Raw genomic sequence first — 56432 nt, forward strand, 5'->3', positions numbered from 1 at the left:
AACCAGTGGTACTACCGCGCCGGCCATCCCGTCGTTACCATTGATTACCAGTGGGATGCCGCCCGCCACCGCCAGGCCGTGGTGGTGCGCCAAACCCAGGGCGGCGCGCCGTTTGTGCTGCCGCTGCAGGTGGACGTGTACGCCAACGGCCGCGCCCAGCGCTACCCTGCCACCCTGCGCCACGCCGTGGACACGCTCTACTTCCCGGCTGCCACCCAGCCGGATTTGGTGAACGTGGACGCCAACAAGGTGCTGGTGTGGCAGAAACAGGACCATAAGACGCTGGCGGAGTTTGCCTACCAGTACCGCCACGCCCCGCGCTTCCTCGACCGCCGCGAGGCCCTAATCGCCGCCGAAGCCCAGTCGGCCGACCCCGCGGCGCAAAAAATCCTAGCCGCAGGCTTAGCTGACAAGTCGCCGGCGCTGCGCCAAATGGCCATCGAGATGCTCGACCTCAAAAACAAGGCGGTGCGCAAAGCCGCCGCGCCCACCCTGGCGCAACTGGCCACGCGCGATTCGTCGTTGCTGGTGCAGGCGGCGGCACTGCAAGCGCTGGGCAAGCTCCAGGAGAAACGCTATGCGCCGCTGATCGCCGGGGCCCTAAATAGCCCGTCGTACCGGGTGCAGGGCGCGGCGCTGCAAGGCCTGTTGCCGCTCGACCCCGCCCAGGCGCTGGCCCGCGCCACGGCCTTCGAGGCCGACAACCAGGGGGCCCTAACCATCGCCCAAGTGGTGGTGTACGGGAGGGCCGGCGGCTTGGCGCAGTGGCCCTCGATGCTGGCCAAGTACGACGCCGCCGACCCCAATGGCCGCTTCGGCATGCTGGATGCTTTCATCGAAATCCTCGGCCGCCTCGACGACGCCACGGCGCTGGAGCAAGGCCTCACCCGCCTCCGCGACCTGACCGTGAAGTACAAGCCCTATGTCGATTCGGGGCGGATAATCGGGCTACTCCAGCAGGTGCAGCAGCGGCAGGCCACCCGCCCGCAGGCAGCGCAGGCCACGGCGCTGGTGACGCAGGCGGTGGCGGCCATCCAGGCGGCGAAATAGGGGCCCCAGCGGCGCGGCGCCCCGGCCGCTTATTGGTTCAGAGCACGCCCTCATCGGCGAAGCTATAGTAGCCGCGGTCGGTGTAGATGAGGTGGTCGAGGACGGGCAAGTCGAGGAAGTCGCCAGCTTGGCGCAGCTTTTTGGTGAGGGCCAGGTCGGCGGCGCTGGGCTGGCGGTTGCCGCTGGGGTGGTTATGCACCAGGATGATGCTGCTGGCCAACTGCTCCAGGGCTTCCTTGAAAATCATTTTCGGGTCGGCCACGGTGCCGGCCACGCCGCCCTGGCTCACGGCCACCTTGCGCATCACCACGTTGGCGCGGTTCAGCAAAATCACCCAAAACTCCTCGTGCGGCAGGTCCATCAGGTTGGGGCGCACGAGGTTATAAATGTCGCGCGAGCAAGTGATGGTGGTGCGGGCGGGCGCGTCGGCCTCTTTGCGGCGGCGGCCCAGCTCCAGGGCCGCCACCACCGCAATGGCCTTGGCCTCACCGATGCCGGGGTGACGGCAGAGCTGCTTCACGCTCTGGCGGGCCAGCTCGTTGAGGTCGTAGCCCACGCCTTGCAGCATGAGCTTGGCCACGTCCACGGCCGAGAGCTTGACGGTGCCCGAGCCCAGCAGGATGGCAATCAGCTCGGCGTCGGACAGCGCGGCGCGGCCCTTGGCCAGCAGCTTCTCGCGGGGCCGGTCTTCCTCGGCCCAGCTTTTGATGCCCAGGGGCCCCGGCGCGGCGTAGGTGGGGGCCAGGGTTTCGGTCAGGTTATCAAGCACTTTCATAAATAAAATAGCGGAATAAAAACGAAATTTAGCCCGCCGCCAAGCAAAAGGGGCGGCTTTACGTTTACCGAGCAAATCTTCTTGCTGCGCTGCTTTTTCTTCTATGCGAAATCCAATCGTTTTGCTGCTGCTACTGGCGGCCGTGCTCTCGGCCGAGTGGTACGCCTACCAAGCCACCCGCACCCTCACCCAACACCTCGGCGAGGGGCCCCGGCGCGCCTGGGCCTGGGGCTATTGGCTGATCACGGCGGCCGTGTGGGGCTTGGCCCTGTGGTCGGGCCCCACCCGCCAATCGGGCAACACGCTGCTCAAAAGCCGCCTGATCAGCCTGTTGCTGCTGGTGCTCGTCACCAAACTGGTGATGCTGCTGCCGCTGCTGCTCGAAGACCTGACGCGGCTCGGGCGCTGGGCCCTGGGCACCGCCGCACGGCCCGCCGGGGCCCCCGGCGTGGCGGTGCCGCGCAGCGAATTCCTGGCCAAGGTGGCGCTGGGGCTGGGCGCCATCCCGTTTGTGGCGCTGCTGTGGGGCGTGGTGCGCGGGGCCACCGACTACCAGGTGCGCCGCGTGGTGCTGAAATACCCCAACCTGCCGCCGGCGTTCGACGGCTTCAAGGTGCTGCAAATCTCGGACTTGCACACGGGCAGCTTCACTTCCACCGAGCCGCTGCAACGGGCCGTGCGCTTCATCAATGCCCAGAAAGCCGACCTGATTTTGATGACCGGCGACCTGGTGAACAACCTGGCCACGGAGGTCGAGCCCCACATTCCGGCGCTGGCGGGCATCAAGTCGGAGTTGCCCATCTTCTCCAGCCTCGGCAACCACGACTATGGCGATTATGTGCAAGAATTTCGTGACAACCGCGCGTTGTGGCAGGCCAACCTGGAGCGCCTGATGCAGAACCACGCCAAAATCGGTTGGACGCTGCTCAACGACACGAGCCATACCATTGAGCGCGGCGGCGACAAAATTGCCGTGCTGGGCATCCAGAACAGCAGCTCCCACCTCAACTTTCACACTTACGGCAACCTGCCCAAGGCGCACGCGGCCAGCGGCGACGCGCCGTTCAAAATCCTGCTCTCGCACGACCCTTCTTACTGGGAAAGCCATATTCTGAAGTACCCCGACATCGACCTCACGCTCAGCGGCCACACCCACGGCATGCAATTCGGCGTGAACCTGCCGTTTTTCAAGTGGAGCCCCGTGCAATACGCCTACAAGCAGTGGGCCGGCCTCTACACCCAGGGGACCCAAAAACTGTACGTGAACGTGGGCTTGGGCTTCCTGGGCTACCCTGGGCGGGTGGGCTTTTTGCCCGAGATTACGGTATTTGAACTGCGACGCGCGTAGGGCCCCGCCCGGCGCTAACCTTGGTGAAAGCCGGGCCGTATAGCAAGCAGTACGCCTTCCTAACGTTCTTTCCCTCACCCAATCATCATGAAAAACTACCTGTTTTTAGTGGCCGGCGCGGCCCTTTCGCTGGCTTCGTGCTCAGAGTCGAAAACGACCGAAACTACCACCACCGCGGGCGCCGCTGGCGACTCGACGGCGATGAAAGCCTCGATGGCCTCGAACACGATGTACACCGACGAGGCGTACAAGTCGCGCTCGAAGCGCATCGCCGATAAGTACGCCGCCGACATGAAGATTACGGACCCGGCGATGCGGGAGAAAATCAGCACCGCCTACTACAACCGCTCGAAGCGCTACGGCGAGATGAAAACCAAGTACGCCTCGGACACGACCGGCATGGGCGCCGCCATGCGCGACTACAACACGGCCACCGACACCGAGTTTAAGGGCATTTACACCGACCCGGCCCAGTACAAATCGTACGAAACGAGCCGCACCAACTACAACGAGGATACCTACCTGAACGACGCCAGCAGTGCCTCGTCATCGTCGATGAGCCCCGATTCGAGCTCGACTATGAGCAGCGGCGGCAGCGCCATGAGCGGCACCACCGACGACAACGCCATGGGCTCGACGGACGGCGCCACGGCGGGCGGTACGGTGAGCAAGTCGAAAACCAAGCTCACCGACGGCACAAAAATCAAAGTAAAGAGCGACGGCCAAGTGAAAGTAAAGGACGCTGACGGCTCCAAAATGAAGCAATAACTGGTGCCTTCGGCCGGAGATTCCGCGCCGTTTGTCTACTGAAGCCCGCGCCTGCAACGGCGCGGGCTTTTCTTTGCTCTTTAGGTGGGCCCCTTGGGCCAGTTTTTGCGTTTATAGCCCCGAATGACGTTGCGATTTTCCGACTTGATGCGCCGCGGCTGGCCCTGGGTGCTGGCGCTGCTGGCCGGGCTGGCCCTGCCAGCCCGGGCCCAGCAAACGGTGCGCGTGAGCGGCACCATCTCGGCCTTCGACTCGCGGGAAGCCATCCCCGGGGCCTCGGTGCGGGTGATGCGCACCCGCGTGGGGCAGGCCGCGGGCCTCAAGGGTGAGTTTGAAATTGATGCCCGCCCCACCGATACGCTGCTGTTCCGAGCCGTGGGCTTCCGGTCGCGGCTGCTGCCGCTGGGCGGCACCGGCATTTCACAGCTCATCATCCAAGTGCAGCTCCAGCGCGACAGCGTGCGCCTGAGCGAAGTGCGCGTCATCAGCGACCGCCCCGACCGGGCGATGATCAACCGGGCCCTGCGCAACATGAAGCGCCCCGTGCCGCCGGTAGTGAGCGGGGCCAAGCGCCCGCCGCGCCCCAAGCCCATGTTCCCCGTCGATTCGAGCGCCCCCAAGGCCCCCACGCCTACCCTCGAAAGCCCCCTGAGCCTGATCTACGAACAGCTCTCGCGCGAGGGCAAGCAGCGCAAAAAGGTGCGCGCCCTCGAAGCCGTCGACCAGGCCGAAAAGGCGCGCCAGGCCCGCGCCAAGTACAACAAAGCCTTCAAGGACAACCGCGGCTACGAGCCGTAGGGCCCCGGGGCCCCAACCCCGGCCGGGCCTGCGCGTAAGCACAGGGTATGAAAATTGGGTATCCCTGCGTGAACGAGGCGATGGATTGCAGCGCCGCCAACACCTTCCGGTTGGCCTCCTATTCGGAAGAGCGCCTCATAACGGCCGTGACGGCCAACCTGGCTTGCCTACGCCGCCTGCTGGAATGGAACGTGGCCCAAGGGCTGCTGTTTTTCCGCATGGGTTCGGGAATTGTGCCCTTTGGCTCGCACGAAATCAACACCTTCCCGTGGCAGCAGCACTTCGGCGAAGAATTTAGGGCCCTGGGCGACTACATCAAAGCTAACGGCCTGCGCGTCAGCTTCCATCCCGACCAGTTCGTGGTGCTGAACTCGCCTAGCCCGGCCATTGTGCAGCGCAGCATCGAAGAGCTGATTTACCAGGGCTCGATGCTGGACTTAATGGGCCTGGACGGCACAGCCAAGCTGCAAATCCACGTGGGGGGCCTGTACGGCGAACGGGAGTTGGCCATCAGCCGGTTTGCGGCCGTGTACGCCACACTGCCGGCCGCCGTGCGGGCCCGCGTGGTGGTAGAAAACGACGACCGCCTGTTTCCGCTGCGCGACTGCCTCGACCTACACGCCCGCACCGGCGTACCCATCCTGTTCGACAATTTCCACCACGAATGCCTCAACCAAGGCGAGCCCATGCACGAGGCGCTACGCCTGGCCGCTGCCACCTGGCATCCCACCGCCGACGGCGTGCCGATGATGGATTATAGCTCGCAGGCCCCCGCCGAGCGCAAGGGCAAGCACACCACGTCGATGGTCGAGGAGCTGTTCCGCGGCTTCGTATCCGAGCTGCAGGGGCTCGACTTCGACATGATGCTGGAAATTAAAGATAAAGAGGCCAGCGCATTGCGGGCCGTGGCCATCTTGCGTGAGTTGGGCCTGGCCGCCCCCGCGCCCGAGGGCCCCGTGCCGCCCCTAGCCTTGCCCCCGGATCCCAACGCGGCCCCTAAGGCCCGCGCCAAGAAGGCCGCTAAGAGCTAGCCGCAGCACCCGCCCGACCGGGGCCCCTATTCTTTCCCAGTTGTTTTTCCCACCGAATTTTTCTCCTCACTTTCAATCAACCCCATGCCTTTCGACCACCTGCACGCCACCGTTAGCGCCCTCAAAAACGGCCTCACCAGCCTTCCCCTCGGCTCGGCCATGGACAATACCGAAACCTGGCAGCAACAGTTTCTGCAAAGCGGCCAGCCTGGCCTGCAAGACATTGCCCGCGAAATCGGTAACCTCCAGTCGCTGCTCACCAGCGGGGCCCTCGACAGCGCCGCCATCGCCGCCTCGCTAAGCATGCTCGGCGACCAGACCGGCGAGGCCGCCGCTGGGGCCCCCGATGAGCTTAAGAAACCCCTCACCGAGCTGGCCGACCTGCTGCGCCGCCACGGCGGCGACTTGGCCGCCCACAACGAGCGCGCTGGCCAGTAGTTTAGTTTGCCCCCACCCCACAAAAAAGCCCCACTGAGTGCATCAGTGGGGCTTTTTTGTGGGGTGGGGGCTGGGGCCCCTAATTACTTGCGGCTAGCTAAACAACTCGTGATTTTATCGCAACTACTTGCTGCTAAGAATAAAACCTAACAGCCATCAGTTGATGGCTCAGTATTCAATAAGGTGCCGTGCTGCTGCGGCTGCGGTTGTCGCGGCTCGGCACGATGTCCGTCGATTCGCGCCGCGGGCGCTGCCGCAACAGGGGCCGCTCGCGCACATCGGGCACTGCCGCGGGCGAGCCCTCGGGCGTCGCCGCCGGCGCAAAGCCCGATTCCGGGTCGAGGCGTGAGGGTTGGGCATCACGGCTTGTGGCGGTGCGCTGCACCTCGGCAGGGCCCTGGATGGTGCTTTGGTTGAGGCCTGGGTTGAGGGGCGGCACCACGGTTTGGCCCTGAGCCCCGCCCCGCACCGGGGCTGTGGGGTCGAAGGGCACCGTTTGGGCCCGGGCGGCCGTGGCCAGCAGCAATAGCCCCATCAAAGCGAAGAAGTTTTTCATAATCAAGGATTTGTTAAGTATGCGCTCGTGAGCAAACGGCCAATCATTCTGGTCTTTCTGCTTACTGATAACAACAAAAGCCATCGGCTAATGGCTATCTGCTCAAAGCTAAAATGGGGCGAAAGCAAAACGACGGCTGTTTCTGAGCGAAACAGCCGTCGTGGAAATACATCGTGCGGCCCTAGGGCCCCAGCGGTGCTTAGTTCATCGGCTTGGTCTTCATTTTGCTTTTGCCTTCGCGCATCGAGCGCTTGGTCTTTTTGTCCGACATCTTGTCGTTGTTCATCGTACCATCGCTCATGGTGCCGGTGCCCGTTGTGGTGCCCGTACCCATCGTGGTGCCCATGGTGGTACCGTTCATGGTGCCGGTGTTCATCGTACCCGGAGCCATGGTGCCCGTAGCGGGCGTTTGCATGGGGGTGGTCGTCGTCGTCGTCGTGCCCGGCGTGGTGCTCATCGTGCCCGGCATGGTGGTGGTAGGCGTCGTCTGGGCCATCGATACGCTCGATACACCAATGGTCAACAAAGCGGCGAAGAAAATTTTGGAAGCTTTCATGGTAGATTGATTTAAAAGTGGGAAACCTGTATTTCGCAACCTAAGCTTGGTTGCTAAGGTGGACTCTATACGGGAAGAGTTTTCAATAGTTATAATTTTTCTAATTATAATATTATGGCATTGGGATTTGCAACAAGTAGGTCGGGGTATAAATAGCTATTACTTGATTATCAGTAAGCTCAACTATAAGGAGGACGCAAACACAATCTATTCTTACCGATAGCCTATAATTAATAAGTCCCCCTGCTTAACCAATAATTACGGGTGAAGCATCGATCAAAATTTATTTGCATTAAACAAATTAGTGCCCTGTTTTAAACCAATTATGCAGTATTTATTTTTAACTATTCCGGCTCATTAGAGCCGTTGTACATGTCACAAACCACTCCTTTTCTGCAGTGCGGCCTGTTGCAATACCATTTGTGCGCCACGCACCAGCGGCCTTAATTAATTAAACGCAATAAAAACCGGTATTTATCGCAGTCACATCCCAGCAAAAACCGTCTTTTTGCTAATTAGATAAAAGGAATATTTTTGATTTTCCATTCGCTTCCCGTCACTCCAAAAGCCCGCCTTATGAAAGCAGCCCTACGCCCGCAAATTGCCGTGTTCCTGTTGGTGCTCGGGGCCCTGGTTGGCGGCAAAGCACCGGCTACGGCGGCCCCCGTGGTGGCACAGGTAGCGGGCACGCTCACGGCGTACGACGAAGGCAAGGCCGACGGCAACGCGTTCCGGGTTTCGGTGCGCCGCGCCCCCAATGGCCTCCAGCTGATTGCCCAGCAAGTAGAAGCCGCCCAGAGCGCGGCCACCGCCAACCCCGCGGCGGCCCGCTACTTCGAGGGCTACATGGCCGGCCTAGAGCCCAGCCGCGAGCTGACTTCCCTTACCCCAGCCCGCGCGCAGTAGGGCCCCCGCCGACAAGCGCGCCGGCCCGGAGCCCTGTTGCGCGGCTTTGGACTACTGGCCCGGGGCCGGGCGGTTGCCCAGGGCCCGCTTCACGCCCTGGGGCCCCACAAACGGTACGTTTTTCACGGCGGGCTTGGCAGCAGAATCGGTCGCGGCAGCGGCGGCCTCGGCGGTGGGGTTGAGTGGCACTGGTTCGGTTTGGCTGGGGGCGTTCAGCGCTTCGTCGCTGGGCCGGGGCCCCGACGGCGTGCCGGGCAAGCCGCTGGGCTCCGCAGCGGGCACCTCGGCAGTGGGTTGGCGTGCGGGCTCATTGCACGCGGCCAGCAGCACGCCGGCACCGGCCAAGAGGCCAACCGTTGTTACGCGTATTCTTTTCATGGCGAACGGCGGGGTTGGTAATTTCTCCTGAAACGCACTCATTAGCCGCGGGTTGGCTTTTGCCCTAAAAACAAAAACCTCACCCCCAGGCGGGGGTGAGGTTTTTTTGTGGAGCTGCAGGGATTCGAACCCTGGTCCAGACAAGGAGACCAACGTGCTTTCTACGTGCGTATCTATGCTTGGATTTTCGAGGCATTCCAGGCGCACATCAGGCCCTTGAAATTCCCTTAGCTGCAGTTGGGTTTCGCCCCCGAATCACAGCTCTTCGGAGGCTAGTTTCTACTTACGACGCGCCGAACTCCCAGGTGTAAAAACTTACCCGGGCGGCACGATGGCATTACCTAATTCTGAACTAGGCAGCCATGGCGTACGAATAGTCGCCAGTTGTTGTTTGAGCGATTTTTTTTACGGGAGAGCTTCGTTCAACTCCCGGCACGCTTACCCGCGATATGCGCAAGCTGTCAATTCCGGTCAGCCCCAAATGATAGAAGAACGAGTTTCCGTTGCGCATCCCTTGCGAGCTGCCTGGCGGGCCGCGAAGGTACGCGGGAATGGGTAAACGCGGGCCGCCACCGAAAGGTTTCGTGGGGCCCCGGGCCGGCTGGGGGCCCCGCCGCGGGCTTTCAAACGCCCTGTTTTCGGGGTAACTTTGTAGGAAGTCTTATGGAGAATTTTGTCGTTTCGGCCCGGAAGTATCGTCCCGCCACCTTCCGCAGCGTGGTGGGGCAGCAGCACGTCACCACCACGCTGCAAAACGCCATTCAGAGCCAGCACCTAGCCCAGGCGTTCCTGTTTTGTGGGCCCCGTGGCGTGGGCAAAACCACCTGCGCCCGCATCCTGGCCAAAACCATCAATTGCACCAACCTCACGCCCGAAATTGAGGCGTGCGGGGTGTGCGCCTCGTGCGTAGCGTTTCAAGAAAACGCCTCGTTCAACGTGCATGAGCTGGACGCCGCGTCCAACAACTCGGTCGAGGACATTCGCTCGCTCGTAGAGCAGGTGCGCTACCCCCCGCAGGCCGGCAGCAAGTACAAGGTCTACATCATCGACGAAGTGCACATGCTGTCCAATCAGGCGTTTAACGCTTTTTTGAAGACACTGGAGGAGCCGCCGCCCTACGCCATTTTCATCCTGGCCACCACCGAGCGCCACAAAATCATCCCCACGATTTTGTCGCGCTGCCAGATCTTCGACTTCAGCCGAATCCGCGTCGACGACATGCGCCAGCACCTGCGCTACGTGGCCACCCAGGAAGGCGTGGCGGCCGAAGACGACGCCCTGCACCTGCTGGCCCAGAAGGCCGACGGCGGCTTGCGCGACGCGCTGTCGATGTTCGACCAGATGGTAACATTTGCCGGCAACAACTTGACGTACAAGGACGTGGTGCAAAACCTCCACGTGCTGGACTACGGCTACTACTTCCGGCTGGTAGATGCGCTGCTGCAAGAGAACCTATCAGCCGCGCTGCTGCTGCTGGATGAAGTGATGCAGCAAGGCTTTGATCTGCACAACTTTGTGGTGGGTACGGCCGAGCACCTACGCGGCCTGCTTGTCTGCAAAGACGCCGTGACGGTGCAGCTGCTGGAAGTATCGGACGGCATCAAGAAGCAGTACGTGGCGCAGGCGCAGGCCGCGCCCCTGGCCTTTGTGCTCTCAGCCCTGAATCTGGTCAGCCAGTGCGACCGTGAGTTCAAGCAAGCCAAGAACCAGCGCCTGCACGTCGAGCTTACGCTCATGAAGCTGGCCTACCTCAACGGGGCCGTGCAGTTTGTGCGGGACGTGAGCGGCCCCGAGGCGGCTAAAAAAAAAACTAGTAGCCTAGCCGAGGGCCCCGCGCCGGCCATTGCCGGGGCCCCAGTGCCCGTGCCGGCTGCCCCCGCTATGCCGCGGCCAGGGCCCCCACCGGCCGCCGCGCCGGCTCCCACCCCTGTAGCATCGGCCCCCGTGGTATCGGCCCCCGCGCCGGCCGATGGGCCCGAGCCACTGCCCGTGGAAAACGGCGTGGACGAGCTGCACGACACGCCCAGCATCGAGGCTGAACCCGAAGTGGCCGTAGCCGAGCGCCACCAGGTGCGCGACACGTTTCCTCACGTGGAGGTGGGCGTGCCGAGCATGGAAGGGCTGGAGCCCGAGCCCCGCCCGGCCCCGCCCTCACTCCTCAACCTGGGGCCCAGCGTGGGCGGTAAGCTACCCAGCCTCAAGGACTTCAGCACCCGGCCTGTGGCCGCCAAAGCGGGCCCCGCGCTGGCCGACCCGCTCCCCAGCTCGGGACCCGTGGCCCCTGTAGAGGACGCGCTGCTACAGCGCGTGTGGCGCGAAATGGCCGACGAGCGCAAGGCCCAAGAGCGCATGAGCGAATTCACGCTGCTCAACCGCGCCGTAGCCGCCGGGCCCGACCACCGCATCGAGCTGACGGTAGACAACCCGGTGCAGGAAGACCAGTTCAACGAGATGCGCACCGAGTTTTTGGTGGAGCTGCGCCGGCGCACCGGCCACCCCCGTCTCAACGTGGTGCCGGTGGTGGCGCAGGCAGCTCCCACCGCCCGGAAATTGTACACGGCCACCGACAAATTTGAATACTTGGCCGAGCGTTTTCCGGCCTTGCGCGAGGCCAAGCAGCGCCTGGGGTTGGAAGCTGATTTTTAGCGGGTTGGGCTGGTGAAAACGTTGGGTTTAGGGAACGGTGCAGGTAGCGGGTAGCGCGCAGCTTGGGGGCCCCCAGCGGGCGCAATGTCCCCGGTTTCTCCTATAAAAACCGTTTTTTATTCCCCTATCAGCCAACTACCTTTGTTTTTTCGTCCAGCTATTAGCTTCCCGCACGCCCGATTTCGTGAAAAAATCTTCTTTGCTGTTACTTCCGGCCTTGGCAGCCCTGGGTTTTGCGACCGAATGCCAGACCAGTAAGCCGGCGGCCACCACTACGGCACCGGCCGCCCCGGCCCCGCCGGCCGCCGCAAAGGAGAAGACCTATTCCTACGAAACTACCCCCAACGACCCGCTCAACGCCCGCATCTACCACCTGGATAACGGCCTGACGGTGTACCTGTCGGACTATAAAAACGCGCCCCGCATCCAAACTTACGTGGCCGTGCGGGCGGGCTCGAAAAACGACCCGGCGGCCGCCACCGGCTTGGCCCACTACCTTGAGCACATGGTGTTCAAGGGCACTTCGAAGCTGGGCACCAAGGATTGGAGCAAGGAAAAGCCTGAGCTAGACAAGATTGAGGCCCTGTACGAAACGTACCGCGGCCAGCGCAACGACCCCGCGGCCCGCAAGCGCACCTACCACCAGATTGACTCGATTTCGGGCGTGGCGGCCCGCTACGCCGTGCCCAACGAGTACGACAAGCTGATGGGCAGCCTCGGCTCGAAGGGCTCGAATGCGCACACCTCGAACGAGGAAACGGTGTACCAGGAGGACATTCCGAGCAACCAACTCGAAAAGTGGGCCGCTGTGCAGAGCGAGCGGTTCACCGAAATGGTGCCGCGTCTGTTCCACACCGAGCTGGAGGCAGTGTACGAGGAGAAAAACCGGGGGCTCGACAGCGACTTCAACAAGGAATTCGAGACGCTGAACGCGGCGCTGTACCCCACGCACCCCTACGGCACGCAGACGACCATCGGCACGATTGAGCACCTGCAAAACCCGTCGATTACTGAAATCAAGAAGTACTTCGGCGAGTATTACGTGCCCAACAATGTGGCGCTGTGCCTGAGCGGCGACTTGGATTACGACCAGACCATCCGGCTGATTGACAAGTATTTTGGGGCCTGGCAAAAGAAGCCGGTGCCAGTGTTTAATGCACCTGTCGAGCAACCGATTGCGGCTCCTATTACGAAGGAAGTGGTGGGGCCCCAGGCCGAGAACGTGATGGTGGGCTACCGCTTTGCGGGCAAGGCCACCCGCGACGGCCTGCGGCTGCGGATGCTGGACAAAATCCTGACCAACGGCCAGGCCGGCCTGTTCGACCTCGACCTAAACCAGCAGCAGAAGGTACTACAGGCCAGCACCTTCACCGACCTGAACGACGATTACTCCACGCATATCCTCTTCGGCACGCCCCGCCAGGGGCAGTCGCTGGAAGCGGTGCAGGCCCTGATGCTGGCCGAAGTGGAGAAAGTGAAGCAGGGCCAGTTTCCGGACTGGCTGATTCCGGCCGTTATCAACAACGAAAAGCTGCAGCGCACCAAGGATTACGAGAGTAACCTGGCCCGGGCCAGTGCCTTCTACGAGTCGTTCATCGAGCGCATCAGCTGGGCCGATTACGTGAAGCAGCTGGAGGATTTCGGCACCATCACGAAGGCCGAAATCGTGCAGTTTGCCAACGACCACTACGGCGCCAACTACGTCACCATTTTCAAGCGCACCGGCAAAGACCCGAACACGGTGAAGGTGGTGAAGCCCGCCATCACGCCAGTGCCGGCCAACCGCGACGCGGCCTCGGCCTACTACACGGAGGTGAGCAAGCTGCCCAGTACGGAACTGCAGCCGGTTTTCGTCGATTACAAGAAGGACATTCAAACGGCGGAAGTGAAGCCCGGCTTGCCGCTGTATTACACCAAAAACACCGAGAACGGGCTGTTTAGTCTGTTCTACGCCATCGACCTGGGCACCAACAACGACCCGCGCCTCGACGTGGCCACCGACTACTTGCAGTACCTGGGCACCGGCCAGTACTCGGCGGCGCAGCTGCAGCAGGAGTTTTACAAGCTGGGCTGTTCGTTCGCCGTCAGCAGCGGTCAGGACCGGGTGCTCATCAGCCTGAGCGGGCTGGACAGCAACCTGGAACCGGCGTTGCGCTTGTTCGAGCAACTGCTCAACAACCCGCGGCCCGACGCGGGGGCCCTAAAAAACCAGGTGGCCGGCATCCTCAAGCAGCGCCAGGACGCCAAGCTCAACAAGGGCGTGATCCTAAACGCGGCCATGCTGAACTACGTGAAGTACGGCCCCCGGAACCCGTTTACGGACATTGTATCCGAGGCTGCGCTAAAGGCTCTGAAGCCGGAGCAGCTCACGGCCATCCTGAAGAAGCTGCCCACCTACCAGCACCGCGTGCTCTACTATGGGCCCCGGCCGATAGATGGTACCGTGGCCGTGCTCAAAGCTGAGCACCGCACCCCCGCCAAGCTCACGCCCGACCCGGCCACCAAAGACTTTGTGGAGCAGCCGCTGAAAGACCGCAAGGTGTACTGGGCCGACTACAACATGGTGCAGGCCGAAATCCTGTTCCTGACCAAGGGCGACCTCTACGACAAGGGCCTAGTACCCACGGTGAGCCTCTACAACGAATACTTCGGCGGCGGAATGGGCAGCATCGTGTTCCAGGACCTGCGCGAGAGCAAGGCCCTGGCCTATTCGGCCAGCTCGCGCTACAGCAGCGCCGACAAGCTGGGCCGCTCCAACTACATCGTGAGTTACATCGGCACCCAGAGCGATAAGCTGCCCGAGGCCATGACCGGCATGGAAAGCTTGCTCACCGACATGCCCATGGCCGAAGCCAACCTCCAGATTGCCAAGCAGTCCATTCGCAACAGCATCGCCACCGACCGCATCACCCACGAAGGCATTTTGCTGAGCTATGAGCGGGCCCGCCGCCTGGGCCTCGACTACGACGTGCGCCGCGACGTGTACGAGCAAACGGCCAAGATGAGCTTCGACGATTTGCGCAAGTTCCAGGCCGCCAAGGTGAAGGGCCAGAACCAAGTGGTGCTGGTCATCGGCTCGAAAGACCGGCTCAACTTCAAGGAGCTGGCCAAGTACGGCACCGTGCAGCAGCTCACGCTCAAGGAACTGTTCGGCTATTGATGTTTCCTGGTCCGTAGGGCCCCGGCAGGTGTCAGGCTGCGGGGCCCGGCTGGCGCTTGGCCCGAGGCCGCGCCGCCCCGGGCCACTACCAATTCCCACCCTGACAACGATTACTACTAACTGACAACCGCACAACTCTTTTCCACATGGCAGAACAGAAAATCACCATCAAAAATGGCAAGCTGAACGTACCCGACAAGCCCACGATTCCTTACATTGAGGGCGATGGCACGGGTCCGGACATCTGGCGCGCCTCGCAACTCGTATTCGACGCGGCCGTGGAAAAAGCCTACGGTGGCAAAAAGCAGCTGGTGTGGAAGGAAGTGCTGGCCGGCGAAAAGTCCTTTAAGCAAACCGGCAACTGGCTCCCCGCCGAAACCCTCGACGCGTTCCGCGACTACCTCGTGGGCATCAAGGGGCCCCTGACCACGCCCGTGGGTGGTGGCATCCGCTCGCTGAACGTGGCCCTGCGCCAGGAGCTGGACCTGTACGCCTGCGTGCGCCCCGTGCGCTACTACGACGGCGTGCCCTCGCCGGTGAAGCACCCGGAGCTGACCAACATGGTCATCTTCCGCGAGAACACCGAGGACATCTACGCCGGCATCGAGTACATGAACGGCACGCCCCAGGCCCAGAAAATGCTGGAATTCCTGGTGGACGAGATGGGTGTGAAGAAGATTCGCTTCCCCGAGTCGTCGTCGTTCGGCATCAAGCCCGTATCGAAGGAAGGCACTGAGCGCCTCGTGCGCGCCGCCATTAAGTATGCCTTGGAGCACAAGCTGCCATCGGTGACGCTCGTGCACAAGGGCAACATCATGAAGTTCACCGAGGGCGCGTTCAAAACCTGGGGCTACGAGCTGGCCGAGAAGGAGTTTGGCGCTAAGGTGTTCACCTGGGCCCAGTACGACAAGATTGTGGCCAAGCAAGGCGTGGCCGTGGCCGATGCCCTGCAAAAGCAGGCCCAGGACCAGGGCAAGCTCATCATCAAGGACAGCATTGCCGATGCGTTCCTCCAGCAGATTTTGCTGCGCCCCGCCGAGTACTCGGTGGTGGCCACGCTGAACCTGAACGGCGACTACATCTCCGACGCCCTGGCGGCCATCGTGGGCGGCATCGGCATCGCGCCGGGCGCCAACATCAACTACGTGACCGGCCACGCCATCTTCGAGGCCACCCACGGCACGGCCCCAAAATACGCCAACCAGGACAAGGTGAACCCCGGCTCGGTTATCCTCTCGGGGGTGATGATGCTGGAGCACATGGGCTGGAAAGAAGCCGCCGAGCTCATCAACAAGGGCCTGGAGGCCGCCATCGAAAGCAAGCGCGTCACCTACGACTTCGAGCGCCAGATGGAAGGCGCTACCCTGCTCAAGTGCAGCGAGTTCGGCGCTGAAATTGTGAAGAATATGTAGTAGCCTGGCACTGGCCAGTTAACTAAAAACCCCCGCGTTGGCTTTGGCCGGCGCGGGGGTTTTTGCTTGCTCAGGGGCCCTAAACTGGCTACTTGGCGGCGGCTGGCCAAAATAAATCCAGCGTCAGGAGGGCGTAAACGTGGTTGGACCAGGTTTTTAGGCCCATGCCGCCGGCCCAGCCGGTATCGGTTTCGTAGCGCACCAGCAGGGCGGCTTGGCGGCCGTTGGCGTAGCCAAATTGGCCCCCCAGGCTACCGGCCAGCCCCTCCTGCAACGAGCGGAAGTTGTTTTGATAGAAGCCGGTGGGCGCGCTGGCGTTGCCTTGGTTATCGGTCTTTACCAGGGAGTTGTCTAGCTGCATGGCGTAGGCCAGCACCGGGCCCGCCTCCACAAAGGGCCGCACGCGCCCCGTGGGGTAGGTGTAGCGCACCAGCAGCGGCAGGCGCAGGTACGCCAGGTCGAAGGTGTAGCGGTCGGAGGCGCTGGAGTAGGCGTTGCCGAATGCTTGGTCGTAGCGGAGGCTTTCGTAGAGCAATTCGACTTCGAGCGACAGCTTGCGGCTGAGCGCCCCCAGCGGCACGGCGAGGAACAGCCCGCCAATCGGGGCAATTTTGGGCGAGAAGCGCACGGTGTGCGCCCCGTTGTACATGTCGGTAAAATCGACGTTCATGGCCGTCCGCTCGGCTCCAAGCACGATGCCCAGTCGGGGCCGGGGCCCGCGCGGCGTGCCACCGGCGGCGGCAATGGCCGCCACGTCGGCGGGCGGTGCCTGGCAGTTGTTGTAAGCGGCAACGGCACGGGCCAGCTCCGCCGCGGTGTAGCGCAGGGCGGGCAGCTGGGTTTGGGCAACGGGGCAGCCCGCCAGCGCCTGGGCCAGCGTGGTGCGGTAGATGTTCTGCTCGTGCATGACGCTGGCCTGCTCCTGCATCACCTTGCGGTGCACCAGCTCGGTAAGCGGAAACGTTTCGGTGGCCACGTAGTAGTGGTCGGCCCGGTCGGCGTCGCGCAGGGCATACAGGTTGGCCACCCCACTGACCAGCACTTCCAAGAAAGCTGGCTGTGGGGCCCCAGCGGGCGTGAGGGCGCGGTAGTGCTTGCGCTCGGCAGGTAGGCCGTAGGCCCGCAGCTCGGTGGGGGAAAACACCGTAGCCGGGGCCCCCGGGCTGGGCCGGAAGCGGCACTGGGTGGCGCTGGTGCGGGCGTCGCGGTAGTCGATTTCGCCGCGCAGGGTGTCGCCGGCCGGCCGCACCAGGTAGCCGGGGCGGAAATCGGCCTGGGCCTGGGCGGCTCGGGGGCCCGCCCCAATTGCTGCCAGTAAGAGTAACCCAAAGTAATTTTTCCGCATATATATAATTAGGTGGATAAATAGCCACCAAAGATAGGGCCCCGGGCTCCCGCCCCGCAACCACAGGGCCCGGGTTGGCGGCGGTTTCGGGGGCGGGCGCTGGGGGCCCCAGCGGGCGAAATTGCCCAGCGGCGGCCCTCACAAAAGGCAGGCAGGCATTTCCTTACCAAAAGCCAAGCCGTACCTTTGCCCGGTATGCCACCAATCTCCCACCGCGGCCAGGCCATGCCGGTGTCGCCGTTTCGCAAGTTGTTGCCCTTTGCCGAAGCTGCCAAGCAGGCCGGCAAGGTCGTATATCCGCTCAATATTGGCCAGCCCGACGTGCTGACGCCCCCCGCCATGCTCGCGGCCGTGCGCAACGCCGACATCGAAGTGCTGGGCTACGGCCCCGGCGCGGGCAGCGAGAGCTACCGCCGCAAGCTGGAAGCCTATTACCAGCGGGCGGGCATTCCGGCGCGCTTCGAGGACATTATGGTGACGACGGCGGGCAGCGAGGCCATCCTGTTTGCCATGCTCACCTGCCTCAACCCCGGCGACGAGGTGATTGTGGCCGAGCCGTTTTACGGCACCTACACCGCCTTCGCCATTGCGGCTGGGGTGCACATTGTGGCCGTCACGGCCCACATCGAAGACGGGTTTGCCCTGCCGCCGCTGGCTGATTTTGAGGCCGTTATTACCGAACGTACCCGCGCTATCCTCATCTGCAACCCCAGCAACCCCACCGGCTACGTGTACCGGCGCGACGAGCTGGAGGAGCTGCTGGGCCTGTGCGTGCGGCACGATCTGTACCTGCTGTCCGACGAGGCGTACCGCGAGTATTGCTACGACGGGGCCGTGTCGACCAGCGTACTGAGCCTCGCCGGCGGCGAACAGCACACCGTGGTACTCGACACGATTTCCAAGCGCTACAGCGCGTGCGGGGCCCGCATTGGGGCCCTGGTCACGCGCAACCCCAGCGTGTGGCAGGCCGCGTTTCACTTCGGGCAGATGCGCATTTGCCCGCCGGCCCTCGAAATGCTGGCCGCCGAAGCCGCCGCCGATTTGCCCCCCTCCTACTTCGACGGCACCCGCGCCGAGTACCAGGCCCGGCGCGACCTTACCGTGGCGCGGCTGCGGGCCATGCCGGGCGTGGTGTGCCCGGTGCCGGGGGGGGCCTTCTACGTGGTGGCCCGCCTGCCCGTCGACGATGCCGAGAAGTTTGGGCAGTGGCTGCTGGAAGAGTTCACCCTGAACAACCAGACGCTGATGCTCTCGCCCGCCAACGGTTTCTACCACACGCCGGGCCTGGGCATTCAGGAAGTGCGCCTTGCCTACGTCATCAACCGCACCGACCTAGGCGCGGCGTTTGACTGCCTGGCGCAGGCGCTGCTGGAATATCCGGGGCGCACGGTGCACCTTGCGAGCGCGGCGGCCGTAGAAGCGGCGTAACCGCCCGCTTCCCACCCCCGTCGTCCATGCCCCCCGTGCCCAGCCCCGTTGCGGCCCCCGCCGCCCCCACCCACGATTATTCGGCGCCGCTGCGCGTCTGGCACTGGGGCAACGCGCTGCTGGTGAGCGGGCAGCTGCTCACCATCCTGTTCCTGAAGGTTATCGTCGATGCCCGCTCGGCGATACCTGAGTTTATCAAAGCAGCCAGCAAAGACGGTGGGGCCCCCACGGAGCAGCAAGGCCGGGCATTTGCTCACATCATCAGCGACCGGATTTGGGACTGGCACATTGCCATCGGCCTGGGGCTGGCCGCGTTCTGGCTGCTGCGCGTGCTGCTGGAACTGCGGGGCCCCGCGGAGGTGCGCTTCTCCACGCGCCTGCTGCTGGTGGCGCGCAAGTACCGCCTGGCCCCCGCGGCCACCAAGGGCGATGCGCGCCACGAGCTGCTAGCCAAGGCTAGCTACGCGCTGTTTTATGTCTTCCTGACCGTCATGGTCATTACCGGCCTTATCCTGACCTGGGCCGACGATGTGGCGTTTCTGCACAGCATCGAACATACAGCCAAGGAAGTGCACAACGTGACCATGTACTTGATTATCGGCTTCTTCGTGGTGCACGTGGTCGGCGTGGTGTGGTCGGAAATTACCAGCGACCACGGCCTTATTTCGCGCATGGTTGGCGGCAAGGCCGGCAACGAGCACGCCTAGCCGCGGCCGCCTGGGTCCCTAATTACTCCGAACCGGCTGCCTTGGGGCCCCGCACCACCGACCGGCGGGGCCCCTGCCGAAACCTTAACAAACGCAAAAAGAGCGGCTCTTTGGAGCCGCTCTTTTTGCGTTTGGCCGGTAGTGCTCCGGCTTATTTATTCAGCGGCTTGTCCTCGGCTTTTTGGGTGGAGCTTTGGATGGATTGCAGCTGCATGGGGTTGGGCTGGGCCGGGAACGACTGCTGGAACAGCTCGAAGCGTGAGGCCACAGGCTGGCGCGGGTAGGCGTTGTTGCTCAGGTCGGTGTCGGCGGTTTGCAGGTAGGGGTCGAGCACGAAGCTCACCACCGGCTTGCTCGTGGTGACGACTTTGGTGACCTGCTCGTTGTTTTTGCGCCACAGCTCGGCCGGGATGTTCTGGATTTCCTGGCTGCCGTCGGCGTAGGTCAGCTGCAAAATCACCGGCATCACGAGGCCGCCCACGTTGTGCAGGCTCAGCTCGTAGAAGTTGGTGTTGTCCTGCAGGCGCTGCTGCTGGGCGGGGGTCAGGTTTTTGGTGTAGGCGGTGTAGCGGGTGCGGTCGGCGTCGGTCACGGCCAGCGGGTCGTAGCTGTTGTAGAAGTCTTTGAGGTCAGGCTTCTCGTCCACCACCGTCTGCTTGATGTCCTGGGCGTTGCGCTGCTGCGAGAGGGTTCGCGGCTGGGCGGCTTGCAGCTTCTGCAGGCGCGCGTTTTCCACGCTGGGGTCCTTGGTGTTCACGTTGTAGTACTTCACCGCGTCGATGCTCAGGTCGCAGCGGTCGGTGGTGTAGAACCAGCCGCGCCAGAACCAGTCGAGGTCCACGGCCGAGGCATCTTCCATCGTGCGGAAGAAATCGGCGGGCGTGGGGTGCTTGTAGGCCCAGCGCTGGGCGTAGGTTTTGAAGGCGTAGTCGAACAGCTCGCGGCCCATCACCGTTTCACGCAGCACGTTCAGGGCCGTGGCGGGCTTGCCGTAGGCGTTGTTGCCGAACTGCAGCACTGATTCCGAGTTGGTCATGATCGGGGTTTGCAGGCTCTTGTCGGTGCGCATGTAGGCCACGATGTCCTTCGGCTCGCCGCGGCGGCTGGGGTAGTTGCGCTCCCACTCCTGCTCCGTCAGGTATTGCACGAAGGTGTTCAGGCCCTCGTCCATCCACGTCCACTGGCGCTCGTCGGAGTTCACAATCATCGGGAAGAAGTTGTGGCCCACTTCGTGGATGATCACCGAAATCATGCCGTATTTCCGGTCGGCCGAGTAGGTGCCATCGGCCTCGGGCCGGCCCCCGTTGAAGCACAGCATCGGGTACTCCATGCCGCCCACCGGGCCGTGCACCGAAATGGCCACCGGGTACTGGTACGGGATGGTGAACTTCGAGTACGTCTTGATGGTGTGGGCCACCACTTCCGTGGAGTACTTGCCCCACAGCGGGTTACCCTCCTTGGGGTAGTAGCTCATGCACATCACCGACTTGCCGTCCTGTTTGATGCCCATGGCGTCCCAGATGAACTTGCGCGAGCTGCACCAGGCAAAGTCGCGCACGTTTTTGGCGGCAAACGTCCAGGTTTTGGTGCGGGTGGTTTGGCTGCTTTCGTTTTTCGTGGCTTCGTCCTGGCTCACGACGAGCACCGGCTTTTTGGCCCCCACGGCCTGGCGCAGGCGGGCCTGCTGGGCGCTGGTGAGCACCTGGGCGGCGTTTTGCAGCGTGCCGGTGGCACCCACCACGTGGTCGGCCGGGGCCGTAATGCTCACGCGGTAGTCGCCGAAGGGCAGGGCAAACTCGCCGTTACCCAGAAACTGCATGTTCTGCCAGCCCTGGAAGTCCGAGTACACAGCCATGCGAGGGTAGAACTGCGCAATTTCGTAGAGGTAATTCTTGTCTTTCGGGAAGAATTCGTAGCCGCTGCGGCCGTTCACCTTCAACTGGTCGTTGATGTTGTAGTGCCAGTTGATTTTGAACGACACCGACTGCTTGGGCCCCAGGGCCCGGGGCAAATCCACGCGCATCATGGTATGGTTGATGACGTGGGCCAGCGCCTTGCCGTCGGCCGAGGTCACGGCCTCAATCTTGAAGCCACCGTCGAAGTCGCGCTGCAGCATGTTGTCCACGGCCTGAAACGGCACCCGCGCATCGAGCGCCGCTACTTGCGTGGCGGTGGTGATGGAGTTTTTGTCGAACAGGTTTTGGTCGAGCTGCACCCACAGGTAGGGCAGCGTGTCGGGCGACAGGTTGGTGTAGGTAATGGTTTCGCGGCCCGTGATGGCCTGCTTGGCGTCGTCAAGCGTCACGGCGATGCTGTAGTCGGCGCGCTGCTGCCAGTATTGGGGCCCCGGTGCCCCGCTGGCGGTGCGGTAGCTGTTGGCCGTGGGCAGCATGGTTTCAAGCTGCGCAAACTTGTCGGTGCCGGAATTGGTGTTCTGCGCATAAGCTGCCGGAGCGGCTAGTAGCAGCACCAGGGCGGCTTTCTGGGAGGAAAAACGGGGCATGAACCGGGGAATGGGTTTCAGTAAATGGGGCAAAGCATTCAAGACCAATAAAGGCAGCAAATTACGCCGCTAAGTTGCAGGGACCCCGGCGGCGGAAAATTATTTCTTGCCTCAAGCATATTGCTGCTGGAGCAGCAGCAACGCGGCCACACCCAGCGCCGCGCCGCTCACGGCCAGCACCCAGTCGCGCCGGGCCACGCCAAAGCCGCGCAGCAACAGGGCCCCCAGCAGCAGGATAACGCTCACAATCAGCACCTGCCCCAGCTCCACGCCTACGTTGAAGGCCAGCAGCTCCAGCACCGGCCGGGCCTGCTGGCCCAGCAGCTCGCGTAGGTAGTTGGAAAACCCCAGCCCGTGAATGAGGCCAAACACGGCCGCCAGCGCGTTGGGGGCCGTGAGCAGCAGCGGCGCGGGGCCCCGGCGCGGCGGCGCAGTGGGCAGGCCCGGCCGCCCGGCCCGCGCCAGGTTGAACACAGCCGTGGCCATGATGGTGACCGGAATCAGGGCCTCAATGGTGGCCGGCGGAAACGTGACGAGCCGCAGCGTGGCCAGCGCCAGCGTGAGCGAGTGCCCCACGGTGAAACTCGTGACCAGCGCCAGCACCCGCCGCCAATCGGCCAGCACGTAGGGCGCACACAGGGCCAGCAGAAACGTGAGGTGGTCGGTGGCGCGCGGGTTGCAGATGTGCAGAAACCCTAGGTGCAGGTAGGTTTGGAAGGTACTCATGCAGGAAGGAGGCGGCGTAACTGCAAAAGTCTGGTAACTTGCCGGAAATATTGCGCTATCCACATTTTTAGCATAATTCCCAGATTTCAAAGCTATAAATGCAAGCCGTACCGGCCTGCACGGTAGCGCTAAACTGTATGTTCAGAACGGCCGGCAAGCCTTATCCCACCGCTGCTACACCAACATATGCCCATTCAAAAATCAATTCATCTTTATAACCATTCTATGCTGCACCGTTACGCTCTATCATTTTCCCTGTTTTTAACAATTACCTCGGCGCATAGCCAAGGTTTCAGCGCTGGAGCGAGTGCAGCGCCCGTGCCCCTCAGCCGCCAAGACACAGCGCGCGCCGTGCACGAGTTGTTCAAGAGCCGGCGCGGCGGCGGGTTCAGCTGGTTGGCGTTTGGGGGAGCGGGCGTGGCGGCTTCCATCCTGCCCGCTCAGCAAACCACCAGCGCGGGCGTGTGGACGCCCGGGGTGGTCGTTGGCTCGGTACTGGCGGCGCTGGGCACCAAGAAAATCGTTCAGTTTGGGTGGGGGCGCGAGCACCGCGTGCTCAGCGACTTGGCGGCCAAGGGCTACCTACCAGCCGACGTGAAGCGCCGCCTGCGTGGCAATTTTGCCCCTTTGCACGGCACCACTTCCGCGCCCGATCCATTTTTGGCAGCTGGCATTGCCTACCGCGCGCCAGCTCCCGCCCTAGCACTGCCCGATACGGTTGCGGCTTCGCCAGTTTCCAGTGTTCCTGCGCCCGCCCAATTGCTGGCCGATGCCCGGCAGGATACCCTCGACGCGGTGCAAGGGTATTTCAACGCAAAACGACTTGGTGGGCAACTGCCGCTGCTGCTGGCCCTGCCGGGCCTGCGGCTGATGACGGGCGCCAGCAACACCAACTACTCGCCCTCGCCCTATGTGCAATCCCAACGCAGCGAGCCCGGTACCGGACAGGTAGCAGTTGGCTTGGCACTCATGGCGGGCGGCGCCGCGTACATGTTCATTCACAACGCGCCTTACACGGCCACCAAATTCGCCGCTTTGCGCAACGAATACTTAGCGGGCAAGCCTTTACCCGCTGATATTCGCGATGAGCTCAAGCCCAAGCACCTCACGCAAGGCCGCGCCTACCGGGAGCGCCTGGATCGCAGAGCCGCACGCCGGGCCAAGAGAAACAGCTAATACCACCGGGCTACTTCACCGCAAATAGGGCCCCGGGGTGGTGGAGCCAGTAAGCTCTTACTACTAGGGCCCTACCAACCGTGGAAATCAAGTCGCTGAGTTGGGTGTAACCGCCGGCACTGGCAGGGCCAGCAGCGCGCGGGCAGCATCCTGGCCACTGACGAGCGCCGCCTCCACCGTGCCGGCAAAAGGACCACTGTAGGCGCCTTCGCCGGCAAAAAACAGCGTGCCGGCCACGGGCGCAGCCAAGGCCGCCTGCGCTGCCCCCGCGCCCACTGTGGCGTACGAATACGCCCCGTAGGCGTACGGCTCGCGGCCCCAGTTCCGCACGTAGCTGGCGCAGAGCTGCGCTTGCAAGGCCTCGGGTGACACGGCCAGCAACGGCGCCAGCGACGCCAGGGCAAGTTGCAGCACAGTTTCGTCGGAAGCCTCCGCTAACTGCTGCGCGGCGGGGCCCGCCAGCCAGCCGGTGAGCTGGGGCGTGGCGGCGGGCAGCTGGCTCCACCAGGTGGGCACCGGCGCGTCGGACAGCAGAAACTCTAGTTCCGGCAGCCGGTCCTCCCAAAAAGCTGTGCGGAACTCCAGCACAATTTTGATGACCGAGCCGAAACCTAACTGCGCCGCGGCGGCTCGGTGCGCGGCCACTTCCGGCACAAAGCTGAGGTAACCGGCCTGCTGGGGGCCCTGCTGCCACACCCCCAGCGGCACCGTGCACAGCACTTGCTGGGCGCGGTAGGTGGCGCCGACCGCCGTCACGACCTCGGCCTGCCCGGGCTGCCACCGAATTTCCCGCACCGGCGCCCCCAGGTGCAGCAGGGCCCCCGCGGCTTGCGCCTGCGCCGCCAGCCAGTGCAGCAGCGGCCCGTAGCCGCCCACCGGGCGCGGCGAATCTTGGGCGCCGCCCGCCGACCACTCGTCGCGCATGGCCCAGGCGCTCACGCGGTGCGGATCGGCCGCGTCGTAGCCCTCGGCAAACTGCGTGGCGAAGGTGCGCAGCGCGGCGTGCGCGGGGCCCTGAAACTCGCGGGCCAAAAAGTCGGCCAGCGGCATGTCCTCGGCCAGGGCCCCCAGCTTTTCCAGCAGCGGGGGCAGCAGGTCGAAATAGTTGGCCTTGGCCTGCAGTTCACCGCCCTGCACTAGGTACGATTCGCCATCGGCTTCCTCCCACGTGATGCCCGCCTCCGCCAGCAGGGCCCGGGTGAGGGGCACCTCGCCGTGCATAAACTCCGCCCCGGCCTCAATTGCGCGGGTGAAGCCCGGGGGCCCTAGCGTGTGCACGCGCCCACCAATTCGGTCCTGGGCCTCCACGAGGCACACGCGGCGGCCGGCCCGGGCCAGCTCCCAGGCCGCGAGCAGCCCCGCGGCCCCGGCCCCAATTATTAGCACTTCGGTCGAATAATTATTGCGGTTCGCAGCCATACATTTTGCACAAAAAAAGCCCCGCTAGCAAGCGCCAGCGGGGCTTTTTGTTTAGAAACGACTTGCTTAAACGGTCGGGATTTCGACGTTCTCGAACTTCACCGCGCCGTCTTCCAGCACGGCTTCCTTTGAGACGGCAACCTGATACGTCGCGACTTTGTGCAAGTATTTGTGAACCCAACGGGCATTGCTACGCCGCGTCGCGCAGGGCCAGCACCACATCGGCGGCAATGCCTAAGCGCTGGTGCAGGCGGCGGGCAAAATCGAGGTTCATGCTCCGCTTGCCGCGCATGATTTCGCTCAGGCGCGTCTCGGGCACTTGCAGCAGCTCGGCCATGGCGCGCTGGCGCAGGCGGCGCTTAAACATTTCTACCTCGAGCAGGCCGGCCACGGTGGTGGGTGGATTCGGCTCGTGGCCCGCCGCCACCTCGTATTGGTCAATGGCGTCGCGTAACGCTAGCACGTAGGCATCCGGTTCGGCATCGGTTCGCTCCACGGCCGAGGCTAGCACGTAGAATTCTTCAATGGCTTGGTTCAATTCCTCGTCATTGGTGATGGGACGAACTACTCGTTCGGGTTGATTGGGGTGTGGCATAGACGAGAGGCTTGCGCTAACGAGTGAGCAATTGGGTTCGGCTAAGTTTGCTGTAGTCGGCATGGGTGAAAATGCCACGAATCAAGACGGTGCGGGTTTTGAAAACGATAGCAGCCAGTAAGCGGTAGTGATTGCCCTTGATGTTGAACACAAAACGGTCGCCTCCGATTAGGTCCGTGGTCGGCAAATCGTTGCGCAGGTCCGCAAACCCGGACCAGTCGGCCGCTTTAACGATTTGATACCACTCCTCCAATCCGCCCGCAGCCTGGGCATTGCCGGCGGCGTACTCCCGGATGGTTTTTCTGTGCATCACCACCATAATTCAAAGATAGGTAATTATTACACAAAACAATAGTTATTATCATTTCGTGTAATTCACAAAAAAGCCCCGCCAGCAAGCGCCAGCGGGGCTTTTTGTTTAGAAACGACTCACTTAAACCGTTGGGATTTCGACGTTCTCGAATTTTACCGCGCCGTCTTCCAGCACGGCTTCTACCACGGCGTCCTTGCTCACTTTGCCGGAGAGAATCTCCTTGCTCAGCTCGTTGAGGATTACGCGTTGCAGCACGCGCTTGAGCGGCCGGGCCCCAAACTGCGGGTCGAAGCCTTGCTCGCCGAGGTAGTCGAGCACCTCGTCGGTGGCTTCGAGCTGGATGCCGGCCTCGTGCAGGCGCTGCTGGATCTGCTTGAACTGGATGTCGACAATCTTGCGGATTTCCTTGCGTTTGAGCGGCTGGAACATCACGATTTCGTCGATGCGGTTCAGGAACTCGGGGCGCATGTGCTGGCGCAGGCGCTCCACCACTTCGTCGCGGGTGCGGTCCACCACTTCCTCGTGGTTGTACTCATTCAGCTCCTTGAAGTTTTTCTGAATGATGTCGGCCCCCGTGTTCGAGGTCATGATGATGATGGTGTTCTTGAAGTTCGCCACCCGGCCTTTGTTGTCGGTGAGGCGGCCGTCGTCGAGCACTTGCAGCAGGATGTTGAACACGTCGGGGTGCGCCTTCTCAATCTCGTCGAGCAGCACCACCGAGTAGGGCTTGCGGCGCACGGCCTCCGTGAGCTGGCCGCCTTCGTCGTAGCCCACGTAGCCGGGAGGGGCCCCGATGAGGCGCGAGGTGGCGTGGCGCTCCTGGTACTCGCTCATGTCGATGCGCACCATGGCGTTTTCGTCGTTGAACAGGTACTCGGCCAAGGCCTTGGCCAGCTCGGTTTTGCCCACGCCGGTGGTGCCCAGGAAGATGAACGAGCCAATCGGCCGCTTGGGGTCTTGCAGGCCGGCGCGCGAGCGGCGCACGGCGTCCGAGATGGCGGCGATGGCTTCGCTCTGGCCGGCCACGCGGCGGCCCAGCTCAGCTTCGAGGTTGAGCAGCTTGTCGCGGTCCGATTGCAGCATTTTGCTCACCGGGATGCCGGTCCACTTGGCCACTACTTCGGCAATGTCCTCGCTGGTCACCACTTCCTGCAGCATCGCGCCGCTGTCTTTGGTGGCGTTGGCTTCGTCTTGCAGGGTTTTGAGCTTCTGCTCGGCCTCCTGGATTTTGCCGTAGCGCAGCTCGGCCACGCGGCCGTAGTCGCCCTGGCGCTCGGCTTGCTCGGCTTCGTTCTTGAAGCGCTCGATGTTTTCCTTTTCGGTCTGGATGCCGGTGAGGACGGATTTCTCGCCTTCCCACTTGGCCTTCAGCGAGTCGCGCTGCTCGTTCAGCTCCGACAAGTCTTTGCTGAGCACGGCCTCGCGGTCGTGGTTGTCTTCGCGGCGCATGGCTTCTCGCTCAATTTCGAGCTGCATGATGCGGCGCTGCACTTCGTCGAGCTCCTCGGGCATGGAGTTCATCTCGATGCGCAGCTTGGCGGCGGCCTCGTCCATCAGGTCGATGGCCTTGTCGGGCAGGAAGCGGTCGGTGATGTAGCGGCTGCTCAGCTCCACGGCCGCAATCACGGCGTCGTCGGTGATGCGCACGCCGTGGTGCAGCTCGTACTTCTCCTTGATGCCGCGCAGGATGCTGATGGCGTCGGGCTGGCTCGGCTCGTCCACCAGCACGGCCTGGAAGCGGCGCTCCAGGGCCTTGTCCTTCTCGATGTACTTCTGGTATTCCTTGAGCGTGGTGGCGCCGATGGCGTGCAGCTCACCGCGGGCCAGGGCGGGCTTCAATAGGTTGGCCGCGTCCATGGCGCCCTCGCCGCCGCCACCGGCCCCGATCAGGGTGTGGATCTCGTCGATGAAGAGCACAATTTGCCCTTCTGAGTCGGTCACTTCCTTGATGACGGCCTTGAGGCGCTCCTCGAATTCGCCCTTGTACTTGGCCCCGGCCACGAGCAGGCCCAGGTCGAGGCTCATCAGGGTTTTGTCTTTCAGATTCTCGGGCACGTCGCCAGCCACGATGCGCTGGGCCAGGCCCTCGGCAATGGCGGTTTTGCCCACGCCGGGCTCGCCGAGCAGCACAGGGTTATTCTTGGTGCGGCGCGACAGGATTTGGAGCACGCGGCGGATTTCCTCGTCGCGCCCAATCACGGGGTCCATCTTGCCCTGGCGCACCCGCTCGTTCAGGTTGACGGCGTAGCGGTTCAGGCTCTGGTATTGCTCCTCGGCGGTTTGGCTCGTGACTTTGCGGCCCCCGCGCAGCTCCTGGATGGCGGCTTTCAGGTCTTTCTCGCTGAAGCCGTTGTCTTTAAGCAAAGTCGCGGCGGCGTCTTTGCCGCCGAGGATGCCCAGCAGCAGGTGCTCGACGGAGACGAACTCGTCGCCCATCTCCTTCATCTGGGTGTTGGCGCGCTGCACGGCGTTGGCCGCATCGTTGGCGAGGTAGGGCGAGCCGCCGCTCACCTTGGGGTAAGCGGTTACGATGGCGTCGAGGCGCTGGCCGAGGTTGGCCATGTTGGCGCCCAGTTTCTTACCCAGAAACGCCAGGGTGTTCTCGTCGTTCTGGAGCAAGGCCTTCAGCAAATGGCCCGTTTCGATGGCCTGCTGCTGGTTGGCCCCGGCAATTTCGGTGGCCTTCTGCACGGCCTCCTGTGCCTTGATGGTGAAGTTTTTAAAGTCCATTGTTTGCTAAGTTCTAGTAGGTGCTTCGGGTTAGGAAGTTTGTACGAGGGTATTAGCAAACGAGGTGCAGAAGTGTGAAATCTGACTTTTTGGCGGAAAACAATCTACCTTAGAGGCGCACTTCAGGAATTTTTGTCATTAAATATCTGCCTGCAGAATATGATTCAAAGCTTTATCAATTCGTTCTATACATTGGGGAGGGCTAGCTATCTATTCTGGGCATGCACTGTAGTTTTTATATACTCCATTTTCTTCTTTACTCTATTTTATAAATTCCCATTATCTCAAGATAAACTAAATATTATTTTGGAAAAGTCGTTTGATTTTTCAAGTATTCTATCAGCAATTCTGCTTACTTATTCAATATCAAAGATAATGCAGATACGCACCGAGCGATTATCCAGAATACCTGATGCGGTGTCAATAGCAAATAAGATTTCCAATTTTAGAAGAATCATGAAAATTCTGAAATATGCTTGGGAAGTATGGCCCGAGAAAGATGCGCCTGCGAGCAATAAGAAGTACGATAAATTAAATTTGAGCGTGGTTGTCAGTCAAAGTCACCCTCTTTCTAAAGAAGAGAAAACCCAGTACGAACAACTTATGGAAGACGAACACGCAAATTTTTACACATACCTACTGCATTGGACTACAGAAGAGGTAATACCGCAGAACTGCTTACAGGATATAATATTGACAGACTACGACCATAACGAGGTTTACTATTCTGTAGATAAGATAAGAAGATGGTTAAACCTCAATGTAGGAAACCAACTTTGGGTGGCTTTTGAGTATAAATACAATAAATCATACCCGCCTATTAAAATTGACAGACTCCCGTTAGGCGCTCAAAAGCAAATACTAAACTTAGCAAGGCGCATTGACGAAAAAAAATACAAAAAGAGTAGCTTTGACAGGCATCTATTGGCAGATTTAGGAACTGACATTGATAGCCATTATCTGCCCAATCTGTATACCATACTTGCAGATGTAACGAGCCCACTTCCAAAGTCACTCATGCTAACTCTACACTTGCTAATTGTAGTAATTGGCATTGGAGTTCTTGCACCAATGATTCTTATCTCGATAGATACATCTCTTTCCCCTACACTTTTTAGAACTTGCGTCTTTACAGTTGCTTTGGTTCTAACAGGTAGCTTAATGCTGTTCTCTCTTATATTAAAACGGGTTCTTGTAATGGAAGCAAGGGTGATTGAATAATAAAGTATACATCACAAGCCGCATACACAGAAGCTTAAGTTTCCTCAGCGGTGAGGGCAGCGGGCGGGGGTAGTGCGTAGAATATTAGCTACACAGAAGCGTCTGTTTCTTTGAGTAGCTTTTGCGCGGACCGTGAGTCCCCCACTCGCCCCCGTGCTTCTCCACAACTGCCCATATGAAACCGAATTCCCTTGCTGCCTTTTACGACGCGCTTGCCCCGGGCCCTGAGTCCGCCGTGGGCGTGTTGCCGCCGCCGGACATGGGGCAAGGCGTGGGGCATTTCAACGTGTTCTCGTTGGCGGAACTGCGCGGGGCGGCCCCGATGACGTTTAGCCGGCGGGAGTACTACAAAATCACGCTCTGCCGCGGGCGCAGCCAGGTGGAGTGCGCCGATAGGGCCCCGCACGTCGGCGCCAACACCTTGTTTCTGGTGACGCCGCGCGTGCCCTACCGGTGGCTGCCGCTCACCGACGATTTTACCGGCTACAGTTGCCTCTTCGACGATGCGTTTCTGCTGCCCGCCCGCCCCGGGGTGGTGCTGGCGGAACTGCCGATTTTCCAGTCCGGGGCCTACCCGGTGTGGGAAGTGGCCGAGGCCGACTGCCCGGCAATCGAAGCTATTTTCGAGAAGATGGCGCACGAGCTTGGGTCGGGCTACGCCTACAAGCACGACCTGCTGCGCACCTACCTCTGGGAGCTGATCCATCTGGTGCAGAAGCTGCAGCCGGCCCCCGCCCCGCTGGCCACGCACAGCGCCGCCGAACGGGTGGCCGCCCAGTTCACGGCGCTGCTGGAGCGGCAGTTTCCGCGCCCCAGCCCGCAGCCGCCGCTGCGCCTGCGCACCGCCACCGACTACGCCGACCAGCTGGCCGTGCACGTCAACCACCTCAACCGCGTGCTGAAGGAAACGACGGGCCGCACCACCACCGCCCTCATCAGTAGCCGCCTGGCGCAGGAAGCCAAGCTCTTGCTGAAGCAAACCACCTGGAGCGTTTCAGAAATTGCCGACAGCCTGGGCTTTGCCGACGTGGCCCACTTCTGCACTTTTTTCAAGCGCCACGCCCACCAAACACCGGGAGACTTCCGGCGGCTGGCCGTGTTTGCCATCTGACATGTTTGAAATCTAAAACAGATGGGTTGACTGGCGAAGTTTACCGCCCGGCGGCCGCCCGGACCTTTGTGGGGTACTTACTCGCCTCCCCATTCCGGGGGGCCCAACCCACAGGCAACATGGCAAATCAGAAAATAGCGCTGGTCACCGGCGGCAACAAAGGCATCGGTTTTGAAATTGTGCGGGGGCTGCTGCAAGCGGGCTGCCGGGTGTACTTGGGGGCCCGTGAGGCCGCCAAGGGCCAGCAAGCCGTAGCGGAGCTAGCCGACGCAGGCGACGTTCGCTTCCTCGAAGTAGACCTGGCCAACCAGGCGACGCTTGAAGCGGCGGCGGCGCACCTGCGGCGCGAGGAAGGCCACCTCGACATCCTGGTGAACAACGCGGGCATTAATGTGCCCGGCGACGGCTCGCCCGTCAATGCCGACGTGCGTAGCGTGGAGCAAGCGCTCCAAACCAATTTCCTGGGCACGCTGGCCGTCACCCAAGCGTTTTTGCCGCTGGTGAAGCAAGCTGCGGCGGGGCGCATCGTCAACGTGTCGAGCCCGCTGGGTTCGCTCACCATCGTGGGGCAGCACGACTGGGCCCTGCTTGGGTACTCGGCCTCAAAGGCCGCGCTGAACATGCTCACCGTGCAGCTCGCTTTCGAGCTGAAGGACACAGGCATCAAGGTAAACTCGGCCGCGCCCGGCTACACGGCCACCGACCTCAATGGCTTCGAGGGCTCCGACACGCCCGCGCAAGGCGCGGCAGAGGCTATCCGGCTGGCCCTGCTACCGACCGAGGGCCCCACCGGCACAATGTCTTCTTCCGAAGGCGTTTTGCCTTGGTAAAGGCGGGCCGTCAAGCGGCATTTGGCCAGGGCGGCAGTTCTTAATGAGACGCTCGGCAGCCCCCCTTTTACCAAATAAGCCCCAGCGAACACCCTCCGACAATTGACGGGGCTTGTTCGCTGGGGCTTATGGCAGTGGGTTAACGCTTGGTTAGCCTACGTGGGGCAACGCCGGGGCCTAGAGCTTGACGCCCTGCGCTTGCAACTGCTTTTCCGAAGCGGCTTGGTTAGCCAGGAATTCGGCGTGTTGCTCGGGCGAGCGCTGGGTGCCCAGGTCGGCGAGGTCCTTACGCACTTCGTCGGCCGATAAATCGGTGCAGTACAAGGGCGAGCCCGGCTGCTGGCGCCACGACTCGTGCAGGCTGCCACCGTCCACGGCATCGAAGCCCAACTCCTCCACCAGGGCCATGGCCTTCTGCTTGGCAGCGGCATCGTCGCCGGCTACCAATAGCGCGATGCGGCCGGGCGTGCCGGCAGGCTTGCCGCTGTTTTGGAGGTTGGCGGCGAAGATGTTGTTGAACACTTTCAGCACCGGGCGGCCCAGGTGCTGCTGCACCCATTCGCTCTCGGTTAGGTCGCCGCTCTCTAGCTCGGGCAGCTGGCCATCGCGCAGCAAGGGGTAGTAATTGCTGGTGTCGATGACCGGCACGCTGGCGGGCACACCCTCGAAGAGGTTCTTGGGCAGGTCGGGGATGCTTTTCAGCGGAATGGTTACCACGATGATTTCGCCGTGGCGGGCCGCTTCCTGGACCGTAACGGGCGTAGCGCCGGTTTTTTGGGCCAGGTCCTTCAGCGTTTCGGGGCCCCGGGAGTTGGCAATGTAAACCGAGTGGCCGAGGCTGGTGAGCCGCACGGCGAGGGCGCTGCCGATGTGGCCGGCACCAATGATTCCAATGTTCATAAACAAGTAAATGAGCGAATGATTCGTGGGCCGTTTTTCTGAAAAAACGACCCTTGCTAAGACTACCCACCCGGCCGGATTGTTTTTCCCGCGCTCCCCAAAGGCAGCGGGCACGCGTGCGCTGGCATTCGCACCATTGCCGCAAATGCACTCATTGTCGGAAGGTTACGAATAACCCTGGCGTTCCCGCTGCCCCGGTGGCAGGGCAGCGCGGGCCGTTACTTCCTTCCCGCCGGCTTCTCCGCATCGGCGTTGTAGTGCATCTTACCCATTTTCCGCATTTGCTTGCGTTCCTCGCGGTCCATGCCGGGCACTTTCGCGTCGCGGCGGGAGGCGCGGGGGCTGCCGGCGTCGCGGGTGGCGGGCGTGCTGAGGGGCGCGCTACCCGGCACGGTAGCCGGCGTTACGGGAACGCCAACTGTTGGCGACGGCACCCCATTCGGTGCTACTGCGCCCGAGGGCAACACGGTTTGGGCCAGGGCCGCGCTGGTGCTACAAGCGAGTATGCCGGCTAGAAACAGGAAGGATTTCATACAAAAGCGGGTAAGTGATATGTGTTCGTGCGCCAAGCCGCCGCTTTGGCACGGGCAGCAATCAGCTGGTTATGGGCGTTGGTTGGGGACGTACTTCCGCACCGACCACCTGGGCGCAGGTTGGTAACCTGAGCTTTTTGCGGTAGCACTTGCTCCCGCGCTAACACGTACGGTAAGCGGCGGTAGCATAGCCATCTTCCTACTTCCACTGCTACGCTTTACACTCCGCTTACGCAGGCTATCTTACCGGCCATCTGCTACTTAGGCTTCTTATACTGAGCAATTTTTACATCCCAACCAAGTAAGAACGCTGCTTGGCCATTTGGCGGTAGTAGCCAGCTGTTGGATGCTGCCGCTACCAGGCAAGTGCGGGAAAAGGAGTCGGTTGCCTAGCGGTTAGGCGATGCGCCGGTTTTGGCCTAGGCCAGGGCCCCGGTGTTGCTGGCGCGGCGAAACAGCCAACCCGCAGCGGCCCACAGCCCGGCGAAGGCGGCGTTCAGGACCAGTACTTGCAGCATTCCCAGGTTCACCGCGGGCCGCCAGATGAGGGCCGCCACCAGCGGGACCGCCAGCTGCACGAGCGCCGCGGCAAACATGGCGCGGGCCATGCCCTGCGGCTGGAAGCGCGCGGCCAGGGCCCCCACTGCTGCCACGGTAAGCACGCCGCCGTAAAGCAAATTGGCGGGGTTGTTTTCGCTCCCGATGAGCCCCACGGCCAGGTTTACCCAGATGAGCAGGAGCCCAGCTGCCACCGCTACGCCTGCGGCCAGCCGGTACGGGCCGTTGCCCTGCCGCGCCACCAGCAGGTACGCGAGGCCCGCGCCAAACAGCAGGCCGCCGGCAACCACGAAATCCGATAACGTCCAGGTTACCTCTGTGGTGAGCTGCATGGCCACCAGGGGAATTAACAACAGGCCCGTCGTAACGAGCGCCAGGCGAAGGATGCTTTTAGTCAAGGTCATAGCAATAGAGGTTTGGGTTGAGGATTGGAACAAGGCAGATGCGAACGGGCCTAGCTGGGGCCCCAGGGCTGGGCGGCAAGCGCAAGGCGCTACTTCCGTCCCGGGGCCCCAGCTGGGGCCCCGGGACGGTGCTGTGAGCGAGCAATACAAATTAAGTAAAAGAACTTTGCATTACAAAGCAAATAGACTTGTGATTGATGCTACTTAGCAACGGGGCGGCGGTTGGCCTAAGCAATTCCTAACGAATAGGCGGTACTTTTGTGACCGCAGGCTGGCGCGGGCACTTAGCAAAAAAGCCCCTGCCGATAATCGGCAGGGGCTTTTTGTTGATCAAAACGAAGGCGCTGGGGAGGTTGGCTGCCCCGGCGGCGACTACATTTTGGTTTTGGTTTTCATCGAACCGTCGGAGTTCATTTTCATTTTGCGGTCCTTGCGCATCATCTTTTTGTCGCCCTTGTCCATCGCCATTTTGTCTTTGCGCTTGCTGTCGGGGCGCTGCATGTCGGTGGTGGGGTCGCCGGCGCTGGGCATGTTGGACGGGTTGCCGGTTTGGGCGCCGGGGGTGGTGCCGGGGGCTACGGTTTGGGCCGAGGCGGCGCTTGCGGTGAGGGCGAAGGCGGCGGCGAGGATCAGGGAAACTTTCATATGGAGGAGTAAAACGGGTGGGAATGTGGCGGCTGCGTAGCCGTCGTGCTTGCTATACGCGGCAAGGCGCTACGCGTTTACCCCAAAGCCGGGTTGTTGGGCCAAGCACATAATTTAATAACCTGGCCCCGGCGCGCTACTTGGCCGTGGCCAGCACCTCGCGCAGCGGCGTCCAGCGGATGTCGGGGTAGCGGGCGTTGTCGAGGGGGGCGAGCTTGGGGGCCCCGGTGAACATGTTGTGCAGGTACTGCATGCCCTGCCAAGGCGGAAACACCTCATCGGGGGCGGGCGCGAGCCGGCGCGTCACCTTGATCATGAGCTGCAACAGCCACAGGCCGCCGGCCCGCAGCAAGCCGAAGCGGCGGCCCGTGACGGCGGTGGCGGTGGCCTGGAGGTCGCGCACGGTGGCCACGGCGCCGGCCACGCGCAGGTAGCGGGGCGTGGTGGGGTCGAGGGCGGCGGCGGCCGTGAAGGCGGCGGTGTCGGCGATGGCGGTGAAGTCGAGCGGCTGGTCGGTGGGGCCCCAGTACAGCACGCGCCGGATTTTGAACAGCACCACCGGGGCCTGGCCGGTCAGCAAATCCATGAACATGCCGTTGAGGACGGACGTGGCTTGGATGGGCGCCCCGTCGAGGCGCTGGCCGAACTCGCGGCGCAGGTCGAGGTTGCGGTTGGAGCCGGCGGGCAGCTTGGTGAAGTCGATGGAGTAGTCGGACGGAATGAAGCGGGGCACGCCGGCGGCCACGGCCGCGTCGAGCAGCCGCGTTTGCAGGTCCACAATCACGTCGCGCAGCCCCGACACCGCCGACACCACGCAGGCGGCGCCCGCGCAGGCCGTGGTAAGGGCCCCCACGTCGTTGAAATCGACTTCAACTACTTCGGCGCCCTGCTGGCGCAGGGTTTCCACTGCGGGTTTGGTGTTGCCGGGGCGCACCAGGGCGCGCACGCGGGCGCCGCGTTGCAGCAGGTGCTGCGCAATGCGGTGGCCAAGGTCGCCGGTGGCGCCGGCCAGCACGATGAGGGACTGGGCAGCCGGCGGGGCGCTTTGCGAAGGGGTGGGGTACTCTGCCAAAATAGAACGGTTGGGGGTGAGGGGGTGCCGCAGGGGCCGCGGGGCGGGCAAGCCGCCAAGGCCGCCGGGGCTGGGCCCCGGGCGGGCCTTCTGGTACTGCATTGCTTTTCTTAATGTTGCGCGAGGTTGCGCCGGGCCACGCGCCGGCGGCTGGCCCGGCTGGGCGCCGCACGCGCTGGGGCCCCAAGTCCTTCCGCGTTCCGGCCAGCCGGGCTACCCTTTCTTTGGCAAACCCCAGCGGGCCGGCTGGGGCCCCGCGGCAATTTTCCTTCACCTCTCCCCTCCTTCCCGATGCTCGACCTTGTGATTGACGCCCGCCCGGCGGCCCTGGCCCCGGGGTTCGACGTGCGGCGCATTTTGCCCTACCGGCTGCGGCGCATGCTGGGGCCCTTCATTTTCATGGACCACGCGGGGCCCGTCAACGTGGCGCCCGAGCGCCTGCCCAGCCTCGACGTGCTGCCCCACCCGCACATCGGGCTCAGCACGGTGAGCTACTTGTTTGGCGGGCAAGTCACGCACCGCGACAGCCTGGGCGTGGAGCAAATCATTCGGCCCGGCGAGGTGAACTGGATGACGGCCGGCAGCGGCATTGCCCACTCCGAGCGGTTCGAAGACCCCGGCGCGCTGGCCGGTGGGGCCCTGGAAATGGTGCAGACCTGGGTGGCCCTGCCCGAAGCCGACGAGGAAACCGCGCCCACCTTTGCCAACTACCAGCCGCAGGAGCTGCCCATCTTCACCGACGGCGGCGTGTGGCTGCGGCTAATTGCCGGCGACGCCTTCGGGCTGCGCAACGGCGTGGCGACGCACTCGCCGCTGTTCTACCTGCACGTGGTGCTGCAAGCCGGCAGCCGCTTCGGCCTGCCCCGCGGCTACCCCGAGCGCGGCGCCTACGTGGCCAAGGGCAGCGTGGAGGTGAGCGGCCGCCGCTACACCGCCGGCCAGCTCCTGGTGTTCACGCCCGGCCTCGACCCCGTGCTGGTGGCCCACGAAGCCAGCACGCTGATGCTGCTGGGCGGCGAGCCGCTGGGCGAACGGTTCATCTGGTGGAACTTCGTGTCGTCGCGCCGCGACCGCATCGAGCAGGCCAAGGCCGACTGGCAAGCCGGCCGCATTGCCCTGCCGCCCAACGACAACGCCGCCTTCGTGCCCCTGCCGCAGGACCACAGCCGCCCGGCCGGCTCGCCCCCACCCCAGGCCCTGTCCTGAGGGCCCCAGCCAAGCCCCGCCTGAACCACGGCGCCGGGGCCCTCGTTGGGAAAGGCCGGGGCCGGCGCTGCTGCACCGGAGCAGTGGCGCCGGCCCCGGCCTTTCTATTTGCCTAATGCCTTTTGTATGCCTGTTACTTCCATCGACCAAGTCCCTTTCGAAAACGCCTTTGTAGACGAGCTGCCCGGCGAAGCGGCTGGCCCGCTGGGGCCCCGGCAGGTGCCCGGCTACTGCTACTCGCGGGTGGCGCCCACGCCCGTACCCGACCCGCACCTGCTGGCTTGGTCCGAGGAGTTGGGCGAGTTTCTGGGCCTGGCGAAGCCGGCCACGCGGGGGCCCGCGGTGGACGCCTTGGCCGGCAACTTGGTCACGGGCAGCATGAAGCCCTTTGCCGCGCGCTACGGTGGGCACCAGTTCGGCAACTGGGCCGGGCAGCTGGGCGACGGCCGGGCCATTGCGCTGGGCCAAGTGGCGGCCGTGGACGGCTCGCGTTGGGAAATCCAGCTCAAGGGCGCGGGGCCCACCCCCTACTCGCGCCGCGCCGATGGCCGGGCGGTGCTGCGCTCGTCGCTGCGCGAGTTTCTGTGCAGCGAGGCCATGCACCACCTCGGCGTGCCCACCACCCGGGCCCTGAGCCTGGTGGCCACCGGCGACGCCGTGGTGCGCGACATGTTCTACGACGGGCGCGCTGCGCCTGAGCCAGGCGCGGTGGTAGCGCGGGTAGCGCCCAGCTTCATCCGGTTCGGCAACTTTCAGCTCATGGCGGCCCACGGCGAGCTGGACAACCTGCGCGCCCTGGCCGATTACACCCTCCGCCACCACTACCCCGAGCTGGGCCCCCCGTCGCCGGCAGTGTACGTGCGCTGGTTCGAGGAAGTGGCCCGCCGCACGGCCGTGATGGTGGCGCACTGGATGAGCGTGGGCTTTGTGCACGGCGTGATGAACACCGACAACATGTCCATCCTCGGGCTCACCATCGACTACGGCCCCTACGGCTGGCTGGAGCCCTACGACCCCGATTGGACGCCCAACACCACCGATTTTGGCTCGCGGCGCTACGCCTTCGGCCAGCAGCCGCGCGTGGCCCTGTGGAACCTGATGGCCTTGGCCCACGCGCTGGGGCCCCTCGTGGACGACCCACAGGCGCTGCGCCCCGGCCTCGACCTGTACGCCGACACGCTGGCCGCCACCCAGCACGCCCTCATGCTGCGCAAGCTCGGCCTCACGCCCCAGGGCCCCGCCGCTGATGCCGACGACCGGGCCCTGACCGAAGCGCTGCCCGAAGCCCTGGCCGGCCCGGAAATCGACATGACGATTTTCTTTCGGCAGCTTTCCCACCAAGCGCCTGCCCTCCTGGCCGCGCCCGCCCGCGCCGACGAGCTACTCGACGAGTTGCTGGCCGCGGCGGCCTACGCGGTGGTGCCCGGCGAAGAGCAGCTCCTGCGGCAGTGGCTGCGGCGCTACGCGCAGCGCCTCGGCCAAGAGGCGGCCAGCGGCGAAGCCATCCGGGCCCGCATGCTGGGCGCCAACCCTAAGTACGTGCTGCGCAACTACTTGGCGCAGAAGGCCATCGAAGCCGCCGAAGCCGGCGACCTCGCCCCACTCAACACGCTGTTCGAAGTGCTGAAAACGCCTTTTGCCGAGCACCCGGCCCACGAGGCGCTGGCCGCCAAGCGGCCCGACTGGGCCCGCGACAAGCCCGGCAGTGCCACGCTCTCGTGCAGCTCTTAGCCTGGGCCGGGGCCCCAGCGCTGCCCAAAAATGTGCCCCTACGGCTCAGTTTGCGCTAAACTTAGCTTTTGGGACCGCGTAGGCGCAGGGTACCTTTCACTGCGCTGCATGAAAAATTTATCCTTTTTGCTGGTCTGGCTGCTGCCCAGCGGCGGGGCCTGGGCGTGCGCTTGGTGCCGGCCGCGGGTGCAAGCCGGCATCCACAACGCGGCCTACTCGGCCAACTTGGCGCTGGTGCTGCTGCCAGTGGCCGTGCTGCTGGCGCTGGGCGTGGGCTTGTTTTACTGGGACCGGCTCCGGCCCCGCTTTGCTCCGGGCCGTGCAGCCGCTTAGAGCCCCCGCGCGGCACCGCACGCCGCTGGTGGCGGCCGGCATTCTGCTCGGCGCGGGCCTGGGCGGCTTCGTGGATGGCATTGTGCTGCACCAGATTCTGCAATGGCACAACATGCTGTCGGGCCAGCTGCCGCCCGACACGCTGGTGCGCGCCAAGGTGAATATGTACTGGGACGGCCTCTTCCACGCGGCGGTGTGGGTGCTGACGGCGGTGGGGCTGCGCCTGCTGTGGAGCGCCACCGGCCGGGCCGACGTGCCGCACTCGGGCCCCACGCTGGCGGGCGGGCTGCTGCTGGGCTGGGGCCTGTTCAACGTGGTGGAGGGCGTCATCGACCACGAGCTGCTGGGCCTGCACCACGTGTACGAGTACACGCCCAACCACTTGCCGGCCGATTTGGCTTTTCTGGGGTTTGGGGTGCTGCTGCTAGCGGGCGGCTGGGGCCTGGTGCAGGCGGGGCGGCAGTAGCGCGAGCGGCACCCGGCGCGCGAGGCAACCGCTCGGCTGGGGCCCCACGCGCGAGCCCGCGGCGTTTGGGCTAGTTCAGGCCCACTTTGCCTTTCATGGACTCGAACAGCTTGGGCGAATCAAAGCCGACGCCGTGCTTGAACACGATTTCCATTTGGCGGAGCTGGCGAATATTCTGCTCGGGGTCGCCGTTCACCAGCACTAAGTCGGCCTGCTTGCCGGCTTCGATGGTACCAATGTCCTGGTCGCGGCCCAGGTAGCGGGCCCCGTTTAGGGTGCAGATTTTGATGGCTTGCAGCGGCGTGAAACCGCCCTCGACGAGCAGCTCAATTTCGCGTCGGTTGGCGTAGCCCGCAATGGTGCGGCCGGCGCCGGTGGGGTCGGTGCCGGCCACGAGCAGGCCCCCGGCGTCATAGAATTGCTTTTCCCAGGCTTGCTCCTTCTTGAACAGGGCCACGCTGGCCGAGTCCTTGCCCTGGTTTTGCTGCCAGGTAGCATTTTCGCGCTCTTGCAGTTGCGGAATTAGGGCGTCGAGGCCGCCGCCCAGCACCACTTCGCGGCCGGTGTAGGGCTCAAACACGGGCAGCGTGGAGGTGAGGGCCACGTTTTTGCCGATGAGGAACTTGATGAGGTCCGCCATGGCGGGGCTGTTCACGGGCAGGCGCTGCAGGGCCAGGCGGGCGGCGGGGTAGTCGGCCACGTCAGGCGCTTTGTTGGCCACAAAATCCGAGCTGGCCATGAAGCCGTGCTCCAGGTTGTCGATGCCAATTTCCGCCGCCTCGCGGTACGTCAGGGCGCAGAGGTGGCCGGTTATTTTGAGGTGGCGCGGGTGGGCCTCGCGCACCACGGCGGCCAGGTCGACGCGGGTGGCGTGCATGTACATTTTGAACGACGTGCAGCCCCGGTCGGCCCAAAACTTGGTGGCCGTGGCGGCTTCCTCGGGGCCCTTCACCGTGTTCAGGGCCGGAATGTCCATGCCGGGCTCTTCCATGTAGGGGGCCGTCACGTCCATGTCGGGCCCGATGAACTTGCCCTCGCCGATGAGGCGCTGGATGGCCAGGTCGGTCTGGGGCTCGATGCTGCCGGCCGTGCGGATGGTGGTGGCCCCGCCCGCCAGGTACAGCCGCGGAAACGAGTACGGCATCTGGGCAATGTTGAAAAAGCCGCCCGCCGGCATGGTGTAGTACAGGTGCTCGTGCAGCATCACCAGGCCAGGAATCAGCGTTTTGCCAGTGCAACTGATGGTTTGGGCCCCGGCGGGCACCTTCACTTTTTTGCTGGGGCCCACCTGCGCAATGCGGCCGTCGCGCAGCAGCACGGTTTGGTGGAGCAGCGCCGGCCGCCCGGTGCCGTCAATCACCTTGGCGTCGGTGAGGGCCACCACCGGTGCGTTCACTTTGATGAACGCCTGCACGGCCGGCGTGAACGTGGGCGGGGCCTGCGCCCGGCTGGCGGCCGCCGGGGCCCCGCCGAGCAGGGCCCCCAGTAACAAGCGAAAAAGCTGCGTCGTTTTCATGGTTGCCGGAGGGAATATTGCCGTAATACCCGGCTAAGGTCGGGGTGCAAACGACTCTGATGATAGTACCCACCGCGCATTTGTTCGCTTCTCCCCCATGGCTACCTACCACATCGGCTGCTCGGGCTACCACTACCGGCACTGGCGCGGCGCGTTCTACCCCGAAAAGCTGCCCATGCGGCGCTGGTTCGAGTACTACAGCCAGCAGTTCCGCACCCTGGAGCTGAACGTGACGTTTTACCGCTTCCCGCAGCTGTCGTTTCTGGAGAACTGGTACGCGCAGGCCCCGGCCGGCTTCCAGTTTGCGGTGAAGGTGCCGCAGCTAATTACCCACTACAAGCAGTTCCACGGCGTGGGGCAGTTGCTGGGCGACTTCTACGACACCACCGGCCGGGGCCTGCTCGACAAGCTGGGGCCCGTGCTGTTCCAGCTGCCGCCGCGCTTGGCCTACGACCCCGAGCGCCTGGCGCGCATCCTCGACTGCCTCGACCCGGCGTTTATGAACGTGCTCGAATTCCGGCACCCCAGCTGGTGGCGCGGCGAGGTGTACGAGGCCTTGCGGCAGCGCCGCGTAGCATTCAGCGGCCAAAGCCACCCGCTGCTGCCCGACGTCGTGGTGGCCACCGCACCCACGCTCTACTACCGCTTCCACGGCGTGCCGCACCTCTACGCCTCGCCCTACGACGCGCCATTTTTGCAGCGCGTGGCCGCGGAAGTAGCCGCCGCGCCGGGCGTGGAGCAGGCGTATTTGTACTTCAACAACGACATCGGCGCCTCAGCCATCGGCAACGCCCACCAGCTGCTGGCCTTGGTTGATCCAAACCAGTAGCAGGCGCCCTGACCCAGGCGTTTCAGGCCGGGGCCCATAAAAACGCCGCCCTTCAATTTACGCCCAGCACTGGATTACTGGGGCCCCGGGGCACCGCACATTTTCCAGCCAGGGGCCCCAGGCGAGCACGCCCTGAACGCAAAAAGGCCCCCGAACCTAGCGTAGGTTCGGGGGCCCTAAGTTGGCAGCGGGCCTTAGCGCCGGCGGCTGGCGGGAGCGAAAGCCGTGGCCTTGGGAGCCGCCGCGGCGGCCACGCGCCACACTTTGTTGCCGGCGTCGTCGGTCACGAGCAGGGCCCCGTCGGCCAGGGTTACCACACCCACAGGGCGACCGTAGGCTTTGTCGGAGTCGCCGCCGACAAGGAAGCCGGTCAGGAAATCCTCGGGCTTGCCAGCCGGCTTACCGTCTTTGAACGGCACAAACGCCACTTTGTAGCCCGAGTAAGCGGCGCGGTTCCAAGAGCCGTGCTCACCCACGAAAGCGCCGTTGCGGTACTTGGCGGGAAAGGCTTTCTGGTCATAAAACGTGAGGCCCAAGGCCGCCACGTGGGGGCCCATCGGCACGTCGGGCACCAAGGCTTTTTGCACCAGCTCGGGGTGCTCGCCTTTGCGGCGGGGGTCCACGTTCTGGCCGAAGTACGAGTAGGGCCAGCCGTAGAAGCCGCCTTCCTTCACGCTCGTGATGTAGTCGGGCACCAGCTCGTCGCCCAGCTCGTCGCGCTCGTTCACGGCGGCCCACAGCGTGCTCGTGCCGGGGTAGTAAGCCAAGCCGATGGGGTTGCGCAGGCCACTGGCGAAGATTTTCTCGCCCGAGCCGTCGGGGTTAATTTCCAGGATGTTGGCCCGACGTACCTCGTTCTCGGGGCCGTGCTCTTGCACATTTGAGCCCGAGCCCACGGTCACGAAAATCGTTTTGCCGTCCTTGCTGGCCAGCAAGTTGCGAGTCCAGTGGTTGTTGTAGCCGCCCTCGGGCAGGCTCAGGATTTTCTGGCCCGCGCCGCTGATTTTGGTGGCGCCGGGCTGGTACGCGTAGCGCAGCACGCCGTTGGTATTGGCCACGTAGAACGAGTTGCCCATCACCAGCATGCCGAAGGGCTGGTTGAGGCCGCTCAAGAATACGGTGCGCACATCGGGCTTGCCGTCGTGGTCGGTGTCGCGCAGCAGCGTGATGCGGTTGGCGCTGGTGGCTTGCAACGAGCGCGACTTGTCGAGGTGCAGCGCGGCGGCAATTTCCTTTTTGGTGCCTTTGGGCAGCGTGGTGGCCTCGGCCACGAGCACGTCGCCGTTGGGGGCCACGTAGGCCCAGCGCGGGCTTTGCAGGCCCCCGGCAAACTCCGTCACGGTAAAGCCAGCCGGCGCAGTGGGCGTTTTGCCCGCGGGCCAGTCAATCACATCCACCCGCTTGCTTGTCGATTTAGTGGCGTAAGGGGCAGGCAAGTGCACCGCTTCTTCAGCGGGCGTGGTCACGGTTTGGGCGGGCGTGGTGGCGGCGGCCTCTTGCTTTTCCTGGGTGCTGGGCCCGCTGTTGCAGGCCGCCAGCAAACCAAGGCCAGCCAATGGCAGGACGTTTTTAATATGCATGGGTGCGGAAAATACGGTGGTTGGTAGGGCCCCCGAACGCGCCAAAGCGCAAGTTGGGGCCCTGTGTTTTACATCGTTTCTTCACGATTAGTTGCCCCAGGGGCCCCAAATAAAAACGGCCCGCTCTGCAGCGGGCCGTTTTGTCAACGTCGTCAAGCGGGTGAAATACCTACTTGCGCGAGGCCTTTTTGGTGCGGGTTTTCTTGCGGGCCGGAGCGGCGCCGTCGGGAGCCGTTTTGCCCTCCGCTTGCAGCTGGGCGATGGTCGGGGCCGGGCCGTACTTGGCTTCGGCCGGGTTGGTTTCGCCCGTCAGGTAGGGGTCAAATTCTACGCGGCGGTTTTTGGCGCGGCCGGCAGCAGTTTTGCTCGTGTCGAGCGGCTTGGTTTTGCCGTAGCCGCGGGCTTCCATGCGTTCGGCGGGCACGCCCTTCTTCAGCAGGTAGTCGCGGGCCGCAGCGGCGCGGTCGTACGAGAGGCGCAGGTTGTAGCCTTCGCTGCCCTTGCTATCGGTGTGGCCGGCCAAGCTGAGGCTGTAGTCGGGGAACTCGGTCAGGGTTTGGGCAATCTGGTCGAGTCGCTCGTTCGATACCGGCAGCAGGCGAGCCCGGTTGTACTCGAACTGGATGAACTTGGTCGCCTTCTGCTCGTCCGACATTTCGGGGCAGCCGTTAGCGTTCACCTTCGTACCAGCCGGGGTGTTGGGGCACTTGTCCTTGTCGTCCGATACGCCGTCGCCGTCCGAATCAACGGGGCAGCCGTTTTCGTCCACTTTAGCGCCAGCCGGGGTGCCGGGGCACTTGTCTTTGTCGTCCGATACGCCGTCGCCATCCGTGTCAAGCGGGCAGCCAGTGGCATCCACTTTAGTGCCGGCGGGGGTGTTGGGGCACTTGTCGTCGCCGTCGGCCACGCCATCGCCGTCCGCATCGGGGCAACCCTGCAGAGCGGCCAAGCCTTTCACGTCGGGGCACTTGTCTTGGTAGTCAGCCACGCCGTCGCCGTCCGTATCGATGGGGCAGCCCGTGGGGTCCACTTTCACGCCGGCCGGTGTGTCGGGGCACTTGTCTTTTCGGTCGGGCACGCCGTCGGCGTCGGTGTCCTTAGCTTTTCCCAAGGCCAGCGTTAGGCCCACCGAGTGCACCAAGAAGTCATCGTAGCGATTGTCCGTAGCGCTGTACACGTTGTCCGTGCGCTCGGTCAGCGGGTAGTGGTAGGCCGTTTGCACGTCGAGTGCCAAGGCTGGCGACAAGCGGAAACGCAGCAGGGCCCCACCCATGAAATCGGGCCGGCCAATGGCATTGTCGAAGTTATTCGTGCCGTTGTTGCCAACGCTGTGGGCCAGATACATGCCCACCCCACCGAAAATAGCCGGCTGAATGAACGCGTCCTCCTTAAGAATTTTGCCGTTGTTGAGCTTCAGCTTAAGCGCTAGGTCCGCAAACCCCGACTTTACAGAAAATTTACTATTCTGGGCAGCGGCCTGGATGTTATTAGAGAAGCGATAGAGCTGGTAGTTGCCCATCAAGCTCACGTCGAACGACGGCGAGAGGTAGCGCGTGATGGCGGCCCCGCCGCCAAAGCGCAGGCCATCGCGGCCCAGGTTCCACCAGTCGTTGCCAAGCTCACCGCGGTATTGCAGCACGCTGACGTTGCCGCTGATGGCAGTTTTGTGGTCGGCCGATTGCGCTTGCGCGCTAAACGAGGCCCCCAGCGATACCGCAGTAAGTACGGCACCAGACGCTAGAGCCCGGGGAGAGAAGAGATTTAATTTCATACGGTAGAAAGAAAGGGTAATAGTTCCTTAATAAGGCTAAGGCGATATACTTTCCTGACCGCAAAAAGTTGTCTTTAAAACCAAGCGTACGGCCGGGGCCCCCATGAGGACCCCGGCCGTACGCTTGGTTTTTAGCAATTTACATCCGTCCGTAGTTCAGCCCCAGAATCAGCACAATGCCAATAACCATGAGGATAAGGTAGGTTTCGACGGCGCCAGTTTGCACGTAGCGCAGCAGGAAGCCGCCGCCCTGCACCGCCCGCCCAAAGCCGTTAGTGATGGGGTTGATAACGCCGTTTTCCACGAACTTGAACAGGCCGCGCGACAGGGCCATGGTGGGCTTCACAAACAGGGCATCGTAGAGCTCGTCGATGTAATACTTGTGGTACACCAGGTTTTCGGGGGCCGAGCGCGGGGCGTCGTCGGCCACCGGGCGCTGGGCGCGGGCCACGTACATCACGTAGGCCAGGCCAATGCCAAGCACACCGGCCGCTACCGACAAGCCAATGAGCATCAGCTCCGTGCCGTGGTCGGGCTCGAGGGCGAAGGCGGCGGGGTTGAGACGCTGCGAGTAGGTGAAGAGCGGGGCCAGGAAATCGGCCAGGTAGTGCTTGCCCAGCACCATGGGGGCCCCCATGAAGCCGCCCACGGCCGCCAAAATGGCCAGTACGACGAGCGGCAGGGTCATGCTTGCCGGCGACTCGTGCAGGTGGTGCTTCTGCTTTTCGGTGCCGCGGAACTCGCCGAAGAAGGCCAGGAACAGCAGGCGGAACATGTAAAACGCCGTGAGGAACGAGGTGAACAGGCCCACGGCCCACATCAGCTTGTTGTGCTCGTAGACGTGGCTTAGGATTTCATCCTTGGAGAAAAAGCCCGAAAACGGCGGGATGCCCGAAATGGCCAGGCAGCCGATGAGGAAAGTTAAGAACGTGATGGGAAGGGCTTTGCGCAGGCCACCCATGCGGCGCAGGTCCTGCTCGTCGCTCATGGCGTGGATGACCGAACCGGCCCCGAGGAACATCAGGGCCTTAAAAAAGGCGTGAGTGAGCACGTGGAACAGCGACGACGAGTAGCCCATGACGCCCAGCGCCAGGAACATGTAGCCCAGCTGCGACACCGTGGAGTAGGCCAGCACTTTCTTGATGTCGTTCTGAGCCAGGCCAATGGTAGCGGCGAAGAAGGCCGTGGCCAGCCCGACAATGCCCACCACCTCCAGCGTTTGGGGCGCCAGGGTAAACAACACGTTGGCCCGCAGCACCATGTAGATGCCAGCCGTGACCATGGTGGCGGCGTGGATAAGGGCCGATACCGGCGTGGGGCCCGCCATGGCGTCGGGCAGCCAGGTGTAGAGCGGCAGCTGGGCCGACTTGCCCATGGCGCCCACGAACAGCAGCAGCGTGATGGCCGTGCAAATGCCCACGGTGTAGGGCCCAAACTGCATCAGCGAGGCCTTATGGAACACTTCGCCGTACTGCACCGAGTTGAAGGTGAGGTAGATGAGAAAGATGCCCAGCAAGAAGCCCAGGTCGCCGATGCGGTTGATGATGAAGGCTTTCTTGGCGGCGTTGTTGTAGTTGGTGTTGGTGTTCCAGAAGCCGATGAGCAGGTACGAGCAGAGGCCCACGCCTTCCCAGCCGATGAAGAGGATGACAAAGTTGGAGCCCAGCACCAGCACCAACATGCTGAACACGAACAGATTGAGAAAGCTAAAGAACTTGCCCACGTTTTCGTCGTGCGCCATGTAGCCGATGCTGTACACGTGGATGAGAAAGCCCACGCCCGTCACGAGCAGCAACATAATAAGGCTAAGCTGGTCGATTTGGTAGCCGAACGGGATTTGCAGCGATGCCACCGATATCCAGTCGAACAGCTCGACGGTGTAGGCGCGGTGCACCGCGGTGCCGGGCAGCGCCCAGCCCGCCACCGGGTGCAGGAAGCTCCAAAACAGGAACGCGGAAATCAGAAAAGAGCCCAGCACGGTGGCGCTGCCGATGAGCCCGGCCACGGCGGCCGGCAAGCGCTTGTTCAGCAAGCCGTTCAGCAGAAAACCCAGGAAGGGCAGCAGCGGGATGAGGACGTAGAGCAGGGTGGCGTGCGGGGCGTTGGGGCCGGGGATAACGGTTTCCATAAAGGGGACTTGGTAGGGCAGTGGGGAAAATAGTGCGGGGCCCTGCTATACAAGCAGCGCCGCCGGGTGCACCGTTTTTACCACTTGAGCCGGCTCAGCAGGTTGACGTCGGTGGTTTGGAAGTTGCGGTAGATCATGACGATGATGCCCAGGCCCACGGCCACTTCGGCGGCCGCCACGGCCATGATGAAGAACACGAACACCTGCCCGTTGGGGTCGGAGCGGTAGGCCGAGAAGGCCGTCAGCAAAATGTTCACCGCATTCAGCATCAGCTCGATGCACATGAAGATGATGATGGCGTTGCGCCGCGTGAGCACGCCCACCACGCCAATGGAAAACAGGGCCGTGGCGAAAAAAACGTAGTACTGCAGCGGAACGGTGCGGATGACTTCGGGAATGGTGGCTTCCATGCGGGGCGGAACGGGCGGAGAATTGGCCCGGGTTTGGGCCGTATTTTGGGCAGGCAAAGGTATCCTGAAAAAGCAAACCGCCCGCCGGTTAAAGTATTAGGGCCGGGGCCCCGTCTGCTTGCCCACCATGGAAAACCTGGCTTTTTCGCTCCCCACTCCCATCCTCCCGATGACGGCCTCGCAACAAGACCGGCAAATTGCCGACGCCGTGCGCCAGCAGCGGCCCCGGCTGCTGCAGTTCATCCGCCGCCGCATTCCCGACGAGGCGGAGGCGGAAGATTTATTACAAGACGTGTTTGCCGAGTTGGTGGAAAGCTACCGCCTGCTCAAACCCGTGGAGCAGGCGGCCGCCTGGCTCTTCCGGGTGGCCCGCAACCGCATCATCGACCTGTACCGCCGGCAGCGACCGGTGTCGCTCGAAACGGCCTTTGGGGCCGCCGAGGCCGACCCCGACGGCGAGGGCCTGCTGCTGGCCGACCTGCTGCCCGCCCCCGACGACTCGCCCGAAAACCGCCTGCTGCGCGAAACCCTGATGGAGGCCCTGGCCGATGCCCTGGCCGAGCTGCCGGTGGCCCAGCGCGAAGTGTTTGTGTGGCACGAACTGGAAGACAAGAGCTTCAAGGACATGGAAGCCGAAACCGGCGTGCCCCTCAAAACCTTGATTTCGCGCAAGCACTACGCCGTGCTGCACCTGCGCAAGCGCCTCCAGAAGCTCTATACCGAGCTGTTCACGGACTAGCCGGGGCCCCCGGGGCCCTCCTGATTTTTGCTTACTCAACTTAATTATACTCCCTATTATGGACCGTAAATTTTTGCTGCTGCGCGGCCTCAAATTCGTTGTCTTTGCCAGCCTGTTCGTCACGGCCGTGCTGTTCCTCACCCAGTACTTGTGGAACTGGCTGGTGCCGGTGCTCTTCCACGGGCCCCTCATTACCCTTGGCCAAACCTTCGGATTGCTGCTGCTCAGCCGCTTGCTGTTTGGCAACTGGGGCGGGCGCCGCGGCAGCTGGGCCCAAAAGCGTCGCGCCTGGCAACAGCGCATGGCCGGCCGCATGGAAAACCTCAGCCCCGAAGCCCGCGAGAAATTCCGCCAGCAAATGCAGGCCAAGTGCGGCGGCATGGGCTGGATGCGCCGGCCCGAAGCCGCCGCTGCCGCCCCGGCCCAGCAGCCCGCGTAGGCCCCCCGGGCGGTACCGCCCCAGCGGGGCAGCCCATCGGTGGCAATACCCGCGGCACCCGCAGCCAAAAGCCCCAGTGGGGCGGCCCACACCCCGGGCCGCCCCACTGGGGCTTTGTCGTTCAGCTACGTACGCTTTCTTGCCGCTGGGGCTGAGGTAAGCAGCTTACAGCTTGAGGTCCTTGCGGTTGTCGTCGAGCTGGCGGTCTATTACCATATTAAAGGGGTCGATGGCGACGCTGGCGGGCTTTCTGTTCACCGTGAAGCTGAGCTTGTTATCACCGGCTTTTAAGTGGCGCTTGAGCAGCAGCAGGGGGGGCTGGGGCTTGCCGTTCTTGTCGGGGGCGGGCAGGATGGCCAGGGGCAGCGCATCGCGCGACTGGTCGGCGGGGCGCTGGTTGCCCAGGCTATCGGCGTAGAACTTGGCCGATTTCACCGTGAAATCGATCTGGTAGCGGCCGTTGGGCAGCTTTTTGGCGGTGGCGGCCGTCACGCGGTTGTCAAACAGGGTGATGCGCTCGAACTGGTCGGTGAGGTAGGGCTGGAGCGAGTCGGGGGCGGCGCGGCGCAGGTAGCCGACGAACTCCGTGGAATTGGTGTACGGAGGGCCCTGGAAGGCCACGGCGGCCACGTATTTTTTGAGGCCCCCGTTCAGCACGCCCTCGCCCATGGCATCCTGCAGACCGTACATCACCACCGAGCCCTTGGCGTAGTGGATGTACTGCTGGTTTTCGACCAGGGCCAGCGGCACTTCCTTCTTTTTCTCGAAGGCCCGGCCGCTGAGGTAGCGGTTCATATCGAACTTGAGGAAGCGCTGCATGGCGGTGGGGCCCCGCTGCTGCCGCAGCACCATGAGGGCCGAATACTCGGCCATGGCCTCGGCCATGAGGGTGCTGCCCTGCACGTTGCCACCGATGACCTGGTGGGCCCACCACTGGTGCGCCACCTCGTGGGCCGTCACGTAGTAGGGGTAGTTCAGGTCTTCGGGGTCTTCGTCGTTCACCTTGGCAATGAAGCCGATAGCCTCGGAAAAGGGCACCGTATTGGCGAAGCTCTGGGCGAAGGACTGGTAGCGCGGGAACTCGAGGATGCGCAGCTGCCGGTGCTGGTAGGGCGAGAAGCTGCGCGAGCAGTACGCCAGGGCATCGCGGGCCCCCGCGGCCATGCGCTGGAGGTTGTACTCGTGGCCCGGCTGGTAGTAGATGGTGATGGGAATGGTACGGCCACCCACGGAGTCAACCCACTGGCTCTTATACTGTTTGTAGCGGGCCGAGAGGAAGGTGTAGAAGTTGAGCATGGGCCGATCCATCACGTAGGTGAAGTAGCGGCGGCCGTCCTGCACCCACTCTTTCTGGAGGTAGCCGGGGGCCATGGCGGTCTGGTCGGCCTCGGTGCTGACGGTGGTGCGGAAGCGAATCCAGTCGGCATCGGAGCTGATGTAAGTGTTCTGGCGGGCCTTGAGGTCGTTGACGGGGGCCATGCGGGGCTTGGGCTTCAGGCCGTAGTTGCGGCGGTCCTGGTCGCCGCTCAGCTCGGCGTTTTCGCGGTAGCCCAGGCCGGGCAGGTAGCCGCTGCTAACGAAGGTGCCGTTGTGCACGATGTCGGTATTCGAGTCCGAATTGGGGAAGCCGCGCTCCTGGTAGCGGAGGTCCAGGCCGAGGCTGAGCGAGTCGCCGGGGGCCAGCGGCTGGGCGAGGCGGTAGAGGCGCAGGCCGTAGGTGGTGTCGTTCAGGGCGAGGGCGGCCTGGCCGGGCTGGCCCAGGGTGAGGGCCAGCACGCGCGGGTTTTGCTCCACCGGAATGTTCACGATGACGGTATCGAGGGCCCTGGCGTGCTTGTTCACCAGCGTGAACCGGCCCCGGAACCGCACGGCGCGGGTGCTGGGGAAAATCTCAGTATTAAGGTCCACGGCCGTGATGCGGGGCTGGGCCACGTCCTTGAGGCGGCGGTAGCGCTTCTCGTAGGCCACCTGGCGCTTTTCGCCCTCTTTCGGCGTGCGGTACTTGTTCAGCACGTTGGTGTTGTAGAAGATGTAGCCGCCCGCGCCCAGGCTGATGGCCAGGCCCAGCGCCAGCGCGGCGCTGCTGCCGGCGCTCCAGCGGCGGCGGGCTTCCGGCAGGCGGCCGCGGGTGTCGGTGCCGCGCACCCAGAGCAGGTTGGCCAGCAGCACCAGCAGCAGGGCCACGCCCAGCCACAGCAGCTTGGTCCACCAGAAGGCGGGCAGGAAGTGCCCGTAGCCGTTCATGTCGGAATAGGGCCCCGGCGAGGCGCCGCCGCCGTAGCCCAGCAGCCGGTGCGAAAAGCCGATTTGGGTGCGAAACAGGTTGGCCACGTAGTAGAGCACCATCACGAAGAAGCCCAGGTACTTGTTGTTCAGCACCACCTGCGTTACCATGCCCAGCACGCACCACAGCAGCAGGTAGGGCAATTCGTACAAAAACAGGGCCTGCACGTACTGGCCGATTTCGTAGTGGAAATAGCCTTTAAAGGTCTGAATCAGCAGGCCGCAGGCCATTACCACCACCAGCAGCACCACCTGCACCAGGCTCAGCGCGGCCAGCTTGCTCAGGAAGGGCACCCAGCTGGGCACGGGCACGGCATCGGTGATTTGGGCCACGCCGGCCTGCCGCTCGCGCCAGACCAGCTCGCCGCTGTAGAAAATGATGATGGCCAGAAAGAAGAAGAAAAACGAGCCGCTGATGGCCGAAATCACCTCATAAGTGACCGGGTAAGTGGCCGTGTCGAAGGTTTTGCCCACCTGCGCGGCCGTGGCCAGCAGCAAAATCACGCCCGAGCCCGCAATGGCCACGAAGTAGCGGCTGCGCACGATGCCCCAGAACTCCAGCCGGGTGAGGCTCCACCACTGGCGCAGGCTCATGGCGCCCGAAAACACCTGCGCCACCCGGGGCAGCGCCAGCCGCAGCCCTTCGCCGCTGGCAACAGGGCCCCCGGGGGCCCCGGCGGCGGCGCGGGTTTTCTTCGCTACCCGCTCCGAAGTGAAGGCCGAGAACCGGAACCGGGCGTAGCACAGGCCCAGCAGCACCAGCCCGGCGGCCAGCCACACGCCCCGGTTCAGCAGCACGTAGCTGGAGAGCGGCAGCACCAGCGTGTTTTTATCGGCCGAAGTCCAGTAGCGGGTGGTGAGGTCGATGGCCGAAAGGCCAAAGGCATCGAGGGCCGCCACCAGGTGCTCGTTCTTGAGGTCTTGCAGGTACGAGGAGGCAATGAGGTACACCACCAGCAGCAGTACCGAGCCGATGTAGGTGCTCAGGATATTGCGCGAGAGCGTGGCCCCGGTGAAGAAAATGGCGCCCGAAAAGAACAGGTTGGGCAGCACCAGCACCAGGTAGGGCCACGCGTAGGTGCCGGCCGGGGCGCTGGCCAGAAACCGGTCGGCCTCCACCCAGGGCATGACGCCGGCCGCCGCCGCCCCCAGCCCAATGCCGCTGAACACCAGCACCGCAATGAGGTAGGAGCCCAAAAACCGCCCCGCCAGGTAGCCAAACTTGCTGATGGCCGTGGTGTAAAACAGCGCGTGCGTGCGGTACTCAAAGTCGCGGTACACGGGGTTGCCCATCAGCGAGGACGCGATGATGACCCCAAAAACGCTCAGCACGGCGGTGACGATGGTGAGCGAAAACGGGGCGTTGATTTTCACCGTCTGCCCGTCGCCGCCGATGGAAATATTCACGCCCGTGCCGAAACCCCCGCCCGCCGCCGTCACCAGCAAAAAGGCCATCAGAAACAACAGAACAAAGTAAATCCAGGTAGCGGGCCGCTTGAGGCGGTATTTCAGCTCAAAAAGGAATATGGGAAGGAACATAAGCGGATAATTGAAAGGCAGGAAAGGAGGAGAAGTAAGTTGCCGTAGGGTGCGGGGCTTGCCCCCGCCCGTCGTTGCCCAAACACGCTGGATGCGGCGCGGACGACGGGCGGGGGCAAGCCCCGCACCCTACCCTTTAGACTGCCTCGCGCTTGGCCCGCGCCTCGTACTGCTGGATTTCTGAAAAATACACGTCCTCCAAATCCGGCGTCACGGCCTCGAAGCCGGCGTCCGGGGCCCCATCGGCTAGCACGTGCACCACGGTTTTGCCCGCAAACAGGCGCGAGCTGATGACCTGCTGGCGGGCTTGCAGCGCGGGCAGCTCGGCCTTCTCAATGAGCTTGCGCCAGATGCGGCCCTTCAGGTTGTTCATCACCGTGAGCGGGTCGCCGGTGAGCAGCACCTCGCCCTTGTTGATGATGGCCATGTGGCGGCACAGGTCGGCCACATCGCTCACGATGTGGGTGCTGAGGATGACCACCAGGTTCTCGCCAATCTCGCTCAGCAGGTTGTGGAAGCGGTTGCGCTCGGCGGGGTCGAGGCCGGCGGTGGGCTCGTCCACGATGATGAGGCGGGGGTTGCCGAGCAGCGCCTGCGCGATGCCGAAGCGCTGCTTCATGCCGCCCGAGTAGCCGCCCACGTGCTTTTTGCGCACATCGTAGAGGTTGGTTTGGTGCAGCAGGGCCCCCACCATTTCCTTGCGCTCCTTGCCGTTGGCAATGCCCTTGAGGGTGGCGAAGTGGTCGAGCAAATCCTCGGCGCTCACGCTCGGGTACACGCCAAACTCCTGGGGCAGGTAGCCCAGCACGCGGCGCACGGCCTCCTTGTCGCGCAGCACGTCGATGCCATCGAGCACGATGCTGCCCGTGTCGGCGTCTTGCAGCGTGGCAATGGTGCGCATCAGGCTGCTTTTGCCCGCGCCGTTGGGCCCCAGCAGGCCAAACATGCCGTTGGGAATGGCCAGGCTCACGTTTTTGAGCGCCTGCGTGCCGTTGGGGTACGTTTTGGAAAGGTTGGTGATGGTGAGGGACATGGGCAGAAAAAAGAGAAAGGTGGTTTGGGAAAGAGAACCGGGGCAATGCTGGCGCGGGGCGGGCGTGTACTACTGATGCAAAAAACCGGCGAGTGGTTGCCCGGCGCCGGGCGAGCCGCCGGCCCGGAGCGGCGGCTCCGCTGGCCCGGCGGCCCAGCGCACGGTATCGGCCAGCCACTCGGCGTAGAGGTGGGCGCTGCCCTGGTCGACGCTGCGGGGCAGGGCCCGCAAGGCGGCTTGCGCAAAGGCCAGGGCCGGCGCGGGCTCACCGGCCAGGCGGGCCAGGGCAGCTTCGACGCGGGCCAGCACATCGGCCGTGACCAGCACGCTGGGCTGCGCCCGCGCCCGGAAGGCACGGGCCGTGGGCAAATCGTACTCGTAGGCGGCGGCGAAAAACGCCGATTCCAGCCAGCCGCTGGCCTGGAGGCCCACCGGCTGCCGGAGCAGCTGCGTGCGGTAGGCGGCCAGGTGCTGGCCGGCTTGCGCAATTTGCTGGGCGTCGAGGGCCCCCAGGTAGCGGTAGTAGTGGGCGTAGGCCTGCATGGGCAGCTCGGGGGGCAAGGCGGCCGCGGCCGCGAGGGGGCCCTGCGGCAAGTGGCGGGGCCGGGTGCCGGCCGTGCTGTGGGCCATCACCGTGAGCAGGGCCAAGTCGAGCTGGCCGGCCGCGTCGCCCCGCCACAGGTGCAGCAGCCGGCTGCCGTCGCTGTAAAAGCCACCCACGTGCACGGGTATGAGCGTCAGCAGCGTCAGCAGCGCCGAAATGCTGCCGCTCGCGGCCAGCGACGCGGCCAGCACCTGCCCCACAGCCGAGGCAGGAATGGGCAGCAGGGCGTAGGTGCCCAGCGCCGTGGCCGCCCACGCCGCACTGCCCAGCGGCCCGCCCGCCGCAAAGGCCATAAACCGCCGGCGCAGGTCGCCCGCGGGCGGGGGCAGGCACAGGGCCATGCCGCCGGCCAGGTTCAGGTTGGTGTTCCAGGCAAGGCGCAGGCGGCCCGCTTCGCGCTTCCACAGCAGGGGCCCTACCGCCAGCCAGCAAAACCGGAAGCCCTGCCACTGCCCCGCCAGCACGTGGCCCAGCTCGTGCAGCAACACGGCCAGCAGCCAGGCCACCGGCAGCAGCGCCAGCAGGCCGGCCGCCTGCCCCCGGCCCCAGGCCGCGTGGTGCGGCAGCCGCAAGCCGTACTTGGCGCCCAGGGTCCCCAGGGCCGCGCCGAGAGCCGCATACAGCACAAGAAACAGGAGTTTACGCAGGTTTTTCATGGTTTTGCAAGGGGCGGCGGGGCGGCGGTAGCCCAGGGCCCGAGCGCCCTGCCCGCGCCGGTAGCGCAGGCCACGGGCAGGCCACGGGCAGGCCACGGGCAGGCAAACTGGCTGCACCAGTAAATGAACGACCCATGAATCGGCAGCGCAAGCATTGCATTACACCTGGCCTATATCAGAGTATACTATTCCAGTTTGGCCGCGCCGCAGGTCAGAAGCGTGCGTTGGCCGGGCGTTTCGATGCGCCGGCCGAAATGCCGCCCGGGGGCCCCCGGGGGTGGATAGTTTTGAATTATTCAAGCAAAAAGTTAACCCCGCCGCTATCCCCCATCCTGTCTTATGAAACGATATTACTACTCCTGCTTATTCTTATTAGGGGCCCTGGCGGCGGGTAGTGGCTCGGCCCAGGCCCAGGCCCGGCAGCCCCGCACCAAGCTACTGGCAGCCAACGTATCGCACGCGGCCCCGGCGGCGTTCCCCGTGGCCGCGGCGCCCGCCCCGGCCGCCCCGGCCGCCCCGGCCGCCCCCGCGCCAGTGATGCTGGCCGGCCGCGTCGAAACGCTGGCCGGGGCCCTGGCCGGGGCCGTGGTGCGCCTGCCGCGCCTCGACCAATCGTGCGTGACCGATGCGCAGGGCAACTTCAGCTTCACGGTGCCCGCCGGCACGGGCCCCGAGGCGGCGGTGGCCTCCTACGCCGGCTTTGCCGACGTGGCGGCCGCCCTGCAGCCCGGCGCCACGCTAGCCGTGGTGCAGCTGCTCACGCCGGTCAATATTTCGCTCACCAAGCAGCAGCAGCTCAAGGCCTACCTCAAAACCGCCCGCCACGAGGTGCGGCACGACCTGCGCCAAATCAAGTAGGGCCCCTGAGAATTAAAAACTAAAAATGGAGAATTAAAAATCTGGCCGTCAGATTTTTAATTCTCCATTTTTAGTTTTTAATTCTTTTCCCTAGCCGCCCTGCTTGCTGCCGCCGCCCTTGGTGTCGTCGTTGTTGATGCTCTTGCGCTGCTTGCCCTGCTGCTCCTGCCCGAAGCGGTAGGCGAGGCTCAGGCGGAAAGACCGCTGGTAGGCGTAGAAGGTGGAGCGCTGGTCGAAGGCGGGCGTGCTGAGGGTGGAGCGGTAAGGCCAGCG

The 56432-nt window shown here is 63.5% G+C and carries 49 protein-coding genes and 1 other RNA gene (2 of these 50 cut by a window edge); 24 read left to right on the forward strand and 26 right to left on the reverse strand.

Annotated elements, in window-relative coordinates; translation table 11 throughout:
* Positions 1-1050 carry the 3' end of a M1 family aminopeptidase gene (locus EAH73_RS04145; protein WP_140465203.1) on the forward strand. It extends 1428 nt beyond the left edge of the window, so the window shows 1050 of its 2478 coding nt (coding positions 1429-2478); its start codon lies beyond the left edge, outside the window; it ends in the stop codon at positions 1048-1050.
* A gap of 37 nt (positions 1051-1087) precedes the next feature.
* Here EAH73_RS04145 and radC read toward each other — a convergent pair whose 3' ends face one another.
* The gene (gene radC, locus EAH73_RS04150; protein WP_140465204.1) at positions 1088-1825 is read right to left on the reverse strand and encodes a RadC family protein; all 738 of its coding nucleotides are present in this window, start codon (positions 1823-1825) and stop codon (positions 1088-1090) included.
* Positions 1826-1928: 103 nt separating this feature from the next.
* Between radC and EAH73_RS04155 the strand changes: the two genes are divergently transcribed.
* From EAH73_RS04155 to EAH73_RS04175, 5 genes are all read left to right on the forward strand, one after another.
* Complete coding sequence (locus tag EAH73_RS04155) at positions 1929-3173, forward strand: metallophosphoesterase (protein ID WP_140465205.1); 1245 nt, start codon at positions 1929-1931, stop codon at positions 3171-3173.
* An 87-nt stretch (positions 3174-3260) separates the two neighbouring features.
* A complete protein-coding gene (locus tag EAH73_RS04160) occupies positions 3261-3941 on the forward strand; it encodes a hypothetical protein (RefSeq protein WP_140465206.1) in 681 nt (226 codons plus the stop codon).
* Positions 3942-4064: 123 nt separating this feature from the next.
* On the forward strand, positions 4065-4739 hold the full coding sequence (locus tag EAH73_RS04165; protein WP_140465207.1) for a carboxypeptidase-like regulatory domain-containing protein: 675 nt from the start codon (positions 4065-4067) through the stop codon (positions 4737-4739).
* Positions 4740-4786: 47 nt separating this feature from the next.
* The gene (gene uvsE / locus EAH73_RS04170; RefSeq protein ID WP_140465208.1) at positions 4787-5770 is read left to right on the forward strand and encodes a UV DNA damage repair endonuclease UvsE; all 984 of its coding nucleotides are present in this window, start codon (positions 4787-4789) and stop codon (positions 5768-5770) included.
* A gap of 84 nt (positions 5771-5854) precedes the next feature.
* Positions 5855-6208 (forward strand): hypothetical protein, encoded by a 354-nt coding sequence (locus EAH73_RS04175; protein ID WP_140465209.1) that lies wholly within the window; start codon positions 5855-5857, stop codon positions 6206-6208.
* A 175-nt stretch (positions 6209-6383) separates the two neighbouring features.
* On the opposite strand, the gene EAH73_RS04180 is transcribed toward EAH73_RS04175, so the two are convergent.
* Together EAH73_RS04180 and EAH73_RS04185 are read right to left on the reverse strand one after the other, a co-directional pair.
* Positions 6384-6764 (reverse strand): hypothetical protein, encoded by a 381-nt coding sequence (locus tag EAH73_RS04180; RefSeq protein ID WP_140465210.1) that lies wholly within the window; start codon positions 6762-6764, stop codon positions 6384-6386.
* Positions 6765-6963: 199 nt separating this feature from the next.
* Positions 6964-7320 (reverse strand): hypothetical protein, encoded by a 357-nt coding sequence (locus EAH73_RS04185; RefSeq protein WP_140465211.1) that lies wholly within the window; start codon positions 7318-7320, stop codon positions 6964-6966.
* A gap of 576 nt (positions 7321-7896) precedes the next feature.
* On the opposite strand from EAH73_RS04185, the gene EAH73_RS04190 reads away from it, so the two are divergent.
* Entirely contained in the window at positions 7897-8226 is a 330-nt protein-coding gene (locus EAH73_RS04190; protein WP_140465212.1) for a hypothetical protein, read from the forward strand.
* A gap of 51 nt (positions 8227-8277) precedes the next feature.
* Here EAH73_RS04190 and EAH73_RS04195 read toward each other — a convergent pair whose 3' ends face one another.
* A complete protein-coding gene (locus tag EAH73_RS04195; RefSeq protein ID WP_140465213.1) occupies positions 8278-8604 on the reverse strand; it encodes a hypothetical protein in 327 nt (108 codons plus the stop codon).
* Between the two features lie 106 nt (positions 8605-8710).
* Positions 8711-9083: a transfer-messenger RNA gene (ssrA, locus tag EAH73_RS04200) on the reverse strand.
* Positions 9084-9267: 184 nt separating this feature from the next.
* Between ssrA and EAH73_RS04205 the strand changes: the two genes are divergently transcribed.
* The 3 genes from EAH73_RS04205 to icd all read left to right on the forward strand — a co-directional run bounded on the left by EAH73_RS04205 (position 9268) and on the right by icd (position 15822).
* Positions 9268-11250 carry a DNA polymerase III subunit gamma/tau gene (locus EAH73_RS04205; protein ID WP_140465214.1) on the forward strand — a complete coding sequence of 661 codons (1983 nt, stop codon included), beginning with the start codon at positions 9268-9270 and terminating at the stop codon, positions 11248-11250.
* 184 nt (positions 11251-11434) lie between these two features.
* Positions 11435-14410 carry a M16 family metallopeptidase gene (locus EAH73_RS04210; protein WP_240047130.1) on the forward strand — a complete coding sequence of 992 codons (2976 nt, stop codon included), beginning with the start codon at positions 11435-11437 and terminating at the stop codon, positions 14408-14410.
* A gap of 146 nt (positions 14411-14556) precedes the next feature.
* Positions 14557-15822, forward strand: a complete 1266-nt coding sequence (icd, locus tag EAH73_RS04215; protein ID WP_140465215.1) for an NADP-dependent isocitrate dehydrogenase — start codon at positions 14557-14559, stop codon at positions 15820-15822.
* Positions 15823-15910: 88 nt separating this feature from the next.
* On the opposite strand, the gene EAH73_RS04220 is transcribed toward icd, so the two are convergent.
* Positions 15911-17167, reverse strand: a complete 1257-nt coding sequence (locus tag EAH73_RS04220; RefSeq protein WP_140465216.1) for a porin family protein — start codon at positions 17165-17167, stop codon at positions 15911-15913.
* 195 nt (positions 17168-17362) lie between these two features.
* On the opposite strand from EAH73_RS04220, the gene EAH73_RS04225 reads away from it, so the two are divergent.
* On the forward strand, positions 17363-18595 hold the full coding sequence (locus EAH73_RS04225) for a pyridoxal phosphate-dependent aminotransferase (protein WP_140465217.1): 1233 nt from the start codon (positions 17363-17365) through the stop codon (positions 18593-18595).
* Positions 18596-18621: 26 nt separating this feature from the next.
* Positions 18622-19302, forward strand: a complete 681-nt coding sequence (locus EAH73_RS04230) for a cytochrome b/b6 domain-containing protein (RefSeq protein ID WP_140465218.1) — start codon at positions 18622-18624, stop codon at positions 19300-19302.
* A gap of 151 nt (positions 19303-19453) precedes the next feature.
* Here the strand turns inward: EAH73_RS04230 and EAH73_RS04235 are convergent, their stop codons facing one another.
* Together EAH73_RS04235 and EAH73_RS04240 are read right to left on the reverse strand one after the other, a co-directional pair.
* Positions 19454-21805 carry a M1 family metallopeptidase gene (locus EAH73_RS04235; protein WP_140465219.1) on the reverse strand — a complete coding sequence of 784 codons (2352 nt, stop codon included), beginning with the start codon at positions 21803-21805 and terminating at the stop codon, positions 19454-19456.
* Between the two features lie 111 nt (positions 21806-21916).
* Positions 21917-22531: a HupE/UreJ family protein gene (locus EAH73_RS04240; protein ID WP_140465220.1), complete on the reverse strand. Its 615-nt coding sequence runs from the start codon at positions 22529-22531 to the stop codon at positions 21917-21919.
* Positions 22532-22849: 318 nt separating this feature from the next.
* Here EAH73_RS04240 and EAH73_RS04245 point away from each other — a divergent pair, with 318 nt between their 5' ends.
* Positions 22850-23707, forward strand: coding sequence for a hypothetical protein (locus tag EAH73_RS04245; protein ID WP_161599449.1), 858 nt, complete (start codon positions 22850-22852; stop codon positions 23705-23707).
* 87 nt (positions 23708-23794) lie between these two features.
* On the opposite strand, the gene EAH73_RS04250 is transcribed toward EAH73_RS04245, so the two are convergent.
* The 4 genes from EAH73_RS04250 to clpB all read right to left on the reverse strand — a co-directional run bounded on the left by EAH73_RS04250 (position 23795) and on the right by clpB (position 28764).
* A complete protein-coding gene (locus EAH73_RS04250) occupies positions 23795-25126 on the reverse strand; it encodes a flavin monoamine oxidase family protein (RefSeq protein WP_140465222.1) in 1332 nt (443 codons plus the stop codon).
* Positions 25127-25316: 190 nt separating this feature from the next.
* Complete coding sequence (locus EAH73_RS04255) at positions 25317-25721, reverse strand: hypothetical protein (protein WP_140465223.1); 405 nt, start codon at positions 25719-25721, stop codon at positions 25317-25319.
* Between the two features lie 16 nt (positions 25722-25737).
* Entirely contained in the window at positions 25738-26040 is a 303-nt protein-coding gene (locus EAH73_RS04260) for a type II toxin-antitoxin system HigB family toxin (protein WP_140465224.1), read from the reverse strand.
* 114 nt (positions 26041-26154) lie between these two features.
* On the reverse strand, positions 26155-28764 hold the full coding sequence (gene clpB, locus EAH73_RS04265; protein WP_140465225.1) for an ATP-dependent chaperone ClpB: 2610 nt from the start codon (positions 28762-28764) through the stop codon (positions 26155-26157).
* Positions 28765-29220: 456 nt separating this feature from the next.
* On the opposite strand from clpB, the gene EAH73_RS04270 reads away from it, so the two are divergent.
* The 3 genes from EAH73_RS04270 (at position 29221) to EAH73_RS04280 (ending at position 31926) form a co-directional block, all read left to right on the forward strand.
* Positions 29221-29985 carry a hypothetical protein gene (locus EAH73_RS04270; protein WP_140465226.1) on the forward strand — a complete coding sequence of 255 codons (765 nt, stop codon included), beginning with the start codon at positions 29221-29223 and terminating at the stop codon, positions 29983-29985.
* A 175-nt stretch (positions 29986-30160) separates the two neighbouring features.
* Entirely contained in the window at positions 30161-31096 is a 936-nt protein-coding gene (locus tag EAH73_RS04275) for a helix-turn-helix domain-containing protein (RefSeq protein ID WP_140465227.1), read from the forward strand.
* A 119-nt stretch (positions 31097-31215) separates the two neighbouring features.
* The gene (locus tag EAH73_RS04280) at positions 31216-31926 is read left to right on the forward strand and encodes an SDR family oxidoreductase (RefSeq protein WP_140465228.1); all 711 of its coding nucleotides are present in this window, start codon (positions 31216-31218) and stop codon (positions 31924-31926) included.
* Between the two features lie 177 nt (positions 31927-32103).
* On the opposite strand, the gene EAH73_RS04285 is transcribed toward EAH73_RS04280, so the two are convergent.
* The 5 genes from EAH73_RS04285 to EAH73_RS04305 all read right to left on the reverse strand — a co-directional run bounded on the left by EAH73_RS04285 (position 32104) and on the right by EAH73_RS04305 (position 36038).
* Complete coding sequence (locus EAH73_RS04285) at positions 32104-32940, reverse strand: NADPH-dependent F420 reductase (protein WP_410503753.1); 837 nt, start codon at positions 32938-32940, stop codon at positions 32104-32106.
* 104 nt (positions 32941-33044) lie between these two features.
* Positions 33045-33359, reverse strand: coding sequence for a hypothetical protein (locus tag EAH73_RS04290; protein ID WP_140465230.1), 315 nt, complete (start codon positions 33357-33359; stop codon positions 33045-33047).
* A 419-nt stretch (positions 33360-33778) separates the two neighbouring features.
* Positions 33779-34321: a hypothetical protein gene (locus tag EAH73_RS04295; protein ID WP_140465231.1), complete on the reverse strand. Its 543-nt coding sequence runs from the start codon at positions 34319-34321 to the stop codon at positions 33779-33781.
* Positions 34322-34693: 372 nt separating this feature from the next.
* Positions 34694-34966 carry a hypothetical protein gene (locus tag EAH73_RS04300; protein WP_140465232.1) on the reverse strand — a complete coding sequence of 91 codons (273 nt, stop codon included), beginning with the start codon at positions 34964-34966 and terminating at the stop codon, positions 34694-34696.
* A 136-nt stretch (positions 34967-35102) separates the two neighbouring features.
* The gene (locus EAH73_RS04305) at positions 35103-36038 is read right to left on the reverse strand and encodes an NmrA family NAD(P)-binding protein (RefSeq protein ID WP_240047131.1); all 936 of its coding nucleotides are present in this window, start codon (positions 36036-36038) and stop codon (positions 35103-35105) included.
* Between the two features lie 291 nt (positions 36039-36329).
* Here EAH73_RS04305 and EAH73_RS04310 point away from each other — a divergent pair, with 291 nt between their 5' ends.
* The 4 genes from EAH73_RS04310 (at position 36330) to EAH73_RS04325 (ending at position 39774) form a co-directional block, all read left to right on the forward strand.
* A complete protein-coding gene (locus EAH73_RS04310; protein ID WP_140465234.1) occupies positions 36330-37244 on the forward strand; it encodes a pirin family protein in 915 nt (304 codons plus the stop codon).
* A 126-nt stretch (positions 37245-37370) separates the two neighbouring features.
* A complete protein-coding gene (locus EAH73_RS04315) occupies positions 37371-38975 on the forward strand; it encodes a protein adenylyltransferase SelO (RefSeq protein WP_205012955.1) in 1605 nt (534 codons plus the stop codon).
* Positions 38976-39083: 108 nt separating this feature from the next.
* Positions 39084-39308: a hypothetical protein gene (locus EAH73_RS04320; protein WP_140465235.1), complete on the forward strand. Its 225-nt coding sequence runs from the start codon at positions 39084-39086 to the stop codon at positions 39306-39308.
* Positions 39295-39774 (forward strand): DUF2243 domain-containing protein, encoded by a 480-nt coding sequence (locus EAH73_RS04325; RefSeq protein ID WP_140465236.1) that lies wholly within the window; start codon positions 39295-39297, stop codon positions 39772-39774. Before EAH73_RS04320 ends, EAH73_RS04325 begins: the two co-directional genes overlap by 14 nt.
* 70 nt (positions 39775-39844) lie before the next feature.
* Here the strand turns inward: EAH73_RS04325 and EAH73_RS04330 are convergent, their stop codons facing one another.
* On the reverse strand, positions 39845-41290 hold the full coding sequence (locus EAH73_RS04330) for an amidohydrolase family protein (RefSeq protein ID WP_140465237.1): 1446 nt from the start codon (positions 41288-41290) through the stop codon (positions 39845-39847).
* A gap of 97 nt (positions 41291-41387) precedes the next feature.
* On the opposite strand from EAH73_RS04330, the gene EAH73_RS04335 reads away from it, so the two are divergent.
* Positions 41388-42119 carry a DUF72 domain-containing protein gene (locus tag EAH73_RS04335; protein WP_140465238.1) on the forward strand — a complete coding sequence of 244 codons (732 nt, stop codon included), beginning with the start codon at positions 41388-41390 and terminating at the stop codon, positions 42117-42119.
* Positions 42120-42313: 194 nt separating this feature from the next.
* Here the strand turns inward: EAH73_RS04335 and EAH73_RS04340 are convergent, their stop codons facing one another.
* The 4 genes from EAH73_RS04340 to nuoK all read right to left on the reverse strand — a co-directional run bounded on the left by EAH73_RS04340 (position 42314) and on the right by nuoK (position 48008).
* Positions 42314-43699: a PQQ-dependent sugar dehydrogenase gene (locus EAH73_RS04340; RefSeq protein ID WP_140465239.1), complete on the reverse strand. Its 1386-nt coding sequence runs from the start codon at positions 43697-43699 to the stop codon at positions 42314-42316.
* Between the two features lie 169 nt (positions 43700-43868).
* Complete coding sequence (locus EAH73_RS23960; protein WP_140465240.1) at positions 43869-45470, reverse strand: OmpA family protein; 1602 nt, start codon at positions 45468-45470, stop codon at positions 43869-43871.
* A gap of 139 nt (positions 45471-45609) precedes the next feature.
* Positions 45610-47598, reverse strand: coding sequence for an NADH-quinone oxidoreductase subunit L (nuoL, locus tag EAH73_RS04350; protein ID WP_140465241.1), 1989 nt, complete (start codon positions 47596-47598; stop codon positions 45610-45612).
* Between the two features lie 77 nt (positions 47599-47675).
* Positions 47676-48008: an NADH-quinone oxidoreductase subunit NuoK gene (gene nuoK, locus EAH73_RS04355; protein ID WP_140465242.1), complete on the reverse strand. Its 333-nt coding sequence runs from the start codon at positions 48006-48008 to the stop codon at positions 47676-47678.
* A 127-nt stretch (positions 48009-48135) separates the two neighbouring features.
* On the opposite strand from nuoK, the gene EAH73_RS04360 reads away from it, so the two are divergent.
* Both EAH73_RS04360 and EAH73_RS04365 read left to right on the forward strand, forming a co-directional pair.
* Complete coding sequence (locus EAH73_RS04360) at positions 48136-48747, forward strand: RNA polymerase sigma factor (protein WP_140465243.1); 612 nt, start codon at positions 48136-48138, stop codon at positions 48745-48747.
* 58 nt (positions 48748-48805) lie between these two features.
* Complete coding sequence (locus tag EAH73_RS04365; protein ID WP_140465244.1) at positions 48806-49186, forward strand: hypothetical protein; 381 nt, start codon at positions 48806-48808, stop codon at positions 49184-49186.
* Between the two features lie 165 nt (positions 49187-49351).
* Here EAH73_RS04365 and EAH73_RS04370 read toward each other — a convergent pair whose 3' ends face one another.
* The 3 genes from EAH73_RS04370 to EAH73_RS04380 form a co-directional block, all read right to left on the reverse strand.
* Complete coding sequence (locus EAH73_RS04370) at positions 49352-53008, reverse strand: M1 family aminopeptidase (protein ID WP_140465245.1); 3657 nt, start codon at positions 53006-53008, stop codon at positions 49352-49354.
* Between the two features lie 136 nt (positions 53009-53144).
* The gene (locus EAH73_RS04375) at positions 53145-54041 is read right to left on the reverse strand and encodes an ABC transporter ATP-binding protein (RefSeq protein WP_140465246.1); all 897 of its coding nucleotides are present in this window, start codon (positions 54039-54041) and stop codon (positions 53145-53147) included.
* Positions 54042-54110: 69 nt separating this feature from the next.
* Positions 54111-55301, reverse strand: a complete 1191-nt coding sequence (locus tag EAH73_RS04380; RefSeq protein WP_140465247.1) for a M50 family metallopeptidase — start codon at positions 55299-55301, stop codon at positions 54111-54113.
* 339 nt (positions 55302-55640) lie between these two features.
* Here EAH73_RS04380 and EAH73_RS23350 point away from each other — a divergent pair, with 339 nt between their 5' ends.
* Positions 55641-56159 (forward strand): hypothetical protein, encoded by a 519-nt coding sequence (locus tag EAH73_RS23350; protein WP_193560177.1) that lies wholly within the window; start codon positions 55641-55643, stop codon positions 56157-56159.
* A gap of 90 nt (positions 56160-56249) precedes the next feature.
* On the opposite strand, the gene EAH73_RS04390 is transcribed toward EAH73_RS23350, so the two are convergent.
* Positions 56250-56432, reverse strand: partial view of an outer membrane beta-barrel family protein gene (locus tag EAH73_RS04390; RefSeq protein WP_140465248.1) — the 3' portion only. 2295 nt of this gene lie beyond the right edge of the window; 183 of the gene's 2478 nt are visible here — the last part of the coding sequence; its start codon lies beyond the right edge, outside the window; its stop codon occupies positions 56250-56252.

The organism is Hymenobacter nivis, assembly GCF_006439025.1.
Taxonomy (GTDB): domain Bacteria; phylum Bacteroidota; class Bacteroidia; order Cytophagales; family Hymenobacteraceae; genus Hymenobacter; species Hymenobacter nivis_A.

What these genes read in the sequence shown, in the direction of transcription:
- clpB (WP_140465225.1), bottom strand. Translation starts at nt 28,764, where the DNA reads ATGGACTTTAAAAACTTCACCATCAAGGCACAGGAGGCCGTGCAGAAG.
- EAH73_RS04310 (WP_140465234.1), top strand. Translation starts at nt 36,330, where the DNA reads ATGCTCGACCTTGTGATTGACGCCCGCCCGGCGGCCCTGGCCCCGGGG.
- EAH73_RS04380 (WP_140465247.1), bottom strand. Translation starts at nt 55,301, where the DNA reads ATGAAAAACCTGCGTAAACTCCTGTTTCTTGTGCTGTATGCGGCTCTC.
- EAH73_RS04370 (WP_140465245.1), bottom strand. Translation starts at nt 53,008, where the DNA reads ATGTTCCTTCCCATATTCCTTTTTGAGCTGAAATACCGCCTCAAGCGG.
- radC (WP_140465204.1), bottom strand. Translation starts at nt 1,825, where the DNA reads ATGAAAGTGCTTGATAACCTGACCGAAACCCTGGCCCCCACCTACGCC.
- EAH73_RS04295 (WP_140465231.1), bottom strand. Translation starts at nt 34,321, where the DNA reads ATGACCTTGACTAAAAGCATCCTTCGCCTGGCGCTCGTTACGACGGGC.
- EAH73_RS04275 (WP_140465227.1), top strand. Translation starts at nt 30,161, where the DNA reads ATGAAACCGAATTCCCTTGCTGCCTTTTACGACGCGCTTGCCCCGGGC.
- EAH73_RS04165 (WP_140465207.1), top strand. Translation starts at nt 4,065, where the DNA reads ATGACGTTGCGATTTTCCGACTTGATGCGCCGCGGCTGGCCCTGGGTG.
- EAH73_RS04315 (WP_205012955.1), top strand. Translation starts at nt 37,371, where the DNA reads ATGCCTGTTACTTCCATCGACCAAGTCCCTTTCGAAAACGCCTTTGTA.
- EAH73_RS04235 (WP_140465219.1), bottom strand. Translation starts at nt 21,805, where the DNA reads ATGCCCCGTTTTTCCTCCCAGAAAGCCGCCCTGGTGCTGCTACTAGCC.
- EAH73_RS04290 (WP_140465230.1), bottom strand. Translation starts at nt 33,359, where the DNA reads ATGAAATCCTTCCTGTTTCTAGCCGGCATACTCGCTTGTAGCACCAGC.
- EAH73_RS04365 (WP_140465244.1), top strand. Translation starts at nt 48,806, where the DNA reads ATGGACCGTAAATTTTTGCTGCTGCGCGGCCTCAAATTCGTTGTCTTT.
- EAH73_RS04270 (WP_140465226.1), top strand. Translation starts at nt 29,221, where the DNA reads ATGAAAATTCTGAAATATGCTTGGGAAGTATGGCCCGAGAAAGATGCG.
- EAH73_RS04240 (WP_140465220.1), bottom strand. Translation starts at nt 22,531, where the DNA reads ATGAGTACCTTCCAAACCTACCTGCACCTAGGGTTTCTGCACATCTGC.
- EAH73_RS04180 (WP_140465210.1), bottom strand. Translation starts at nt 6,764, where the DNA reads ATGAAAAACTTCTTCGCTTTGATGGGGCTATTGCTGCTGGCCACGGCC.
- icd (WP_140465215.1), top strand. Translation starts at nt 14,557, where the DNA reads ATGGCAGAACAGAAAATCACCATCAAAAATGGCAAGCTGAACGTACCC.
- EAH73_RS04220 (WP_140465216.1), bottom strand. Translation starts at nt 17,167, where the DNA reads ATGCGGAAAAATTACTTTGGGTTACTCTTACTGGCAGCAATTGGGGCG.
- EAH73_RS04205 (WP_140465214.1), top strand. Translation starts at nt 9,268, where the DNA reads ATGGAGAATTTTGTCGTTTCGGCCCGGAAGTATCGTCCCGCCACCTTC.
- EAH73_RS04300 (WP_140465232.1), bottom strand. Translation starts at nt 34,966, where the DNA reads ATGAAAGTTTCCCTGATCCTCGCCGCCGCCTTCGCCCTCACCGCAAGC.
- EAH73_RS04155 (WP_140465205.1), top strand. Translation starts at nt 1,929, where the DNA reads ATGCGAAATCCAATCGTTTTGCTGCTGCTACTGGCGGCCGTGCTCTCG.
- EAH73_RS04225 (WP_140465217.1), top strand. Translation starts at nt 17,363, where the DNA reads ATGCCACCAATCTCCCACCGCGGCCAGGCCATGCCGGTGTCGCCGTTT.
- EAH73_RS04335 (WP_140465238.1), top strand. Translation starts at nt 41,388, where the DNA reads ATGGCTACCTACCACATCGGCTGCTCGGGCTACCACTACCGGCACTGG.
- EAH73_RS04340 (WP_140465239.1), bottom strand. Translation starts at nt 43,699, where the DNA reads ATGCATATTAAAAACGTCCTGCCATTGGCTGGCCTTGGTTTGCTGGCG.
- uvsE (WP_140465208.1), top strand. Translation starts at nt 4,787, where the DNA reads ATGAAAATTGGGTATCCCTGCGTGAACGAGGCGATGGATTGCAGCGCC.
- EAH73_RS04260 (WP_140465224.1), bottom strand. Translation starts at nt 26,040, where the DNA reads ATGGTGGTGATGCACAGAAAAACCATCCGGGAGTACGCCGCCGGCAAT.
- EAH73_RS04255 (WP_140465223.1), bottom strand. Translation starts at nt 25,721, where the DNA reads ATGCCACACCCCAATCAACCCGAACGAGTAGTTCGTCCCATCACCAAT.
- EAH73_RS04160 (WP_140465206.1), top strand. Translation starts at nt 3,261, where the DNA reads ATGAAAAACTACCTGTTTTTAGTGGCCGGCGCGGCCCTTTCGCTGGCT.
- EAH73_RS04360 (WP_140465243.1), top strand. Translation starts at nt 48,136, where the DNA reads ATGGAAAACCTGGCTTTTTCGCTCCCCACTCCCATCCTCCCGATGACG.
- EAH73_RS04190 (WP_140465212.1), top strand. Translation starts at nt 7,897, where the DNA reads ATGAAAGCAGCCCTACGCCCGCAAATTGCCGTGTTCCTGTTGGTGCTC.
- EAH73_RS23350 (WP_193560177.1), top strand. Translation starts at nt 55,641, where the DNA reads ATGAAACGATATTACTACTCCTGCTTATTCTTATTAGGGGCCCTGGCG.
- EAH73_RS04195 (WP_140465213.1), bottom strand. Translation starts at nt 8,604, where the DNA reads ATGAAAAGAATACGCGTAACAACGGTTGGCCTCTTGGCCGGTGCCGGC.
- nuoL (WP_140465241.1), bottom strand. Translation starts at nt 47,598, where the DNA reads ATGGAAACCGTTATCCCCGGCCCCAACGCCCCGCACGCCACCCTGCTC.
- EAH73_RS23960 (WP_140465240.1), bottom strand. Translation starts at nt 45,470, where the DNA reads ATGAAATTAAATCTCTTCTCTCCCCGGGCTCTAGCGTCTGGTGCCGTA.
- EAH73_RS04280 (WP_140465228.1), top strand. Translation starts at nt 31,216, where the DNA reads ATGGCAAATCAGAAAATAGCGCTGGTCACCGGCGGCAACAAAGGCATC.
- EAH73_RS04250 (WP_140465222.1), bottom strand. Translation starts at nt 25,126, where the DNA reads ATGGCTGCGAACCGCAATAATTATTCGACCGAAGTGCTAATAATTGGG.
- EAH73_RS04375 (WP_140465246.1), bottom strand. Translation starts at nt 54,041, where the DNA reads ATGTCCCTCACCATCACCAACCTTTCCAAAACGTACCCCAACGGCACG.
- EAH73_RS04230 (WP_140465218.1), top strand. Translation starts at nt 18,622, where the DNA reads ATGCCCCCCGTGCCCAGCCCCGTTGCGGCCCCCGCCGCCCCCACCCAC.
- EAH73_RS04320 (WP_140465235.1), top strand. Translation starts at nt 39,084, where the DNA reads ATGAAAAATTTATCCTTTTTGCTGGTCTGGCTGCTGCCCAGCGGCGGG.
- EAH73_RS04330 (WP_140465237.1), bottom strand. Translation starts at nt 41,290, where the DNA reads ATGAAAACGACGCAGCTTTTTCGCTTGTTACTGGGGGCCCTGCTCGGC.
- EAH73_RS04175 (WP_140465209.1), top strand. Translation starts at nt 5,855, where the DNA reads ATGCCTTTCGACCACCTGCACGCCACCGTTAGCGCCCTCAAAAACGGC.
- nuoK (WP_140465242.1), bottom strand. Translation starts at nt 48,008, where the DNA reads ATGGAAGCCACCATTCCCGAAGTCATCCGCACCGTTCCGCTGCAGTAC.
- EAH73_RS04185 (WP_140465211.1), bottom strand. Translation starts at nt 7,320, where the DNA reads ATGAAAGCTTCCAAAATTTTCTTCGCCGCTTTGTTGACCATTGGTGTA.